The 57,671-nt window shown below is 38.2% G+C and carries 57 protein-coding genes (2 of these 57 running past the window's edge); 51 read left to right on the top strand and 6 right to left on the bottom strand.

Annotation, left to right across the window (positions count from 1 at the left end; translation table 11 throughout):
* Window positions 1–418, top strand: the end of a protein-coding gene (locus BUA88_RS15905) for an alpha-amylase family glycosyl hydrolase (protein ID WP_159430881.1). The gene continues 1,397 nt to the left of window position 1, outside the view; only the last 418 of its 1,815 coding nucleotides appear in the window; the start codon falls outside the window, past its left edge; the stop codon is at window positions 416–418.
* Window positions 419–941: 523 nt separating this feature from the next.
* Complete coding sequence (gene ltrA, locus BUA88_RS06615; RefSeq protein WP_072914668.1) at window positions 942–2,336, top strand: group II intron reverse transcriptase/maturase; 1,395 nt, start codon at window positions 942–944, stop codon at window positions 2,334–2,336.
* A gap of 87 nt (window positions 2,337–2,423) precedes the next feature.
* On the opposite strand, the gene BUA88_RS06610 is transcribed toward ltrA, so the two are convergent.
* Window positions 2,424–3,359: a GTP-binding protein gene (locus BUA88_RS06610; RefSeq protein ID WP_072914665.1), complete on the bottom strand. Its 936-nt coding sequence runs from the start codon at window positions 3,357–3,359 to the stop codon at window positions 2,424–2,426.
* A 99-nt stretch (window positions 3,360–3,458) separates the two neighbouring features.
* On the opposite strand from BUA88_RS06610, the gene BUA88_RS06605 reads away from it, so the two are divergent.
* The 17 genes from BUA88_RS06605 (at window position 3,459) to BUA88_RS16330 (ending at window position 17,240) form a co-directional block, all read left to right on the top strand.
* Window positions 3,459–4,385, top strand: a complete 927-nt coding sequence (locus BUA88_RS06605; protein ID WP_072914661.1) for a carbohydrate kinase family protein — start codon at window positions 3,459–3,461, stop codon at window positions 4,383–4,385.
* 81 nt (window positions 4,386–4,466) lie between these two features.
* Window positions 4,467–4,640: a hypothetical protein gene (locus BUA88_RS16150; RefSeq protein WP_159430880.1), complete on the top strand. Its 174-nt coding sequence runs from the start codon at window positions 4,467–4,469 to the stop codon at window positions 4,638–4,640.
* Between the two features lie 75 nt (window positions 4,641–4,715).
* Window positions 4,716–5,330: a cyclodeaminase/cyclohydrolase family protein gene (locus tag BUA88_RS06600; RefSeq protein ID WP_072914657.1), complete on the top strand. Its 615-nt coding sequence runs from the start codon at window positions 4,716–4,718 to the stop codon at window positions 5,328–5,330.
* 13 nt (window positions 5,331–5,343) lie between these two features.
* A complete protein-coding gene (locus BUA88_RS06595; protein WP_072914653.1) occupies window positions 5,344–6,198 on the top strand; it encodes a bifunctional 5,10-methylenetetrahydrofolate dehydrogenase/5,10-methenyltetrahydrofolate cyclohydrolase in 855 nt (284 codons plus the stop codon).
* A gap of 33 nt (window positions 6,199–6,231) precedes the next feature.
* Window positions 6,232–6,885 (top strand): PilZ domain-containing protein, encoded by a 654-nt coding sequence (locus BUA88_RS06590; protein ID WP_072914651.1) that lies wholly within the window; start codon window positions 6,232–6,234, stop codon window positions 6,883–6,885.
* A gap of 17 nt (window positions 6,886–6,902) precedes the next feature.
* Entirely contained in the window at window positions 6,903–7,826 is a 924-nt protein-coding gene (locus tag BUA88_RS06585; RefSeq protein ID WP_072914648.1) for a hypothetical protein, read from the top strand.
* 115 nt (window positions 7,827–7,941) lie between these two features.
* Window positions 7,942–8,400: an HD domain-containing protein gene (locus BUA88_RS06580; RefSeq protein ID WP_072914643.1), complete on the top strand. Its 459-nt coding sequence runs from the start codon at window positions 7,942–7,944 to the stop codon at window positions 8,398–8,400.
* Between the two features lie 131 nt (window positions 8,401–8,531).
* Window positions 8,532–9,731 (top strand): efflux RND transporter periplasmic adaptor subunit, encoded by a 1,200-nt coding sequence (locus BUA88_RS06575; RefSeq protein ID WP_072914638.1) that lies wholly within the window; start codon window positions 8,532–8,534, stop codon window positions 9,729–9,731.
* Between the two features lie 2 nt (window positions 9,732–9,733).
* Window positions 9,734–10,438, top strand: coding sequence for an ABC transporter ATP-binding protein (locus tag BUA88_RS06570; RefSeq protein WP_072914633.1), 705 nt, complete (start codon window positions 9,734–9,736; stop codon window positions 10,436–10,438).
* Window positions 10,422–11,996: a biotin/lipoyl-binding protein gene (locus BUA88_RS06565; RefSeq protein ID WP_072914629.1), complete on the top strand. Its 1,575-nt coding sequence runs from the start codon at window positions 10,422–10,424 to the stop codon at window positions 11,994–11,996. The genes BUA88_RS06570 and BUA88_RS06565 overlap by 17 nt, the downstream gene beginning before the upstream one ends.
* Complete coding sequence (locus tag BUA88_RS06560) at window positions 11,996–13,249, top strand: ABC transporter permease (protein WP_072914625.1); 1,254 nt, start codon at window positions 11,996–11,998, stop codon at window positions 13,247–13,249. Before BUA88_RS06565 ends, BUA88_RS06560 begins: the two co-directional genes overlap by 1 nt.
* Window positions 13,250–13,298: 49 nt before the next feature.
* The gene (locus BUA88_RS06555; RefSeq protein WP_200798850.1) at window positions 13,299–14,051 is read left to right on the top strand and encodes an exodeoxyribonuclease III; all 753 of its coding nucleotides are present in this window, start codon (window positions 13,299–13,301) and stop codon (window positions 14,049–14,051) included.
* A gap of 130 nt (window positions 14,052–14,181) precedes the next feature.
* Window positions 14,182–14,658, top strand: a complete 477-nt coding sequence (locus tag BUA88_RS06550; RefSeq protein ID WP_072914616.1) for a DUF2975 domain-containing protein — start codon at window positions 14,182–14,184, stop codon at window positions 14,656–14,658.
* Window positions 14,659–14,680: 22 nt separating this feature from the next.
* Window positions 14,681–14,908, top strand: coding sequence for a helix-turn-helix domain-containing protein (locus BUA88_RS06545; RefSeq protein ID WP_072914611.1), 228 nt, complete (start codon window positions 14,681–14,683; stop codon window positions 14,906–14,908).
* A gap of 11 nt (window positions 14,909–14,919) precedes the next feature.
* Window positions 14,920–16,503, top strand: a complete 1,584-nt coding sequence (locus BUA88_RS06540) for a DUF4153 domain-containing protein (protein ID WP_072914607.1) — start codon at window positions 14,920–14,922, stop codon at window positions 16,501–16,503.
* A 12-nt stretch (window positions 16,504–16,515) separates the two neighbouring features.
* Window positions 16,516–16,893: a hypothetical protein gene (locus BUA88_RS06535; RefSeq protein ID WP_072914603.1), complete on the top strand. Its 378-nt coding sequence runs from the start codon at window positions 16,516–16,518 to the stop codon at window positions 16,891–16,893.
* A gap of 179 nt (window positions 16,894–17,072) precedes the next feature.
* Window positions 17,073–17,240 (top strand): hypothetical protein, encoded by a 168-nt coding sequence (locus BUA88_RS16330; RefSeq protein ID WP_200798849.1) that lies wholly within the window; start codon window positions 17,073–17,075, stop codon window positions 17,238–17,240.
* A 133-nt stretch (window positions 17,241–17,373) separates the two neighbouring features.
* Here BUA88_RS16330 and BUA88_RS06530 read toward each other — a convergent pair whose 3' ends face one another.
* Window positions 17,374–18,597, bottom strand: coding sequence for an argininosuccinate synthase (locus BUA88_RS06530; protein WP_072914598.1), 1,224 nt, complete (start codon window positions 18,595–18,597; stop codon window positions 17,374–17,376).
* A 298-nt stretch (window positions 18,598–18,895) separates the two neighbouring features.
* On the opposite strand from BUA88_RS06530, the gene argC reads away from it, so the two are divergent.
* The 25 genes from argC (at window position 18,896) to BUA88_RS06405 (ending at window position 44,885) form a co-directional block, all read left to right on the top strand.
* Complete coding sequence (gene argC / locus BUA88_RS06525; RefSeq protein WP_072914594.1) at window positions 18,896–19,948, top strand: N-acetyl-gamma-glutamyl-phosphate reductase; 1,053 nt, start codon at window positions 18,896–18,898, stop codon at window positions 19,946–19,948.
* Between the two features lie 75 nt (window positions 19,949–20,023).
* Window positions 20,024–20,476 carry a GNAT family N-acetyltransferase gene (locus BUA88_RS06520; protein WP_072914728.1) on the top strand — a complete coding sequence of 151 codons (453 nt, stop codon included), beginning with the start codon at window positions 20,024–20,026 and terminating at the stop codon, window positions 20,474–20,476.
* 9 nt (window positions 20,477–20,485) lie between these two features.
* A complete protein-coding gene (gene argJ, locus BUA88_RS06515; RefSeq protein ID WP_072914590.1) occupies window positions 20,486–21,709 on the top strand; it encodes a bifunctional ornithine acetyltransferase/N-acetylglutamate synthase in 1,224 nt (407 codons plus the stop codon).
* A gap of 12 nt (window positions 21,710–21,721) precedes the next feature.
* Entirely contained in the window at window positions 21,722–22,618 is an 897-nt protein-coding gene (gene argB / locus BUA88_RS06510) for an acetylglutamate kinase (protein ID WP_028246882.1), read from the top strand.
* Window positions 22,611–23,810, top strand: coding sequence for an aspartate aminotransferase family protein (locus tag BUA88_RS06505; RefSeq protein WP_072914587.1), 1,200 nt, complete (start codon window positions 22,611–22,613; stop codon window positions 23,808–23,810). Before argB ends, BUA88_RS06505 begins: the two co-directional genes overlap by 8 nt.
* A 151-nt stretch (window positions 23,811–23,961) precedes the next feature.
* Window positions 23,962–24,531 carry a helix-hairpin-helix domain-containing protein gene (locus BUA88_RS06500; RefSeq protein WP_072914583.1) on the top strand — a complete coding sequence of 190 codons (570 nt, stop codon included), beginning with the start codon at window positions 23,962–23,964 and terminating at the stop codon, window positions 24,529–24,531.
* 16 nt (window positions 24,532–24,547) lie between these two features.
* Complete coding sequence (locus tag BUA88_RS06495) at window positions 24,548–25,246, top strand: response regulator transcription factor (protein ID WP_072914579.1); 699 nt, start codon at window positions 24,548–24,550, stop codon at window positions 25,244–25,246.
* 35 nt (window positions 25,247–25,281) lie between these two features.
* Entirely contained in the window at window positions 25,282–26,718 is a 1,437-nt protein-coding gene (locus BUA88_RS06490) for a sensor histidine kinase (protein WP_072914574.1), read from the top strand.
* Entirely contained in the window at window positions 26,718–27,716 is a 999-nt protein-coding gene (locus tag BUA88_RS06485) for a GerMN domain-containing protein (RefSeq protein WP_072914570.1), read from the top strand. Before BUA88_RS06490 ends, BUA88_RS06485 begins: the two co-directional genes overlap by 1 nt.
* Before the next feature lie 11 nt (window positions 27,717–27,727).
* On the top strand, window positions 27,728–30,091 hold the full coding sequence (locus tag BUA88_RS06480; protein ID WP_072914566.1) for a DNA internalization-related competence protein ComEC/Rec2: 2,364 nt from the start codon (window positions 27,728–27,730) through the stop codon (window positions 30,089–30,091).
* Window positions 30,092–30,529: 438 nt separating this feature from the next.
* A complete protein-coding gene (locus BUA88_RS06475; protein WP_072914564.1) occupies window positions 30,530–31,318 on the top strand; it encodes a hypothetical protein in 789 nt (262 codons plus the stop codon).
* 50 nt (window positions 31,319–31,368) lie between these two features.
* Entirely contained in the window at window positions 31,369–32,013 is a 645-nt protein-coding gene (locus tag BUA88_RS06470) for a peptidoglycan recognition protein family protein (RefSeq protein ID WP_083572423.1), read from the top strand.
* 24 nt (window positions 32,014–32,037) lie between these two features.
* Window positions 32,038–32,496 (top strand): NUDIX hydrolase, encoded by a 459-nt coding sequence (locus BUA88_RS06465; protein ID WP_072914557.1) that lies wholly within the window; start codon window positions 32,038–32,040, stop codon window positions 32,494–32,496.
* A gap of 3 nt (window positions 32,497–32,499) precedes the next feature.
* Window positions 32,500–33,561, top strand: coding sequence for a hypothetical protein (locus tag BUA88_RS06460; RefSeq protein WP_072914554.1), 1,062 nt, complete (start codon window positions 32,500–32,502; stop codon window positions 33,559–33,561).
* Between the two features lie 431 nt (window positions 33,562–33,992).
* Window positions 33,993–35,759 (top strand): threonine--tRNA ligase, encoded by a 1,767-nt coding sequence (thrS, locus tag BUA88_RS06455; protein WP_072914552.1) that lies wholly within the window; start codon window positions 33,993–33,995, stop codon window positions 35,757–35,759.
* Window positions 35,760–35,761: 2 nt separating this feature from the next.
* On the top strand, window positions 35,762–36,652 hold the full coding sequence (locus tag BUA88_RS06450) for a radical SAM protein (protein ID WP_200798848.1): 891 nt from the start codon (window positions 35,762–35,764) through the stop codon (window positions 36,650–36,652).
* Window positions 36,653–36,667: 15 nt separating this feature from the next.
* Window positions 36,668–37,645 (top strand): SGNH/GDSL hydrolase family protein, encoded by a 978-nt coding sequence (locus BUA88_RS06445; RefSeq protein WP_072914545.1) that lies wholly within the window; start codon window positions 36,668–36,670, stop codon window positions 37,643–37,645.
* A gap of 25 nt (window positions 37,646–37,670) precedes the next feature.
* Window positions 37,671–38,465, top strand: coding sequence for a transporter substrate-binding domain-containing protein (locus BUA88_RS06440; protein ID WP_072914539.1), 795 nt, complete (start codon window positions 37,671–37,673; stop codon window positions 38,463–38,465).
* 68 nt (window positions 38,466–38,533) lie between these two features.
* Window positions 38,534–39,205, top strand: a complete 672-nt coding sequence (locus BUA88_RS06435) for an amino acid ABC transporter permease (protein WP_072914535.1) — start codon at window positions 38,534–38,536, stop codon at window positions 39,203–39,205.
* Complete coding sequence (locus tag BUA88_RS06430) at window positions 39,195–39,938, top strand: amino acid ABC transporter ATP-binding protein (protein ID WP_072914532.1); 744 nt, start codon at window positions 39,195–39,197, stop codon at window positions 39,936–39,938. The genes BUA88_RS06435 and BUA88_RS06430 overlap by 11 nt, the downstream gene beginning before the upstream one ends.
* 16 nt (window positions 39,939–39,954) lie before the next feature.
* Complete coding sequence (locus BUA88_RS06425; RefSeq protein WP_072914528.1) at window positions 39,955–40,542, top strand: cytidylate kinase-like family protein; 588 nt, start codon at window positions 39,955–39,957, stop codon at window positions 40,540–40,542.
* Window positions 40,543–40,585: 43 nt separating this feature from the next.
* The gene (gene holA / locus BUA88_RS06420) at window positions 40,586–41,566 is read left to right on the top strand and encodes a DNA polymerase III subunit delta (protein ID WP_072914525.1); all 981 of its coding nucleotides are present in this window, start codon (window positions 40,586–40,588) and stop codon (window positions 41,564–41,566) included.
* 84 nt (window positions 41,567–41,650) lie between these two features.
* On the top strand, window positions 41,651–42,448 hold the full coding sequence (locus BUA88_RS06415; RefSeq protein ID WP_072914521.1) for a PilZ domain-containing protein: 798 nt from the start codon (window positions 41,651–41,653) through the stop codon (window positions 42,446–42,448).
* Window positions 42,441–43,277 (top strand): hypothetical protein, encoded by an 837-nt coding sequence (locus BUA88_RS06410; protein ID WP_072914517.1) that lies wholly within the window; start codon window positions 42,441–42,443, stop codon window positions 43,275–43,277. Before BUA88_RS06415 ends, BUA88_RS06410 begins: the two co-directional genes overlap by 8 nt.
* Before the next feature lie 189 nt (window positions 43,278–43,466).
* Window positions 43,467–44,885 (top strand): IS1182 family transposase, encoded by a 1,419-nt coding sequence (locus BUA88_RS06405; RefSeq protein WP_143151404.1) that lies wholly within the window; start codon window positions 43,467–43,469, stop codon window positions 44,883–44,885.
* Between the two features lie 106 nt (window positions 44,886–44,991).
* On the opposite strand, the gene BUA88_RS06400 is transcribed toward BUA88_RS06405, so the two are convergent.
* From BUA88_RS06400 to lepA, 4 genes are all read right to left on the bottom strand, one after another.
* The gene (locus BUA88_RS06400; protein WP_072914514.1) at window positions 44,992–45,939 is read right to left on the bottom strand and encodes a tRNA dihydrouridine synthase; all 948 of its coding nucleotides are present in this window, start codon (window positions 45,937–45,939) and stop codon (window positions 44,992–44,994) included.
* Between the two features lie 66 nt (window positions 45,940–46,005).
* Window positions 46,006–46,269, bottom strand: coding sequence for a 30S ribosomal protein S20 (gene rpsT, locus BUA88_RS06395; RefSeq protein ID WP_072914510.1), 264 nt, complete (start codon window positions 46,267–46,269; stop codon window positions 46,006–46,008).
* A gap of 130 nt (window positions 46,270–46,399) precedes the next feature.
* Window positions 46,400–47,602: a radical SAM family heme chaperone HemW gene (gene hemW, locus BUA88_RS06390; RefSeq protein WP_072914506.1), complete on the bottom strand. Its 1,203-nt coding sequence runs from the start codon at window positions 47,600–47,602 to the stop codon at window positions 46,400–46,402.
* Window position 47,603: 1 nt separating this feature from the next.
* Complete coding sequence (gene lepA / locus BUA88_RS06385) at window positions 47,604–49,409, bottom strand: translation elongation factor 4 (protein ID WP_072914504.1); 1,806 nt, start codon at window positions 49,407–49,409, stop codon at window positions 47,604–47,606.
* 241 nt (window positions 49,410–49,650) lie between these two features.
* Here lepA and hrcA point away from each other — a divergent pair, with 241 nt between their 5' ends.
* The 7 genes from hrcA to BUA88_RS06350 all read left to right on the top strand — a co-directional run.
* Complete coding sequence (gene hrcA / locus BUA88_RS06380) at window positions 49,651–50,700, top strand: heat-inducible transcriptional repressor HrcA (RefSeq protein WP_072914502.1); 1,050 nt, start codon at window positions 49,651–49,653, stop codon at window positions 50,698–50,700.
* 11 nt (window positions 50,701–50,711) lie between these two features.
* The gene (gene grpE / locus BUA88_RS06375) at window positions 50,712–51,320 is read left to right on the top strand and encodes a nucleotide exchange factor GrpE (protein WP_072914500.1); all 609 of its coding nucleotides are present in this window, start codon (window positions 50,712–50,714) and stop codon (window positions 51,318–51,320) included.
* A gap of 40 nt (window positions 51,321–51,360) precedes the next feature.
* Window positions 51,361–53,256, top strand: coding sequence for a molecular chaperone DnaK (gene dnaK, locus BUA88_RS06370; protein WP_072914497.1), 1,896 nt, complete (start codon window positions 51,361–51,363; stop codon window positions 53,254–53,256).
* 64 nt (window positions 53,257–53,320) lie between these two features.
* Complete coding sequence (gene dnaJ / locus BUA88_RS06365) at window positions 53,321–54,493, top strand: molecular chaperone DnaJ (RefSeq protein WP_072914493.1); 1,173 nt, start codon at window positions 53,321–53,323, stop codon at window positions 54,491–54,493.
* A gap of 174 nt (window positions 54,494–54,667) precedes the next feature.
* Window positions 54,668–56,161, top strand: coding sequence for a UDP-glucose--hexose-1-phosphate uridylyltransferase (galT, locus tag BUA88_RS06360; RefSeq protein ID WP_072914489.1), 1,494 nt, complete (start codon window positions 54,668–54,670; stop codon window positions 56,159–56,161).
* A 148-nt stretch (window positions 56,162–56,309) separates the two neighbouring features.
* Entirely contained in the window at window positions 56,310–57,005 is a 696-nt protein-coding gene (locus BUA88_RS06355; protein WP_072914486.1) for a polyphosphate polymerase domain-containing protein, read from the top strand.
* Between the two features lie 22 nt (window positions 57,006–57,027).
* Window positions 57,028–57,671: the 5' portion of a DUF4956 domain-containing protein gene (locus BUA88_RS06350; protein WP_083572422.1), read on the top strand. It continues 46 nt past the right edge of the window; 644 of the gene's 690 nt are visible here — the first part of the coding sequence; its start codon is at window positions 57,028–57,030; its stop codon lies off the right edge, out of view.

Here is a 57,671-nt window from a genome sequence, read left to right as displayed (position 1 = left end):
ACCTACACCAACCCCAACACCTACACCAACCCCAACACCTACACCAACTCCAACACCTACACCAACCCCAACGCCTACACCAACTCCATCTCCAACTCCAACACCACCAATCGAGAATGAAATTACAGTGTACTTCTCAAATAATGCTAACTGGAGCAATGTATATGTATATACATGGGGCGGAAGTGATACAACAGGATGGCCAGGAAAAGCTGCAACATATGTAAAGAAGAATGAGTACAATGAATCTGTTTATTCAGCTAAGATTCCAAAGGATATTAAAGGTTTGATTTTCTCAGATGGTAATGGAAGACAGACGGTAGATATTAATTCAGGCTTTGTAGACGGATTAGGTTATTACATTTCAGGAAATTCTGGCAACAAGAGTACAGTTGGTACCTACACTTTTTCTAATTAATATTCCTTAAACGAAAGAGGGATTCGCATATGCGAATCCTTCTTTTACTAAGTGCGCCTAGCGGCGCACGTTTCTAACGGGTTAAAGTCCCGAATCCGCCCGGTAGTGGGAAGGATATAGCCGAAAGCAAGGGTGTCCGTCGTGAGGCGGAATCTGAAGGAAGCTGGATGTGAGGAACATACTAACTCATGGGCAAATCTCTGGTCTGACGTACAGAAATCTCATACGAGGTTATGCATGAGGGTAAGGCTGCATTACAAGTCGAAGCCCAATAACTACACGGAATCATGCATGATAAATGAGGCAGATGGATGGAGAGGAAGAAACGTGTGGTACCTAGGGAGGTCTGTGTGAAACGCTCTGAAAGGAGTAACCACCGTACAAGGAAACGAGGCGGTGCTGAACACGCAGAAGTCAGCAGAGGTCATAGTAGGGATATGGACATGGAAACATGGACATGCTAACCGAAGGACCGAATCAGTAGGAGTCTTAAGTATGACCGAGAAAGGAGGAATGACCGTTAATGGCAGAAAACATAGACAATAATGGCTGTTCGCAAAGAGATAGTGCGGAACACGAAGGGTATGCGAAAGCGCTTAGGTCATTCAATCGGATATGGAAAGAAAGAGACAGTGCACAGCCAAAGCTCTTGGAATCAATACTGTATAAGGATAACTTTAACAGAGCGTATAAGAGAGTTAAGGCTAACAAGGGAGCGCCAGGTATTGATGGAATGACTATCCAAGAGGCACTTCCGTATCTTAAGGAACATCAGCAGGAGTTAACTGACCGCATATACCGTGGAAAGTATACCCCATCGCCAGTCAGGCGAGTTGAGATTCCAAAACCAGATGGAGGTGTGCGTAAGCTTGGCATACCCACCGTGATAGACCGAACACTTCAACAGGCAATAACTCAACAGTTAGTGCCAATCTATGAACCGTTGTTTGCGGATGGAAGCTACGGCTATCGTCCTAACAGAAGCGCAAAGGATGCCATACAGAGGGTAAAGGAATACGCAGAACAAGGCTACACATTTGCGGTAGTCCTAGATTTATCAAAATATTTCGATACCTTAAATCACGAAATCCTAATCAATCTCCTCAGGAAGAATGTAAAGGACGAGCGCGTAGTTCAGCTCATAAAGCGCTATCTGAAAAGCGGAGTAATGGAAAATGGAGTGGTCATTGATACAGAGGAAGAGTCACCGCAGGGAGGAAATTTATCACCACTACTTGCGAACATCTACCTTAATGAGTTTGACCAAGAGTTTCTGAAAAGGGGCGTACCTTGCATAAGATATGCAGATGACATCGTTCTTCTAGCGAAAAGCAAAAGAGCATCAGAGAGACTCTTGGAAAGCAGTACTAAATATCTCGAAGAGAAACTGAAGTTAACAGTAAATCGAGAGAAAAGTCGTACGGTCAGCGTGTTTGCAATCCGAAATTTTAAATTCCTTGGCTTTGCATTGGGAAGGAACGGAAGTGGCATTCTTGTCAGAGTTCATCCAAAGTCATGGAAGAAGTTCAAGTCAAAACTGAAAGATTTATCTTCCCGTAAGTCTATGCAGTCCATCAAGCCAAGCCTTGAGAAAATCAAGGTATATGCTAGAGGATGGCTCAACTACTACGGTATAGCAAGCATGAAGAAAAACATAGACGAAATCAATAAATGGCTCTATCACAGAATACGTATGTGTATATGGAAACAATGGAAGAAGCCCAAGACAAAGGTGCGAAATCTGATTAAGATGGGTGTACCCGAGGACTTGGCGTACATGGCTGGTAACAGTCGGCGCGGTCATTGGTTTACCACGCATACAGTCGCAGTCAATATGGCTATGACAAAAGAAAGACTGATAAACAGTGGCTTTTATGATTTAGCCACGGCCTATCAGTCTGTGCACGTCAACTATTGAAAGCGCCGTATACCGAACGGTATGTACGGTGCTGTGAGAGGACGGCGGTTAGTCACCGCCTCCTACTCGATTATTGGTGGTTGTATGTTATTTTGCTTCAAAAAAATCTTTTACTTTTTCTTCATTGATTTCTTCACCGATAATAATGAAGACCTCCTGACCAACAGGCATTTGATTTAGTTCAAAATCTTCTTTAGTGGCGTTGAATTGATACCATACCTCATTATCCTTGAAGAACCCTTTTGCTCTGAATATTTTGCCGAAGGCTGGGTCAGACATAAGTGCATCGATTTTTTCTTTAAGTCCGTCCTTTTTCATAGGAAGTTCCAGGAAGTAAAGAGTCTTGTAACCTGCATCATCTGTGCCAAGCTTCTTTATATATGAATGGGTACTGTAACCACTGCCTGAGATTTTAGTGAAATCCTCTTCAGATAATTCATTCCAATCCTTAGAAAAGACAATTGATTCAATATCTTTATCAAGCTTTGCTTTTTCAGCAGCTCTTTTAAGATGGGAGATAGTGGCTGAGATATGTTTTTCATCTGTCAGCTGGCTTCGGCTTAGAACAATTACTCCTGCATTTGCAATTTGAGAAGCCAAAAAGAAATCTGAATCCTCTGAAAGATTTTCATCAAGCTTGGCATCTACGATAGTGATTACATTGCCGATTTCGTACCATCTATCAAGTGGTTCATCCCTTAAGGAATCGAAGAATTCATCAACATCAAAGATTCCAGATGGCTCTATAATGACTCTATCATAGCCGCTCATTCCCATTGAAATAAGCTTAGTTTTGAAACGTCGTCTATGGCAGTCGGCATCGCATCCGCCTGCGACCATCTCCAGCTCACAATTATCACCGCGAAGCTCATTTAACAAAAGCATATCCACATTTACAGCGCCGTAATCATTTTCAAGAATGCCGATATGCTGCCCCTTGTCCATAAAATATTTTGCATATTTTTTAAGGAAGGTAGTTTTTCCGCTACCGAGAAATCCTGTGATAAGGTCAACTTTTATCATAAAAATACCTCTAAGAAAAATTTTTTAACACAATTATTTGATATTATAGCATGTAGTGTTATAATCAAAAATACTATTTTTAAAAGGAGTATAGATTTCATGGGAATTGTAGTTTTAGGAGCAGTATTTATTGATATCAAAGGGCACTCTACAGCAAGTTATATCCCTGCTGGTAGAAATGTAGGTACTGTGGAAGAAGTACATGGTGGCGTTAGTAGAAACGTAGTTGAGGATATTGCAAATGTAGAGCTTAGACCTACATTCGTAAGCCTTGTTGATGATAGCGGTATTGGTACAGGTGTATTAGACAAGCTTAACAATCATAAGGTAGATACAAGATTTGTTCGCCGTACACCTGATGGAATGGGCAAGTGGCTTGCTGTATTTGATAATCATGGTGATGTGGTTGCATCCATTTCAAAACGTCCAGATCTTTCAGAAATCAATAATATTCTTGATGAGCAGGGTGATGAGATTTTTAAGGATGCAGACAGCATTGCCCTTGAGATTGATATGGAAAAGGACACAATTAAGCGTGTGTTCAAGTATGCTGAAAAGTATAATCTTAAGGTTTATGCAGCCGTTTCAAATATGAGTATTGCAGTTGAACGCCGTGATTTCCTTAAGAATGTTGAATGCTTCGTATGTAATCAGCAGGAAGCAGGCATTTTATTTATGGATGATTATTCTGAGAAGACTCCAGAGGAAATGCAGGATATTCTTTCAAAGAAGATTCAGGGAGCTCAGATTAAGAAGATGATAGTTACCCTTGGTGGACAGGGTGCTGTATATGCTGATATTGATGGAAATACAGGTTTTGTTCCAGCAAGAAAGGTAGACGTTAAGGATACAACAGGTGCAGGAGACTCATTCTTTGCAGGCGTTACTATTGGCCTTACTTATGGAAAGACTATGGAAGAGGCATGTGAAATTGGCTCAACACTTGCTGCATCAGTTATTGTTACATCTGACAATGTTTGCCCAAGATTTTTACCAAGTGAGTTTGGAATTGAGATAGATAAATAGCAACTATTACTGGCGATAAAATGTTTGCAACGGTCTTACAATATGCTTATAATGGTGACTTGAAAGGATTTCAAAGACTGTATGACAGATAGGGAGAACATCAATTACAGACAGTTGTATTTTGATAAAGATGGCACAATCAAACAGGAGACATATGTGTTCCACAGAGAGATGACTGCTGAGGAACAGGAAAAGTATGACTCATTAGTATCTGATTCCAATCAGATGACAATATTTGATTTTTTAAAGGCATAGGACTCCAAGGCTTTGAGGATTCAAAGCTTTGGAGTTTTGTTTATATATTTATAAAGGATAGGAGAGAAATATATTATGGATTTAATTAACTCGAGCGTTTCTGAATTTACGGAGCTTCTTGCCTCTAAGACTTCTGTTCCGGGTGGCGGTGGTGCCAGTGCTCTTGTCGCTTCAATAGGTATTGCTCTTGGGGATATGGTTGGTGAATTCACAGTTGGTAAGAAGAAATATGCTGATGTAGAACCAGAAATATTAAAGCTGATGGAAAAGTCTCAGAAACTTAGAGTTGATTTATTACAATGTATTGAAGATGATGCTGTTGCATTTGAACCTCTCTCAAAAGCATATTCTCTACCAAAAGAGGCTGAGGTCAGAGATGATATTATGGAAAAATGTCTTAGGGATGCTGCATCAGTTCCTATGCATATATTGGAGCTTGCCTGTGAAGCGGTGGATTTGCAGCGAGAATTTGCTGATAAAGGTTCAGTGATTATGATTAGTGATGCTGCAACGGGTGTCGCTATGCTTCAGGGAGCTATAAAAGGAGCTGCAGTTAATGTGAAAATTAACACAAAATCAATGAAGGACAGAGCATATGCCAATGATTTGGATGGACGTGTAGATACCCTTGTTAAAGAATATGTAGATAGAGCTGATTCGATTTACAATGATGTTTGGAATAGATTATAGGAAGGTTAGATAGATGGCTAAGTTATTAAAGGGAAAAGATGTTGTTGAAGCATTAAATGAAAAGCTTTCAAAGGATGTTGAGGAATTAAAGGCAAAAGGGATTACACCTACTCTTGGAATTCTTAGAGTGGGAGAACGTCCAGATGATTTATCATACGAGCGTGGAGCGTTAAAGCGATGTGAGCAGGTTGGCGTAGAGGTAAAGGTATTTGCTCTTCCAGAAGATGTATCAGAAGAAGACTTTTTTGACACATTAGATAAATTAAATAATGATATAACAATACATGGAATCCTTATGTTCAGGCCTCTTCCAAAGCATATCGATGGAGAGAAAGCCAGAAAGCTTTTATGTGCCGATAAGGATGTAGATGGTTGTACAGATTTATCTCTTGCTGGAGTATTTACTAATACTAATCTTGGTTTTGCTCCTTGTACAGCTGAGGCAGCAATGGAGATTTTAAAGTTTTATGATGTCGCTCTTTCTGGAAAGAAGGTGGCTGTAATTGGTCGTTCCCTGGTAATAGGTCGTCCAGTTGCGATGATGCTCATGCATGAGAATGCTACAGTAACTATTTGCCATACAAAGACAGTTGATGTTTCAACTATTACAAAAGATGCCGATATAGTAGTTGTAGCATCAGGACAGATGGAAAGCGTAGGAGCAGATTATCTTAAAGAAGGGCAGACTGTTATCGATGTGGGTATCAGCTGGAATGATAAGAAGAACAAATTGTGTGGTGATGTGATTTTTGATGAGGCAGAGCCAATTGTTGATGCAATAACACCTGTTCCAGGTGGTGTTGGCGGAGTTACCACAAGTATTCTTGTGAAGCATGTGGTTGAATCTGCACAGCGCGTTCATATATAATATATACAAAGATTTGAATTTGGGGAGAATACAATGAAACTTCAACAGCTTGAGGCTGGTCAGGTTGTAACACTTGAAATCCTGGTTGGTGACTCATCTTTTGAATTGAAAACTGAGGTAGTTGGAACCAACGCTGGAACAGGAGCGTTGGTTAAGCCTTATGTATACAATGACACGGTTGTGGATTTTACTCAGGGGTCTCCTAAGAGTATGTCGTTTTCGTTGCACTGTATTGATCCAAAAACTGGTGGTAGGGTAGTTTGGAAAAATGTTGCAGTTCATCTTGTTAAATTCAAAGGCGTTGATTATTACGCTATAGATTCCAGTGATTTCGGAACAATAGCTGCATCCAGCGAAAGACGTGAGGATGTGAGAGTCATGGTTAAGAAGCCTGGCTCAGCCATGATGGAAGATGGTAGAAGATTTGCTGTCACAGTTTTGGATGTCAGTGATAGAGGCGTGTCATTTGTGGGAAATGCCAATAGGGTTACTATTGGAGATAAAGTTGAGATTAATTTTGCTGACGTTGCACACAAAATTGATATCAGTCTTGGAATTATGGTTCAGATAGTTCGTGCCGAGGTACATAAGGACGGTATTCTTTATGCAGGAAAGGTCCTCGAAAGGGATAATAAACTTCTTGCATATTTATGTTTTAAGGGAATGGATCGTAAAGCAAACAACTAAGCATAAAGGTGACGTTGATGGCGGACGACAACAAACTAAAACAAGAATTATTGTATATGGCCAGCATTACTTCCAAATACGATTTTACAAGAATGGAAGTTGTTGAGGGGATATTGAGGCTAGAAAACGAACGACGAATTCTAGACTCTGTTTTTGGTCGTCGTTTTAAGACTCGTATATTCGATATAGCAGCTGGTGTTAAGATAGATGATACCTGTGTCCTTTGCGGGCAGCATGCAGATAATCGTGTTATATGTAATCACTGCATGGAGACTATACTTGGCAGTGATTATGCTAAAAATAAAATCAAGAATAAACAAACTAAGAGATTTAAATTGCCTACTATAGACTTTTCAAAATTTAAATTACCGGAGATAAAGCTTTCTAAGGTTAAGATACCGGAGATAAAGCTCCCTAAATTAGAATTCCTAAAGACCGAGGAAATTCCAGATAATAGAAAAAATTCAGTCAAAATATTTCAATACGCAGCGGTAATTTGTTTAACCTTGATTTTATTTATGCAAATATGGCTGTTAGCAATTGCGTTTTCACTTCCAAGTTATAATCCTACTGTAGAAGCTAAGGTTTCTGATAATGAGCCCGTTGCTGTTTCTGATATTGAAGCAGCCAAGTTGCAACTTCAAAAGGATTTTCCAGAGGATCAGGGGTATACCATTACTTTTGCTAGAGAGGACACAGATTACGCAGGTAGATTCTTGGTAGACAGGGGGGATTGTTGTCTGGAAGTGGAAGAACAGCTTTCCGATGAGGAAAGATACGACTACTTTTTTACCGAGCCAATATTTATTTTTTATATTTCTTATAACGAAGATGATGCTGGAAAAGTAGGCATGGCAGAGGTAAATCACACAGGCTCAATCCTTGTAATGGGCTCCTTTAACGATGGTAGAAGGACAGATAGTTTCTATAGATACAGATAATAATATAATCAGACAAAGCTTAAAATTTGGTCATTTGACCGTCACATCATAAACATATTTCTCTGATACAATCCTTAAGACTTCAGAGAGGTTAGTTTTATTTTTTGAGGTTTTTATGAGATTAAGAGCAGAGGAAGAAGCAAGATTGAATTCTATTCTTGCGCCTATTAAGAATGATGAACGTGTTCAGGATATGAAGAATTATACCCAACACGGAAGAATTACTACATATGATCATGTGGAAAGTGTAACGAGACTTAGTTATTGGATCAATAACAGATTCCATATCGGTTGTAACGAAAAGGTGCTTTCCATAGGAGCATTTTTACACGATTACTATTTATATGACTGGCATGAGACAGATGGAGGCCATGGTCTTCATGGTTTTTCTCATTCAAACACAGCCAAAGAAAATGCCAAAGCACATTTTGGAATTGGTGTACATACACAAAATGTAATTGAGAGTCATATGTGGCCTTTGAATATTACAAAATTGCCTAGATGTAGAGAGGCTTGGGTGGTTTGTTTGGCTGACAAGTATATATCTACTAAAGAAACACTATTGTGTAGATAAATATACAATATTTTACATTTATGGAGCATTGTTCTATTGCAATGCTCCTTTTTAAATGTTATAACTGTATTATCAGAACTAGAACAGTTGGTGCCTAGTTCTAGAAATTTTCTTGGGCGAAAGGAAATGTTATGAAGAAAAGAATAGTCATATTTCTTATTGTGGCAGCAATAGTAGCTGGCGGCGCTTTTGCTGTTCTAAAATCAGGTCTAATTGGCAGCGGTTCTGCTGTTTCGGATTCCTCATCTGAAATATATGTAATGTCATTATCTGAAATTATGGGTGAAAACAGCTCATATTCTTCGGATGTATTTATGGGGATTGTTGAGGGACAGGAATCTACATCTGTAACTAAGAGTTCTGAGCGAGAGCTTGACCAGGTCTTCGTTTCTGAGGGTGATACAGTTTCCGTAGGTACACCATTGTTCTCATACAAATCTGATAGTCTTGAAGCCGAAAATGTTCAGTATAATTTCTCAATTGAAAGTGAGAATATCAATATTAACGAGACAAACAGAAATATTGAGAAGCTTACAAATGATTTGGCAAAAATCAAAGGTCAGACTGACGAGGACAAGGAAAAGCGTGAGGACTTGGCAAATCAGATTGAAGGTTTAAAGCATGACATTGCCATTGCACAGAATTCTATTGCACAGACTCAGGCTAAGATTGAAGAGAATAATAAGAAGATTAAAAATGCTACAGTTTCTTCTACAGTCGATGGTGTTATCACAAAGATAGCAGACGATACTAATCCTTACACATCTGATGGTACTTTTATTACTATCCTTGCATCTAAGGAGATGAGAGTTAAGGGTCAGATTAACGAGCAGAATGTTTGGTCAATCAATGTTGATGAGCCCGTTACACTTCGTTCTAGAGTTGATAAGGAAAAGACCTGGAGTGGAACAATCACAAAGATTGATACTGAGTCAAAGCAGGAAAATAATACAGATAATTATACGGGCGGAGTTTCATCAGAAGATAGCTCTACTAAATATCCATTTTATGTTACATTGGATAATAGCGAAGGTCTCATGATGGGACAGCATCTATATATCGAGCTTGGTCAGACTAGTGCTCCAGAGATGGATTTTTCCGATGGAACATATTTATACGATTACTACATTGCTTATGATGAAGAGGGTAATCCTTTTGTTTGGGCAGATAAGAATGGCAAGCTTGTAAAACAGAGCATCGAGCTTGGCGATTATCACGAGGAGCAGATGGTATATTCGGTATCAGGTATTGATAAAGACACCAAGATTGCATATCCAATGGAAGATATGACAGAGGGTATGCGCACAGTTAGTACTGTTGAGGGAGAATAGTGATGATAGTAAAGCTTGAAAATATTAATAAAGTGTATGGTGAGTCGGGCAGTGAGACTTCCGTACCTGCTTTAAATAATGTTTCCCTTTCAGTAGACGAGGGGGAATATGTTGCTATAATGGGACCTTCTGGTTCTGGTAAAAGTACATTGATGAATGTTATTGGATGTTTGGATAAACCTACATCAGGCGTTTATTACTTCGGAGAAAAGGATGTCCTTAAGATGAAGGACAGACAGCTTTCAGATTTACGCCTTAACTCTATAGGCTTCGTATTCCAGAGTTTTTATCTTATGAATGAGGAAAATGCCATTGAAAATGTAGCTCTTCCACTTAGTTATGCTGGTGTTTCAAAGCGTGAGCGTGAGCGTAGAGCAGTTGAAGCCCTTACAAGAGTAGGACTTGCAGACAGAGTTAAATTCCGCCCTAATCAACTTTCAGGTGGTCAGAAGCAAAGAGTTGCCATAGCAAGAGCAATTGTTAATAATCCAAAGGTTCTTCTTGCTGATGAGCCTACAGGTGCTCTTGATCAGAAATCAGGTGCAGCTATTATGGAGCTTTTCCAAAAGCTTAATAACGAAGGTACAACAATTATTATGATTACCCATGACGCTAATATTGCCAGTCATGCAAAGAAGACTTATCGAATTGTTGACGGACAGTTATTTCATGGACTAGAGGAGGGCACTCATGAAGAAGACAATTAAAATACTCCTCATTCTTGTGGTGCTGGCAGCTTTAGTTACTGGAGGACTATACTTCGGATACAATTACAAGCAAGGTAAAAAGGTTGTTAAGGTCGCACCTTTATCTAATATGGGAACAGACTCATATTGGGGTGATGACATACAGAGCTTTGGTCAGGTAACAGCAGATAAATCTCAGATGGGATATCTTCCTACAAAGGCTGAGGTTTTAAGCGTTAACGTTAAAGAGGGAGATCATGTTGATGAGGGGGATGTTATTTTATCCGTAAAGAAGGAAACACAGGATATTAATAACAAAAAGCTTCAGATTGCAAAGGCTACCCATGACCTTAGTGTTGAGCAGCTTAAGCTTGATCGTCTTATGAAGACAGAGCCAGCTCCTGATTATGTGTACTGGCAGGATGTTTATGCAGATTATGAGTATGTAGAGGCAATAGAGTATAAGGCTTCTGGTAGTATAACACTTGGTAATGAAAACTATCAGGATGGAGATACAGTTGCTGAGGAAATCTTTGACATTCATGGCGATTCTTTGGGATTTAGCTATTTAGTATATAGCTGTGATGCTAGTGGTGCCCGAAGAAAAGATGAAAGTGGAAAAGATATCTATGAAACTAAATCTGCAGATGAAAGTACTGTTTCTGAAATAAAAAGTAAAGCTTCCAATGGTGACTTAACAGCTAAAGAAAGAAAAACTACTCAGAACTACCTGCGTAGTACAACATATTTTGACTATGATACAGGAAAGCTTGTCGGTGAAACAAGCTATGATATTGATGGAAAGGTTACTACCGAAAAGAAACCACCAGATGGGATGAAAGCAGATGAGCTTAATGCTGCTATAGCTGATGCACAGGATTCTATCAAGAAGCAGGATTTGGAGATTCGTAAGCTTCAGTATGAGCTTGAAACAATGGAAAATACTACCGACACAGGTGATGTTGTTGCTAAGGTTTCAGGTACTGTTTCTAAGGTTCAGGATATTAATAACTACAATACTTCACAGCCATTTTTTGTTGTAACAGCTACTGATGAGTATTATATCTCCGGAAGTATAGGCGAGTTTTACCTTGATCAGTTAAAGATAGGCGATACAGTTTCTATTTCTTGCTGGGATAATGGCGCTACTGCTGAAGCTAAAGTCATTTCTATAAGTGATACTCCTGCAACAGACGGAGGAAACTTCTGGTCTGAAGGCAATTCTAATAGTAGTAACTATGAGTTCAAGGCCAGCTTTGATAAGAACAGTGGCATTGAAATTGGGTCAGCCGTTGATATTTCCATTACACCTTCAGGACAGGAAGAAAAGGGCATTTACATTCCAGTTTACCTTATCAGAAAAGATTCAGGTGGAAGTTATGTAATGAGAATGAATGATTCTAACAGACTAGAAAAAGTATATGTTAAAGTTGGAAAGACTGTATGGGGTTATCAGACTCAGGTTAAGTCTGGATTAACAATGGATGACTATCTTGCATTCCCTTATGGTGATGGCGCTATTGAGGGTGTTCAGTGTGAGCAGGTAGAATATTTAGAAGATGATGGAGGCTTGGGATAATGTTTGAAAATATACGTTTAGCGTTTAGAGGTATATGGACTCATAAGCTCAGGTCTTTCCTGACAATGCTTGGTATTATTATTGGTATCGCGGCTATTATTGCCATAGTATCTACTATTGAAGGTACAAATCAGCAGATTAAGGAGAACCTTATTGGTTCTGGCTCAAATACTGTTGATATTCAGCTCTATCAGAATGATTGGCCTTATGAAATGAGCTATAATGCGCCACCTTACGGTGTTCCTCAGGTTTCAGATTCGCTTATGGATGATATCAAAGCAATTCCAGAGGTTAAATCAGCCAGCCGATATACCGTGCGAAATATTTATGATGGTGTATATTATCAGAATGCATCTATGAATGGTGGCTATGTAAAGGGTGTTGAGACGGACTATTTTAGTACAGCTAATTTAACAGTAAAACATGGTAGATTGTTTACTGATAAAGAAGTAAATTCGTATAAAAAGGTTTGTGTTATAGATGAAGCTATAGTTTCTACACTTCTTCAAAACGAAGATCCTATCGGAAAAGTAATCGAGATAGGTGGAGATTCCTATGTAGTTGTAGGTGTTGTTGCAGCTCGTTCTACATTTGAGCCTGTTATTAATACTATGGCTGATTATGAGACTTACAAGCAGGATGAATCTGGTGAAATTTATATACCAGTTAGTGATTGGCCAATAAGTTATCGCTATGATGAGCCTGAAAATGTTCTTGTAAGAGCTAATTCTACTGATGACATGACACAAGCAGGTAAAAAGACTGCTGATATCTTGAACGGCAATATTCATCCTGATGACAGCAGCATTAAATATCAGTCAAAGGATTTGCTTGAGCAGGCTACAAGATTACAGCAGCTTTCTTCATCAACTAATTCCATGCTTATTTGGATTGCCGCAATATCACTCTTAGTTGGTGGTATTGGTGTAATGAATATCATGCTTGTATCTGTTACAGAGCGTACTGCTGAGATTGGTTTGAAGAAGGCTATTGGTGCACGCAAAACTAAGATAATGTGGCAGTTCCTTACAGAAGCAGCTGTGCTTACTTCTATGGGTGGTGTACTTGGAGTTGTAAGTGGAATAGGTCTTGCAAAGATTATTTCTATTATGAGTGGAACTCCAATTGCTATTTCATGGCCAGCTGCTATGATTGCTGTTGTATTTTCGATGGTCATCGGAATTGTATTTGGAATCCTTCCAAGTCACCAGGCAGCAAATCTTAATCCTATAGATGCATTGAGGACAAATTAAGCCTTCCCCTTGAGGGGAAGGTGCCCCAGAGGGGCGGATGAGGTGTATTGTGAAATTTATATCATGGAACGTTAACGGACTTCGCGCCGTAATAGGTAAAAACTTTTGGGAATTTTTTGACAGCATTGATGCAGATATTATGGGCCTTCAAGAAATAAAGCTTTCTGAAGGTCAGATAGAGTGTGAGAAGGAAGGCTATCATGTGTACTGGAATTATGCCGAAAAGAAGGGGTATTCCGGAACCGCAATCTTCACAAAGAAGGAGCCTATTTCTGTAACCTATGGAATTGGCATAGAAGAGCATGACCATGAGGGCCGAGTTATTACTCTTGAGTTTGAAGATTATTACTTCATTACCTGTTATACTCCAAATTCCCAGAATGAGCTTAAGAGACTTGATTATCGTATGGTCTGGGAGGATGATTTCAGAGCATATTTGTGTGAATTAAATAAAAAGAAGGGTGTTATTCTCTGTGGTGATTTAAATGTTGCTCACGAGGAAATCGACCTTAAAAATCCAAAGACTAACAGAATGAATGCAGGCTTTACAGACCAGGAGCGTCAGAAGATGACAGAGCTACTGGAGGCTGGTTTTGTTGATAGCTTCAGACATTTCTATCCAGACCAGACAGATATTTACTCTTGGTGGTCATATCGCTTTAGGGCCAGAGAAAAGAATGCAGGATGGCGTATTGATTACTTTATCGTATCTGCGGATATGAAAGACAGAATGAAAGATGCCAAGATACATACTGATGTATTTGGTTCTGATCATTGTCCGATAGAATTAGATTTTGAATAAAAAAGGCGCGAAAGCGTCTTTTTTTGTTTCTCAGAAAGAATTTATCGTAAAACAATAAAAAGTTGTTGCAAAACAAAAGTTGTAGTGTTATAACATCTTTAGAAAGAGTTTTAGGAGGACTAGTGATTTTATGGACAACAAATTAAACAAATTCGTAAAGACGATACTGGATATATGCTTTTTCATTGGATTGATTATGGAAATAGCAGTTCCTTTTGGTCTTAAGTACGCAGTGAAGCTTGTTATGAAGTTTTGGGGTGAAACAACGGAGTATGCCCAGATATTAGAGCATTATCCATATGCGGTAGTTTCCATAATGCTTGTTGGAGCATCTACCCTTATGATTCTCTGGGAGCTTAGAAAGATGATGAAGACAGTCATTCGTGATGATTGCTTTGTTCAGGAAAATGTTAGCAGTCTGGTTCGTATGTCAATATATGCATTTGTCATTGGCGGACTAAAGCTTCTAAGATGCTTTGTTTATTTCACACCGGCGGCTGTTATTATTGCTGGAGTGTTCATTTTCGCAGGCTTGTTTAGCAGGGTGTTGGCTTGTGTTTTCGATAAGGCAGTTAGTTATAAGCAGGAAAATGATTTGACTATTTAGTTTGGATAGATTGGGAGCTACGATGATTGTTATAAATTTAGATGTCATGATGGCAAAAAGGAAAATAGGATTGACGGAGCTGGCTGGTAAGGTGGGCATTACCTTAGCGAATCTTTCAATCCTTAAAAATAATAAGGCTAAGGCAGTTCGTTTAGAAACCCTTGATGCAATTTGTAAGGCTTTGGATTGTCAGCCAGGAGACATTTTAGAATACATAGAAGATGATACAGAAGAGAACGCAGAGTCTTAAAGGAGGATGTTATGGCGGAGATTTACACAGGACCAAATTATTCAGAGTCAGAAATAAGGGATATGGTAAAGGAAATTAAACCTGCTGTTCAAAAGGTTGAGCTTGAGGAACAAAAGGGCAGTGCAGAGGTATTTCGTAAATACGGAATTATTTCTTTGATTTTTTCTATCGTTTATACTTTTTGCTTGTATAGAAATCATTCAGGAATTACATATCCAATTTTTATGTTGATAACATTGGTGTTACTACATTTGCTTAGAAAAAAGGATGGATTGTCTTTGATAAGATCTCGCAGTGGCAATAAAGTCCTTGGAATATTTCATGTAGTTTCTCTTATGCTTTTGTCGATTCATAAATGTATGACTACTAGTGGAGCATTATTGTTTTTAGATGCAGTAGCAATTTTCCTGCTTTTCTTTAGTTTTGTTTTATATCTCTATATAGATACCACAGGCTGGGATATAGCCTGCTGGTTTGGAGGAATTATAGTTTCTATATTTTTGCCATTTGCACATTTTCTTAATCCATTTTTTGACCTTGGACAGTGGTTTAAAGGCAGAGGTGGAGAGATTAATAATGAAAAGAAGCAGGTTATCTCGGCGATTGTTATTGGTATTATAGTTGCCATTCCAATGCTATTTATTGTTATATCACTATTAAGTTCAGCAGATATTGTTTTCAATCGCTTACTTGAAAAGATGGTAGAATCAATTCACCTGCCTGATAATTTTGGGGATATAGTAGGAATTATATGTACTTTATTACTAGCATTTTTAGCAGCTTACCTTATTCCATATGTCTTAGATAGGGGAGATGTGAAAATAAAGGCTCGTGGAGAAGGAAAAGAAAATCCTATTATAGCCATTACTTTTTCATCAATTATCGGAGTTGTATACCTGGTATTTTGTCTTATTCAAGTAGTGTTTTTATTCACTGGCTCTATGAAGCTTCCTTCCGGATACACATATGCTGAATATGCACATGAAGGTTTTTATCAGCTTCTCGCCGTGTGCTTGATTAATGTTGTTATGGTTTCTGTATGCACAAGAGAGTTTAAGAAATCAAAGGTACTAAATTGGGTGATGTTTTTCATTGGGGCCTGCACTTACATTATGATTGCATCAGCAGTTGTAAGAATGGTTATGTACATCCAGGTTTATAATCTTACATTCCTTAGACTATTTGTATTATGGTTTTTGGCAGTGCTTTGTGTATGGCTTGCATTCTTGATGGTGGCAGTTTTAAATAGAAGCTTTCCTGTATTTAAGGCTTGTATGATAGCTATTACAGTAGCTTACATATGTTTCGTATTTGCGAATCCAGATTATCAGATAGCAAAGTATGATCTTACTGTTGTTGAAAATCGTGCCTATGAAGATAAATATGCCAAGATTGATGAATATGGATCAGTTACTGACTATATTTTAAGTAGCCTTTCTACTGATGCAGCACCTGCTCTTGTAAACGATGAAAATCTTCTCCACAAGTTTGATTTACACATTACAAGCAGGGATAAATACGCTAAGAAAAACTATGAGGGCTTTAGAAAGTATAATTTCTCTTATGCAAGAGCACAAAAGTTGTTTGGAAAATAGAGGAGAATTCTCATGACTAAACGTAGAATAGTAATGATAGTAGTTCTTACTATGCTTGCATATTTCATATTGTTTATTTCCTTAAAATGGTTAATGCATATTCCAAGTTATTATTTTAGTTCAGGGTATTTAGATGGGACTCAATTAGCAAAGGCTATTTATCTTCTTGATTTAAAAGATGTCTATGTTACTGAATTATATAATGATTCAGGAGGGTTTCATGGAGATGGTATAGAGCTTTATTCTGTGGATTATGATGAAAAAAAGATTAATATAAGTACATGGAGTGAGATACCTGATGAAGAATATGAAAATCATATTAGATTTTGTTTATCAGAAGATAATAAAGATTTAAATGATTATCTTATTAATATCAGTACTGGAAAATAGTATCTTGCTGATATGAACCCAAATGATAATTATAGCGAGAATTATGTACTTGGAATATATGATGATAGACATGAGAAAATCTATATTTTAATAGTAAACACCTAAAAATTTAAAAAGTAATGCTTTATATAACGTAATATGTGCTATTATAATTTTAGAATCCATGGGAGGTGGTTGTGATGACAGACAAAAATAAAGAAGCAACTTTCGTAGTGCATATTAATAAATGTGAAAACGAAAGCTGGCAGGGCCAAGTTACATGGGCGGATCGCGATGAGAAGATTAACTTCCGTAGCGCAATGGAGCTCATGAACATTATGGATGCGGCTCTTGATAGTGAGGAATAATCGAAAAATTATAGTTTTACAAGAATTAAGAAACCCTAGTAGCTATCAAGCTCTTAGTGTTGCACAAGTGAAGCTTTCCTCAGCTGAACTGTGCAATATATAAGGCTTGAGAGCGTAACTAGGGTTTTATTGTTTATTTCATATTTTTATTTTCCTGTAACTTCATGGCACGAACCTTGAGTGGGAGTCCCCATAATGTGATAAATCCCTCTGCATCATGGTGATCATAAAGATCTCCAGTTGTAAAGCTTGCAAGGCTCTCAGAGTAGAGTGAGTAAGGTGATGTTGTACCAGCCTTAATGATATTTCCCTTGTAGAGCTTGAATTTAACTTCACCTGTAACATATTCCTGTGTAGACTTTACAAAAGCCTGAATAGCATCACAGAGTGGTGTAAACCATTTTCCTTCGTAGCAAACCTGAGCAAGCTTGTTGCCCATTTCTTTTTTCATTTCCATTGTCGCGCGGTCGAGACAAAGCTCTTCAAGCTGAGCGTGTGCCTCCATAAGGATAGTGCCGCCTGGTGTTTCATATACACCACGAGACTTCATACCTACAACACGGTTCTCTACAATATCAACGATTCCAATACCATTTCTTCCGCCAATTTCATTGAGCTCTTTAATGATATCAGATACCTTCATCTGTTTTCCATTTACAGAAGTTGGAACACCTTTTTCAAAAGTCATTGTTACATATTCAGCCTTATCGGGAGCTTTCTCCGGTGGAGTAGTAAGTACAAGAAGGTGATCATAGTTTGGCTCCTGTGAAGGATCTTCAAGCTCAAGACCTTCATGACTGATGTGCCAAAGGTTTCTGTCACGGCTGTAAGACTGATCTGTTGAGAATGGAAGGTCGATGCCGTGAGCCTTACAATAATCAATCTCATCCTGACGTGACTGAAGCTTCCATTTATCATTTCTCCAAGGAGCAATTACCTTAATATCTGGAGCAAGAGCCTTGATACCAAGCTCGAAACGAATCTGATCATTTCCTTTACCAGTAGCACCATGGCAGATTGCTACAGCACCTTCTTTTCTGGCAATCTCAACAAGCTTAGCAGCAATTCCTGGACGAGCCATAGCTGTACCAAGAAGATATTTATTCTCGTAAATAGCACCAGCCTGTACGCAAGGTACAATGTAGTTATCACAGAAGTCATCAACAATATCTTCTATATATAGTTTAGAAGCACCAGATGCCTTGGCTCTTTCTGAGAGACCATCTAATTCTTCACCCTGTCCGCAATCGATACAACAACAAATAACTTCATATCCATAATTCTCTTTGAGCCATGGAATGATAGCAGTGGTATCAAGACCACCTGAGTAAGCAAGTACAACTTTTTCCTGTGCCATAATAGTTCTCCTTTATTTATTGAATTATTTTTTATTCGTTTGAATTTGAACAAATCATACACCACTTAATTTGATATTTCAAGTGCAAATTTATGCATAATTCGAGAATAAAAATGAATTATGTTAAAATTATACTTGATTTGTTCGAAATATAGATGTATATTTATGCAAATTTATTTTATAAAATTTCACTGTAGTACTTTACTTTGTGAAAGTGAAGTACTACAATCATATTAAATTATTCCAAGTCGTTTTGGAAGTGAAAAATTACTCAAATTAAGAAAAGGAATGGACAGCTATGATTAAGGTGGGAATTATTGGTGCTACCGGTTATGCGGGAGCAGAAATTGTTAGGTTGTTGTACAGTCATCCAGAGGCCAAAATCGTTTGGTATGGTTCAAGATCATATGTAGATGAGCGATTTGCTTCTATATATAAGAATATGTTTACCTTGGTTGAGGATAAATGTTTTGATGATAACATAGTTGAACTATCAAAGCAGGTAGATGTTATTTTCACAGCTACACCGCAGGGATACTTAGCCGGAGTTCTTACAGAAGAGATTCTTAATAACTGTAAGGTCATAGATCTTTCAGCTGATTTTCGTATTAAGGATGTTGCTACATATGAAAAGTGGTATGGCATCGAACACAAGTCGCCTCAGTTTATTGAAGAAGCTGTTTATGGCCTTTGTGAGATTAATAGAGATAAGGAAAAGGGAGCAAGACTTATTGCTAATCCAGGTTGTTATACTACATGCTCGATTCTTACTGCATATCCTTTAGTGAAGGCAGGGCTTATTGATCCAACAACACTTATCGTAGATGCGAAGTCAGGTACATCAGGTGCAGGACGTGGAGCAAAGCTACCTAATCTTTATTGTGAGGTAAACGAAAGCATTAAGGCATATGGTGTTACATCACATCGTCATACACCTGAAATTGAAGAACAGCTTGGATATGCTTGTGGTCAGGAGATTATGATTAACTTCACACCACATCTTGTTCCTATGAATAGAGGAATTCTCGTTACAGAGTATGCAAGCCTTGTGAAGAAGGATGGAAAGCTTCCTACAAAGGAAGAGGTTATGAAGGTTTATCATGATGCCTATGATAACGAGTTCTTTGTTCGAGTTCTTGAGTATGGTGAGTGCCCAGAAACAAAGTGGGTAGAGGGAAGCAACTTCGTGGATGTTAGTTGCAAGATAGATGAGAGAACAGGCCGAATCGTTATGATGGGAGCACTTGATAATCTTGTTAAGGGTGCTGCGGGACAGGCTGTTCAGAATATGAATATTATTTTTGGATTTGATGAGAAGATGGGACTTGATTTTGCACCAATGTTCCCATAGGTGTTTTAGGTTAGGAGTTTTATTATGGTTACAACAAAAGAAAGCATTAATGTTTCATTAGATTTAGGGGTACATATGAACTACACGATTAGAACTATGGAAGAAAATGATTATGATGAGGTATACAAGCTTTGGACTACTATCCATGGTTTTGCAATGCGAAGTCTTGATGACTCTAGGGAGGGCGTAACCAGAGTGCTTAAGAGGAACCCTGGACTTTCCGTGATAGCAGTTTCAGATAATAAAATTGTAGGTTCTATTTTAGTAGGACATGATGGCAGACGTGCCTGCTTCTATCATGTATGTGTTCATGAGGATTATCGTAAACATGGTATTGGTAAAGCAATGGCTTCAGAGGCTATGCTTCGACTTAAGGAAGAGGGTATTAACAAAATCCAGCTTGTTGCTTTTAAAGAAAATAAGCTTGGTAATGGTTTTTGGCAGGCAGAACAGTGGATTATGCGCGATGATTTAAATGTTTATGATTTTGTATTAAACGAAGAGAATATTACAGCTTTTAACAAATAGGAGAAGAATATGAAAGAGATAAAAGGTGGTATTACCGCGGCGAAGGGCTTCAAGGCTGCTAGTTGCGCGGCAGGTATCAAGTATCAGGGACGCACTGATATGGCAATGGTTTACTCAGAGGTTCCATGTGTAAGTGCTGGTACATTTACAAGTAATGTAGTAAAGGCTGCATGTGTTCAGTGGGACATGAATATCGTAAAAGCGAATAAGCCAATGCAGGCTGTTGTAATTAATTCTGGTATAGCAAATGCCTGTACAGGTCAGGAGGGCTTTGATGCCTGCGAAGCTACAGCAAAGGGTGTTGAAAAAGCTCTAGGCGTAAGCTTTGATTCAGTAGCAGTTGCATCTACAGGAGTTATTGGAATGCAGCTTCCAGTAGATAAGCTGGTAGCTGGCGTTGTGGCTATGGCACCTGCACTTGATGATAGCATCGAAGCAGGAACAGCAGCATCAAAAGCTATTATGACAACAGACACAGTCAATAAAGAAATTGCTGTCGATTTTCAGGTGGGAGGAGTTACAGCCACTCTTGGTGGAATGAGCAAAGGCTCAGGAATGATTCATCCTAACATGTGCACCATGCTTGCGTTCCTTGGCACAGATGTGGCAATCGAAAAATCTCTTCTTCAGAAGGCAGTAAGTGAGGTGGTTGCTGATAGTTTTAACATGATTACTGTTGATGGAGATACATCTACAAATGATACATTACTTTGTATGGCAAATGGTCTGGCTGGAAATACGACAATTAGTAGCGAAGGTGCAGATTATGAAAGTTTCAAGGAAGCTCTTACATTTGTATGTACGAATCTTGCAAAGAGAATGGCGGCTGATGGCGAGGGAGCAAGCAAGCTTTTTGAGGCAAAGGTTGTAAATGCAAAATCAGTAGCTGATGCTAAGACTCTTGCAAGAGCTATTGTTGGTTCAAATCTTTCGAAGGCAGCTATCTTTGGATGTGATGCAAATTTTGGACGTTTCCTTTGTGCTATGGGTTATTCAGGAGCAGATTTTGACCAGAACGATGTGGAGCTGTTTTTCAAAAGTGTTAACGGTGAGTTGAAAGTTTTTGATAAAGGAACACCTATCGTATTTGATGAGGATAAGGCACTTGAAATTATGAAAGCTGATGCGGTTACAGTTTATGTTGATATGCATGAAGGTGATGCCGAGGCTACAGCATGGGGTTGTGACCTGACATATGACTACGTAAAGATTAATGCTGATTATAGATCATAGGAGGATAGGAAGATGGATAGCAGTATGCAGCCAATTTTGGATAAGGCCCAGGTTTTAATTGAAGCTTTGCCATATATTCAGAGATTTAATCGCAAGATTATGATTGTAAAATACGGCGGAAGTGCCATGGTGGACGAAGAGCTTAAAAAGCAGGTCATTCAGGATGTTACATTGCTTAAGCTTGTTGGGTTCAAGCCTATCATTGTTCATGGCGGTGGCAAGGAAATCAGCAAGTGGGTAGAAAAGAATGGTATCAAGCCTGAATTTATCAATGGTCTTAGAAAGACGGATGAAGCAACAATGGAAATTGCTGAAATGGTTTTGAATAAGGTTAATAAGTCACTTGTTCAGAATGTTCAGTCCCTTGGCGTAAATGCTATTGGTGTATCTGGAAAAGACGGCGGCCTTTTAAAGGTAGATAAGAAGCTTTCAGATGGACAGGATATTGGCTTTGTTGGAGAAATTAAAGAGGTTAATCCAAAGATTCTTTTGGACCTTCTTGAAAAAGATTTTCTTCCAATCGTATGTCCTATCGGAATGGATGACAATTTTGAGACCTACAATATAAATGCGGATGATGCGGCTTGTGCTATTGCCAAGGCTTTAAATGCCGAAAAGCTTGCCTTCCTTACAGATATCGAGGGCGTATATAAAGATAAGGACGACCCATCAACACTTATTTCTGAGATGACAGTTGATGAGGCGAGAGCACTTATCGGAGATGGATACATAGGTGGTGGCATGCTTCCTAAGCTTACCAATTGTATTGATGCCATCGAGCAGGGTGTAAACAGAGTGCATATTTTAGATGGAAGAATTGCTCATTGTCTGTTACTGGAATTCTTTACTAACAAAGGTATTGGAACAGCTATTATCGGAAATAAGGACACGAGGTATTACGATGAATAAGAAGGAATACATTGAAAAAGCAGAAAATAATTTACTACATGTCTATAATCGTTTTCCTGTAATTTTTGATTATGGCAAGGGCGTTCATTTATATGATGAACTGGATCAGGAATATCTTGATTTTGCATCTGGAATTGGTGTAATGGCATTTGGATATGGAAATGAAGATTATGAAGATGCACTTATCACACAGCTCAAGAGAATTACTCATACGTCAAATCTTTACTATCATATTCCAATGATTGAGGCTGCAGAAAAGCTTTCCAAGGCTTCAGGAATGGATAAGGTTTTCTTTACAAATTCAGGAGCAGAAGCAATCGAAGGCGCGCTTAAAACTGCAAAAAAATATGCTTATACAAGAAGAGGTGCAGGAGATTATGAGATAATTGCCATGGAAAATAGTTTTCATGGTCGTACAGTGGGTTCACTTTCAGTTACAGGAACTGACCATTACAGAGAGCCATTTTATCCATTGATGTCTGGTGTAAAATTCGCGACCTTCAATGATTTTGGCTCAGTTCTTGCTAATCTTTCTGATAATACCTGTGCTATTATTATGGAGACTGTCCAGGGAGAGGGCGGTTTGTATCCTGCAGATAAAGAATTTTTGCAGAAGGTTCGTCAGCTGTGTGATGATGAAGGAATCCTTCTTATCTTAGATGAGATTCAGTGTGGCATGGGACGCACCGGAAGCATGTACGCATTCCAGCAATATGGCATTAAACCAGATATTTTAACCACAGCAAAAGCGCTTGGTAATGGTGTGCCAGTTGGAGCCTTTTGTGTAACTGATAAAGTGGCTGAACAGTCATTGGTTCCAGGTGACCATGGTACCACCTATGGAGGAAATCCGCTTTGTGCTACAGCAGTCTCACAGGTGTTTGACATGTTCCAGGAATATAAGCTTACAGAACATGTTCAGGAGATAGCTGCTTATTTAGAAGATGTTTTGGATGTATTTGTAAATAAATACGATTTCGTAACTGAGAGAAGAGGTATGGGACTTATGCAGGGCTTGGTTCTTACCATTCCAGTTAAGGATGTTGTTTCCAAGGCGTTGTTGGAAGAGCATCTCGTTGTTTTATCGGCAGGAAAAGATGTTCTAAGACTTTTGCCTCCATTGGTAATCACAGAACAGGATGTTGATGTATTTAAAGAAAAACTTGAGAGAGTATTTGATTCTTTCCTTTAAATATAAGGAAAAACACGGCTGAGAAGAATGTTATGAAAAAATCTACCGAAATAATAACGTAAAACTATTGTAATAAATGAAGATATTGGCTACAATGTACAAGTGATACTGACATTTCCTATCTAATTATTTATTTAGAATAGGAGATAGAATGAAAAAATATTTATTACTTGTGCTTTGTAGTCTTTTGTTATTTACAGGTTGCGGGCACGAATCATATTTTCAATCCACAGAATTGATTAAGGAAGCAGAAGATACTATTGAAGAAACCTCTTCTGATATATCAGATGTGGTCCCACAGATTATATATGTTCAGGTTGCAGGAGCAGTTCAAAAACCTGGAGTATATGATTTGCCATTCAATTCGAGGGTCTATGCAGCTATTGATGCTGCAGGTGGTCTGTTAGATTCAGCTGACGATTCGGATATTAATCAAGCCGCTCTTCTTGAAGACGGGCAGAAGATTTATGTCTATTCCAAAGAGGAAAAGGAAGAGCTTTTATTATCGGAAGAGAACGCTGAGGACGATGGATTAATCAATATAAATACTGCCACTGAATCAGAACTTACATCTCTTCCAGGTATTGGTCAGGCAAAGGCATCACAAATAATTTCTTATAGAAATGCCAATGGTGATTTTAGTACCATAGAAGATATTAAAAATGTGTCTGGAATTGGTGATGGTATTTTCAATCAAATTAATTCACTAATAAAAATTTAGTAAATCGAGGATAATTATGGCTAAGAAAGTATTAGTTGTTGACGATGAAAAACTTATTGTCAAAGGAATCAGATTTTCGTTGGAGCAGGATGGTATGGAGGTTGACTGTGCATACGATGGACAGGAGGCATTGGATTTAGCTACAGCAAATCATTATGATATGATTTTGTTGGATGTTATGCTTCCAAAGCTTGATGGTTTTGAAGTATGCCAAAGCATTCGCGAATTTTCAACCGTTCCTATTGTTATGCTTACTGCTAAGGGCGATGACATGGATAAAATCCTTGGCCTTGAGTATGGTGCTGACGACTATATTACAAAGCCATTTAATATTCTTGAGGTTAAGGCCAGAATAAAAGCTATTATGCGAAGAGCATCTCTTGGTATGGCAGCTGCAGCTGAACATAAGAATGAGGAAAATATTATCGAGAATGGTGATTTAGTTCTTGATAAGAGCAATAGAAGACTTACAATCCTTGGAGTGGAATACAATCTTACTTCAAAGGAATTTGATATGCTTTTACTTTTAGTTACAAATCCTAAAAAGGTATTTTCTAGAGAGGATTTATTGCATACGATTTGGGGTACAGATTATCCTGGCGATGAGCGTACAGTTGATGTTCATGTGCGTCGTCTCAGAGAAAAAATCGAACCAAATCCAAAGGAGCCTAAGTACGTTCGTACTAAGTGGGGAGTAGGCTACTATTATCAATAAAATCCTTCGGAATAACTTGTAGAGAGAGTTTTTTAATGAAAAATAAAATTAGTTTTTCTGCTTTTCATAGCTTAGGATTTAAAATTGCACTTATAATATTATTAATAGGCATCATTCCATTTTTGGTTTGTGTGCCTATTTCTTTGAGAGCATACAAATCAGTTTCTATTCATACTGATGCCACAAATCTTATGGCCCAGGCTGCTCAGTACAATAGCCAAATCGTTACAAGTGGATATATACTCGGCGAGGAAAACTCAGAGCTAGACACTGAACTAAAGGCTATTGCCGACAGCTATAATGGTCGAATTCTTCTTGTTAATTCAGCATTAAAGGTAGTTAAAGATTCATATTCAGTTGATATTGGAAAGACAGTTATTTGGGAGAATATCATTCATTCCATGCAGGGGGATTCTCTGTATTTTTATGATGAGGAGACAAAATATCTTATTGTATCTGTCCCTTTATCTAATTCGGATAGTGAGATAGTTGGTACACTGGTTATTAACAAATCCATGGATTATATTGATCAGAATATTGATGCTTTTATTTCTTATTCATTAATCGCATCAGTTATTTTGGTATCTTTATCGATAATTATTGCTGTTTTTGCTGCAATCCATTTTTCCCGTCCAATGACCAAACTATCGGATTCACTTGATGCGATTATCAGAGAGTATTCAAACGAGCTTCCTGTTAACAAGTCATTTTTAGAGCTGGAGTTAATTTCTGGAAAGTTTAACGAGGTGTTTAAAAAGCTACAGGCAATTGACCAGTCTCGTCAGGAGTTCGTTTCCAACGTTTCCCATGAGCTTAAGACACCACTGACATCAATGAAGGTGTTGGCGGATTCTCTTAATGGTTCTGATGATGTACCTATTGAGATGTATAGAGAATTCATGGTTGATATAGGTGATGAAATTGACCGTGAAACTAAGATTATTAATGATCTTCTTAGTCTGGTTCGTATGGATAAGAGTGGGGCACAGCTTAATGTTTCTGCTGTAAATATTAACGAGCTCATCGAGCACATTTTAAAGCGACTTAAACCAATAGCTGAAAAAGCAGGAATAGAAGTAGTATTTGAATCTTTCAGACCAGTAGTAGCAGAGGTAGATGAGGTTAAATTTACACTTGTGGTTACTAATCTTGTAGAAAACGCCATTAAATATAATGATGAGGGCGGCTGGGTTCATATTTCACTTAACTCAGATCACCAGTTTTTCTATATCAAAGTAGAAGATAATGGACTTGGAATTCCTGAAGATTCCGTAGATTATATTTTCGAAAGATTTTACAGAGCGGATAAATCTCACTCTAGAGAAATCGGTGGAACAGGTCTTGGTCTGGCTATCACTAAAAGTGCCATTGCTATGCATAATGGCGAGGTAAAGGTACGTTCAAAAGTTGGTGAAGGCTCTACCTTTGACGTTCGTATTCCGCTTAATTACATTGAAAAGGAGGTGCACTAATGAAACGATTGTTAGGATTAATTCTTTCTTGTTCATTAATGCTTTCCTTATTTGGATGTGGTAAAGGAAGCGGAGAATATGATGCAAAAATTTACTATCTAAATACTGATAAAACAAGCATTACTGCAGTTGATTATGATATGCAGGCTACTGATTCTAAACACCAAATAGCTGAAGCAATTGAGATGCTTAGCAAAGATACGGGAGAGATTGAGTATATTACTACTATTCCTTCAGGTATTGAGCTTAAGCGCTGGGAACTTAATGATGGCACACTTGAGCTATATTTTGTTGGCGATTATGATTCTCTCGATGTTTATACAGAGGTACTTGTAAGAGCTGCGATTGTTAAGACATTGGTTCAGATAAAGACGGTTAAATCTGTTTTCTTCTACGTTAATAATGCGCCATTGGCAGATTCCAGTGGTGAGGCTGTAGGCGCCATGACGGCTGATACATTCATAGATGATTTTGGACAGGAGACAGATTCTCTATTATCTACTAATCTTACCCTTTATTTTGCCAGCGCTGATGGAATGTCCTTAGTAGCAGAAAACAGGCAGGTATATTACAGTCGTAATGTGTCCGTGGAGAAACTAGTTATGGAGCAGCTTCTTAAAGGACCGGATGATAGTCGACTTTTATCTGCGTTACCGGCAGGAACAAAGCTTAACTCTATTTCCGTATCGGATGATGGCGTTTGTATTGCCAATTTCGACGCTTCTTTAGAGACTGCTATAACAGGAGTAACTGAAAATGTTACTTTATATTCAATTGTAAATTCTCTTACTGAGTTGGATAGTATTAAGCAGGTGCAGATTCTGGTTAATGGTGAGACGCCACATTTATCTAATGTAGAAGCGGATTTGTCTACAGCAGTTCCACGGAATGATTCGATTATCAATTTTACTTCTTTGGATGAAGAGGAGACATATATTGAAGAAGATTATGTTTCTGAGGACGAAGAGGAACAAGAAGACGATACTACTCAAGAATAATAGGAGGTTATATGATACAAGGTCGTGTACTTTGTAGGATTTCCTTGTTGATTATTCTGTTGATTACAATTAGTGCATATGCCCCCTGGGATTTCCTGGGGGTATATGATAAAGCTGAAGCAGCTACTCTTCTTAAGGAGGGGCAAATTGCCAAGGCTGAAGGATATATATATCACAAGGAAATAAAGAAAGACAAAGTTCTTTATTATGTTAAAAATGCTTCTGTAACCACTGGAAGCGGATCACTTTCTAAAACATCTTTTATATTCAAATTAGATTCGGATGTAATTCCCAACTACTCAAAACTAAATATTGAAGGTAAAGTAAAACATTTTTCTTCGGCTACTAATGAAGGTTGTTTTGATATGAAGAAATACTACAATTCCCTGGGACTTTATTTTGAGCTGACTGATATAGGCATGTATGATTTTAGCTGTAATTGCTTTGTTGAAAAAGACCTGGCGTATAAAATCAGGCAAAGGATTTCGTTGGTTTATAACAGTTGTCTTCCAGGAGAAGAAGCAGGATTTTTATCTAGTGTAGTAATAGGAGAAAAGAGTGGATTAGACGGCGAGCTTAAGGCACTTTTTCAGAATGTTGGTATAGCTCATATACTGGCTGTATCAGGCTTGCATATTTCTGTAATATGTATGGCCGTTTATAGGTTCCTTCGTAAAAGAGGACGAGGATTTGTTGTATGCGGATTGTTAGCAGGCTCTATCGCGGTAATATATGGATTGCTCACTGGCGGCAGTGTTTCATCTATTAGAGCTATTGGAATGTTTTTAATATACCTTTTGGCACAGATTACAGGTGAGTCTTATGATATGCCAACAGCCATGGCAGTTATAGGGGATTTCCTGCTTCTTGGCAATCCTTTATTCATTAAAAATGGCAGTTTCATTTTTTCATTTGGAGCCGTCCTTGGTATATATTTTATTGTGCTGCCTTTAAATAACGCATTTACGAATTATTTTATTTATCTAAGACGTTCAAAAAAGCCTCATGATAAGTTTTATTCTGATGAGTCAATGATTCATAAGCTCATTCAATATATATGTAGCAGCCTGGTTTTTTCCTTTGGAATGTTTGTTGCTATGCTGCCTTTGGTTACACAGTTATATCATCAGACGCCTTTGTATTCTGTTTTTTTGAATCTTATAGTACTACCTTTTATGCCGGTGGTGCTTGGTGTAGGTTTAATAGCGGGATTTATAGGAGCTTGTGCTGGACTTGGTACGTCTGCCCTTATTGGGTGGAAAATGTTTCCGGCATTGCTTGTTAAGATTCTACTATTGATTTGTCATTTTATTATATATCAGTATGAGTTGCTTTCTGATTTTGTTCAGAGACTTCCTGGCTCAGCAATGGTTGTGGGATACCGAAGTATGTGGTCTGTTGTGATTTATTATTTGATATTACTGTTGATAGTTTATGGATTGGATTATATAGAAAAAAGTATTAATTCAGGTAAAAAAATAAATCAAAGAAATACAATATTGATTAAAGCAGGTGCACTTATTTTCATCGCTATATTATGGCTTTATCCCCCAAAGGGTGATTTTGAAATAGATATACTTGATGTGGGCCAAGGCGATGGAATATTCATTAACTCCGGTGATGGTGCTCGTTTCTTTATCGATGGTGGCAGTACATCCTCAGATGCCGTAGGCCAATATACGTTATTGCCATTTTTAAAATACAAAGGTGCAGGCTCCATTGATTACTGGTTTCTTTCTCATATGGATTTGGACCATGTGTCTGGAGTTCTGGAGTTACTAGAGCAGGGGTATCAGATTGATAATATTGTTTTGTCTGCCGAGATTCCAGAAGGAGAGACTTTATCCCAGTTGTTGGCACTGGCAGAACATAATGGCACTAATATTCTGTATATGAAACAGGGAGATGTATGTGGTACTAGGAATTTATCCTTTACCTGTGTCTATCCCTATCCAGAAATGGTTTCGGATGATGTTAATGATTTATCCCTATGTCTTCTTATGCAATATGAAAATCATGGAATATTAACTCGGGAAACCGATGGACAAGAGAACTTCTTGGCCTTCTTCGGTGGTGACATAGCAGCTGAGCAGGAGCACGCTATAGCATCATCAGGCTTGGTAGAACATGTGGATTTACTCAAGGTCAGCCACCACGGCAGCCGCTTTAGTTCGGACTTTTCATTTTTAGAGGTATTGTCACCGGATGTAGCTGTCATCAGCTGCGCCAAGATTAATCGATATGGTCACCCATCCGCTGAAGCGATAGAGCGACTGGAGGCTGCAGCAGGACATATTTATTATACGATGAATTCTGGACGCGTGAGGATGAACGCATCAGGAGTGGATGAATATATCTCTGAGAAATTATTTTAATAGCTCATTGTTGAGTTACTACCTGTTATTAAGAAGAATGATTGGGGAGGTAGTAACTTATTTTGAGGTTACTACCTAGGAAAAGAAAAATTGAATAGATAGTACCTTAGAGAGAAATTTATACTACCTAGATTAAGAAAAGTTATACAGGTAGTAATATAAAAGGTAAAGTTTACTACCTTTAAAAAGAAAGTCTCTACAGGTAGTAGCCGAAATAGAAAAGTCTACTACCTAAGATAAAAAAAACACCACAGGTAGTAGCCAAAATCATAATGTTTACTATCTGTGTAAAGATAAACCACCACAGGTAGTAAACACAACTAAGTAGATTACTACCTGTGAAACGTGGTCAATGATTAGGTAGTAATAATCGTAGTATGTTTGTGTAAATAATACTTATAGAGATATTGATATTTTAAAAGAGAGGTTTAAGTTGAAATGAATATAGGAATATTAGAAAAAGAACTCAATGAAATCGATGAATCGATAAAGAAATTAAGACTTAGGGAAAAAGAAGTGATAAAGTCTTCTAATTCTGTAGTTGTTAAGAAAGGAAATGGTGTGTACCAATATTACTATCGCGACGGATTAGGTAATCTGACGTACATACCGTCAAGAAATAATAATTATGCAAAAGAACTAGTACAACGAGATTACTACAACAAGTTAATGGATAAACTACAAGAACAAAAGAGTATTCTTGAAAAATTTATTAAAAGATATGAAGAAAACCCGATAGACGCAGTGTATGAAAAGTTTTGTAAGGGTAGACAGATACTAATAGAGCCTCTTCGTCCGATAGAACAAGAATTTGTTAACCAGTGGCTAGACGAGCATCCGGGTAATCAAAATCCATTTGAGAAAAGGGGCACATATCTAACTAATCGAGGGGAATATGTTAGATCAAAGTCAGAAAAGATATTAGCAGATTTATTTTATCAAATGGGAATTCCATATCAGTATGAAGCTTCTTATGTATTATATAATGGTAAGATATGTTATCCTGATTTTATTCTGCTAAATAAAAGAGATAGAAAAATATTTTATTGGGAACATTTTGGATTGGCTTCTGATAAGGATTATGCGGAAACAAATTTGGAAAAGCTATTAAAATATGAAAAGTCAGAGCTTGTTTTAGGAGATAATCTAATAGTTTCTTTTGAATCAAATGGAATAAGCTTTGACGTCAAACTTATCGAGGAGAAAATTAAGACTTATCTTTTGTAATGTATTAAAATAATAGTTGTTGTATATACTAGTTGAAAAGAGGCGAGATAATGGGTTCGAGAAGAACTAATGGTGGAAGGGAATACCGTCGAAAAGAAAGAAGGCGTAAAAGAAGGAAGAGATTCTTTGTGCTTATCTTGGAATTGTTAGTCCTGGGAGGCTTGACTTTCGGAGGTTACAAATACTTTTATCATAAAGACAGGCTTGAGATAGCGGAGAATTTAGAGATTCCTGATTGGATTGACGTGCAGTATATAGATGAAGGGAACCCATCACGAACAGGCTTGAGGCTTGATGGAGTCAACAATATTGTTGTTCATTATGTGGGAAATCCTGGTACTACGGCTCAGCAAAACAGAGATTTTTATAATCATGAAGATTCAGATGTTTGCTCACATTTTGTAGTTGGGATTGATGGAGAAATAATCAACTGTGTACCGCTTATAGAACGTTCTTCAGCAAGTAATCATCGAAATCATGATACTATTTCTATAGAAGTTTGCCATCCGGATGAATCAGGAAAGTTTACAGAGGCTTCCTATGCTTCCCTTGTTAAATTAACAGACTGGCTAATAAAGGAATTTGGTATGAATCCTGAGGATGTTATTAGACACTATGATGTTACAGGAAAAGAGTGTCCTAGGTATTATGTAAAGAATCCTGATGCCTGGGAGCAGTTCATTTCTGATTTATAAGAGAATAAATGGAAAGGAATACCAATGACACTTACAACTCTTTGCTATTTAATAAAAGATAACAAATATCTTATGCTTCACCGCACCAAGAAGGAGCACGATATTAATTCGGGAAAATATATTGGCGTAGGTGGTCATATCGAAGAGGGTGAATCTCCTTTTGATTGCATAAAACGTGAGGTGAAAGAGGAGACAGGTCTTACACTTAACAGTGCTAAAATACGTGGACATATCACATTTGTTATGGGGAAAGAGACTGAGTACGCGCATCTTTTTACCAGCGATGATTTTTCAGGAGAGCTAAATGAAAGCTGCAATGAGGGAGAACTGACCTGGGTTGATATTGATAAGGTGATGGATTTAAATCTCTGGGAAGGAGACAGAGCTTTCTTAAAGCTATTAGAAGATAGACAAGATTATTTTTCACTAAAGCTTGTTTATGATAAAGAAGACAATTTGATAGAGACAGTAATGGAGGAATAATTAATGAAAAAGAGACGAAGAAGACAAAGAAGAGCAATTTCAGTTGCGGTTATCGTAATTGCGATATTAATGATTATTGGATTAGCGGGATACTTATTCTTACAAAAGAATAATCATCAGGATGAGACAGCAGGGATTGATATTCCAGCAACTTCATCTACAGAAACAACAAAATCAGATGAAGCTGAGTCATCATCTGAAACATCAGAAAATACATATGAAAGCCTTATTAACGGTACAGGAAAGCTTAGCTTTGATTATTACAAAAAAAATGTATATATCGACAATGTATATCAGTCTTATCAAGATGAGTTTGTCAGCAAGCTTACAAAGGATGATTATACTATCTCTGAGCTTGTAGATGATATGAACGCAATCTTCAGCAACCCAGATAACTACTATGCCGAAGGAAAAGTTAAATCAGTAGAATACGCTTATCTAGATTGTGGAAATGATGGAAACCAGGAAATGGTTCTTAGATTCACTTGTCCAATAGTCGAGGAAGCTTCAAGCATAGAGTTTATTCTTAAGGAAATTGATAAAAAAATTCAGGTTGTATATTCATATTGTAGCTGGTCAAGAAGTGAAACATCAATTAATTATCAGGGCTTCATAAGTGGTGGTGGAAGCAATGGCGCCAGCAATCATGGCTATGACTGTGGAATAATAAATGCTGATGGTTCTTATACTTATGGATACTATGAGGAAGAAGAATCTGACTTATCGATGCTTGCATACAGATATGGAGTAGAAGATCTTGATACCACAAGTCTTCCAGGGAATATTGTAGTCTATTCACTTCAGACAGAAAAAAGTACAGCAGATAAAATGGCTCCTATCGTATTTTCGTATTTAGTATATGATGATAATTTTAGTGAAACTTTAGATATTCCAAATCTTTACACTGACAGTGAGTATCAGAACCTCATAAATACCATACCAGATGCTCAGTTCATTCCTTATGATGAATTTGAGGCAAAGATTAATGCTAAGCTTGATTCAATTGGAGCAACTCAGACGGTTATCGGTAGCAACCAGCTTCAATATAATAAAATCAACCTTTAATCTTGTGGAATTACTATATTTGTGGTAGGATATACCACAGAAAAGCGATGACAGAAACAGTAGTATTTGCGGAAGCTAAGAGAGAGGACGCCTAGGCTGGAAGCGTCTAGTGAAAGCTTATATGAACACCATTCTCGAGCTGAGCGCGAAAGCATTAGCGTAAGCGTCTCCGGGTAGTTCCGTTAAAGACAAAATGAGTGAAACACTAAGGTGGAACCGTGCTATTTCTTGATTTTCGCTCAGTATGAGTGAAAATCGAGAACATGACGAGCCCATTGCCGAAGGCAATCTTCAAATGGGCGAGTATCCTTTAATATAGCACCCTTAGGAAAGCTAGTAATAGTTTTTCTAGGGGTGTTTTTTATTTTAATAGCACCCTTAGTACCAGTAGTTATTTACAATTTTCATTCATTAGTAAAAGGAGAAAAACGATGGTTAATTTCAAAGAAGATGAGTCATTAAATACTCTAAATCACTCATGTGCTCACATGATGGCACAGGCTGTAAAGCATCTTTATCCAAATGCTAAGTTTTGGGTTGGTCCAGTAGTAGAGGAAGGCTTCTACTATGATATGGATCTTGGTGATACTATGCTTACAGACGAAGATGTTGCTGCAATTGAAAAAGAAATGAAGAAGGTAGCAAAGTCTGGCTGCAAGATTTACAGAAGAGAAATCTCTAAGGCCGAGGCTCTTGAGATGTTCAAGGATGACCCATACAAGATTGACTTAATTAATAATATGGATGAGGATACTCAGACTATTTCTTGCTACGACCAGGGCGATTTCACAGATCTTTGCCGTGGACCTCACGTAGATAATGTTAAGCTTTGCCGTTACTTCAAGCTTATCAAGCACTCTGGTGCTTATTGGAAGGGCGATGCTGAAAATCAGGTACTTAACCGTGTATACGGTGTTTGCTTCCCAACACAGGAGCAGCTTGATGAGCACCTTGCACTTCTTGAGGAGGCAAAGGAGCGTGACCACAGAAAGATTGGTAAGGATATGCAGCTTTTCATGGCTGATGATTTAATTGGTCGTGGACTTCCAATGTACCTTCCAAATGGTTACACAATCTGGACAGAGCTTGAAAACTACATCCGTAACAAGGAGCGTAAGCTTGGTTACCTTCATGTTATGACACCTTGCGTTGGTACAGTTCAGCTTTACCAGACATCTGGTCACTGGGATCACTACAAGGAGAACATGTTCCCAGCTATGGAGGTTGAAGGAGAGAACTTCGTTCTTCGTCCTATGAACTGCCCACACCACATGAGAATTTTTGCAAACCGTCCACATTCATACAAGGAGCTTCCTATTCGTATCGCTGAAATCGCACATGATTTCCGTTTTGAGTCTTCAGGAACTCTTAAGGGTATCGAAAGAGGACGTCACTTCTGCCAGAACGATTCACATATCTTCTGTACACAGGATCAGATTAAGTCTGAGGTTAAGAGCGTATGCGACCTTATCTTCAGCACATACGAGGATTTCGGCATCACAGATTACAGATGTGTTCTTTCACTTCGTGACCCAGCTGATACAAAGAAATATCATCAGGATGATGAGATGTGGAACACAGCTGAGCAGGCTCTTCGTGAGACTCTTACAGAAATCGGTATTGAGTTCACAGAGGAGATTGGCGAGGCTGCATTCTACGGACCAAAGCTTGATGTTAACGTTAAGCCAGCTATTGGTAATGAAATCACTCTTTCTACATGTCAGCTTGATTTCTGCTTACCAGCTAAGTTTGACCTTACATACACAGATGCTGATTCAAACAAGCAGACACCTGTAGTAATCCACAGAGCTATTCTTGGTTCACTTGATAGATTCATGGCTTACATCCTTGAGGAGACAAAGGGAAATCTTCCTCTTTGGCTTGCTCCAACACAAGTTAAAGTACTTCCTGTAAAGAATGATGATGATGATCTTAATGCATATTCACAGAAGCTTGTAGATGCACTTGCAGATGCAGATGTTCGTGTTGAGTTTGATACACGTTCAGAGAAGCTTGGTTACAAGATGCGTGAAGCTCAGATTCAGAAGGTTCCTTACCTTGCAGTTTTGGGTAAGAACGAGGAGGCTGAGGGTACTGTATCATACAGACTTCACGGTGAGCAGGGTACTACAACAGTTAAGTTTGATGAGTTTGTAGAGCTTATTGTAAACGAGATTAAGACAAAGGGTCGTAAATAAAAATGAATAAGAAATGTACGCTTTGCCCTAGAAAATGTGGGGTAGACCGTGATGAAGCACTAGGTGTTTGTCAGGTTTCATCCACTGTAAAGGTGGCAAGAGCTGCCCTTCACTTTTGGGAGGAGCCATGCATTTCTGGTGAAAATGGTAGTGGAGCGGTATTCTTCAGTGGATGTCCGCTCCACTGTGTTTTTTGTCAGAATGAAGAGATTAGCCATGGCAAGGTAGGTAAGGAAATAACAACTGAAGAATTGGCGAATATTTATTTGCATCTGCAAAAACAGGGAGCCAATAACATTAATCTTGTAACTGGCACACACTACATTCCAGAAATTGTGGAATCTGTAAACCATGCGAGAGAACAGGGGTTGTCTATTCCAATTATTTACAATACCAGCGGTTATGAAACAGTGGAAAGCCTAAAGCTACTTGAAGGTGTCGTAAATGTGTATTTGCCAGATTTTAAATACTGGGATGAAGCATTGGCTTCACAGTATTCTCATGCAAAAGATTATCCTGATGTGGTAAAATCTGCTATAGTAGAAATGGTGCGACAGGTTGGAGAGCCAGAGTTTAATGAAGAAGGATTTATTCAGTCTGGAGTTATAGTAAGACAGCTTCTGCTTCCAGGGCACACAAGGGATTCTAAAGCTATACTAAAATATCTTCATGAAACTTTTGAAAATCGTATATACGTTAGTTTGATGAGTCAGTATACTCCCATGCCTCATATAGCAGAAAAGTATCCTGAACTTAACAGAAGAGTAACAAAGCGTGAATACGAAGCAGTGGTGGGTTATGCTTTAGACCTTGGAATAGAAAATGCTTTTATTCAGGATAGAAAGGTTGCGAAGGAAAGCTTTATACCTAAATTTGGTAATGAAATTTTATAGTAAAGGTGGTAGGTGATGATTTTATTTAACAACATGACAATTAGAACAAAAAACAAAGTCTTAACTTATTCAGTACTTGCTTTATTATTAATACTGTTTATTATGCCAGTTTGCACAGTTAAAGCTGATGAGCTTGGACGCACTACACAGGAAACAGCTACGAATGAAGAGGTGTTGTTTGATGCAGCTTTTTATGCTACTCAGTATCCTGATGTAGTAGCCGTTCTTGGAAAAGATGAGCAGACCTTATATCAACACTACATTAATTATGGTAAGACAGAAGGAAGATTCCCAAATGCTGAGGAAGCTGCAAAAGCTGCTGCTGTTACTGTCCCTTCAACCGCACCTGTAGTAGGAACAGAGCCTTTGGCAGATGGCTCTTATGATATTCTTGCCATTGGAAATTCCATTACAGTGCACCCTATGTGCAGTTACTGGTGGGGACCATGGGGAATGGCAGCATCCAGCATTGATAAAGATTATATCCATCGTGTGCAGGCTGGTCTTATGCAGAAATATGATGTAGTTAATTTGGATATTGTTCCAGTTCAGAGCTGGGAAACAAGTACCGCTCGCTCAAAACAGCTTAAGAAGTTTGATGAAAAGCTTGCAAATACTTACGATCTTGTAATTATTCAGCTTGGAGAAAATGTTAGTGACACAAGCACTTTTAAGAAGGATTTTAACAGGCTTGTAGATTATGTAAAAGCAGCTCAGCCAGATGCCAAAATTGTTGTAATAGGCGATTTCTGGTACAGAAGCGGAAGAGATTCTGCTAAGAAAGATGTTGCTGCTAAGCAGGGATGCGAATATGTTGATTTATCTGAAATTAGAGGAGTGAAAAAATATCTTCCTGAAAAAGGCACAAAGATCCTTGGCTATGATGGAAAATATCATACTATTACAAAAGCCTCAGTGTTAAAGCATCCAAATGATTTAGGAATGGAATATATTGCAAATAAAATTTTAGAGAAGTTACAGATTTTAAATTAAAAATATTTAGAAAAGGAGAAATCATATGAGAAAAAAACTTATTAGTGGATTATTAACAGGAATTATGGCGTTGTCATTAGTTGCTTGTGGTGGCGACGCGAACACCGGTGCTTCTGATAATCAGTCAGTAGGTTCATCAGATAAAGTTTGGAAAATTGCGACAGATACTTCTTTCAAACCATTTGAGTACACAGATGACAATGGTGATTTCGTGGGTATCGATATGGATATCTTGGCCGCAGTTGCAGAGGATCAGGGCTTCAAATATGAAGTTCAGGTACTTGGCTGGGATGCTTCAATCGCAGCTTGTCAGGCTGGTCAGGCAGACGGAATGATTGCTGGAGCATCTATCACAGACGAGAGAAAAGAATCAGGCTGGATATTCTCTGATGGATACTATGATGCAAATCAGAGTATGGCAGTTGAAGCATCTTCTGATATTAAGGGCTTTGATGATTTGTCGGGAAAGTCTGTTGCTGTAAAGACTGGTACAATGTCAGCAACATATGCTGAGAGTCTTGCAGGAGATTACGGCTTCACAGTAACTTACTTTGAGGATTCACCTACAATGTATCAGGCGGTTGTAGGTGGTCAGGTTGCTGCTTGTTTTGATGATACCCCTATCATGGCATCTAATATTAAGGACACTGGCATTACTATGAAAATAGTTGATGGAACTGGAAATGACCCAGCATCTTATGGTTTTGCTATTTTCAATGCGGATAATCAGGAATTAGTTGATATGTTTAATGCTGGTCTTAAGAATATTAAGTCTAATGGAAAATATGATGAGATAATTGCTAAGTACCTTGGCGAGTAGACTTTGATTGTGGGTAGGGTATATAATAATGCCCTACCCATATTATTTTTATAGAAAGGTAAATTTTTATGATTAAAATTATTACAGTATACGGTCCTATGCTTTTAATCGCATTGGGACGCACACTGCTTTTGGCATTGCTTGGTTTATTTTTTGCCTGCATTATTGGAATGATTTTTGGAATAATGGGAGTGATAAAAAATAGAGCTTGCAATATCATCTCACAGATTTTTGTTGATGTTATTCGAGGAGTGCCTCTTATAGTTTTGGCATTTTTTATCTATTTTGGAATTCCTTACTTTTTTAACACCATCATAGGTGGATTCTCGATGAATCTTACAGCGCTTCAGGCTGGTACCGCCTGTCTTGCTCTTAATTGCGGTGCATATATGGCAGAGATTATTAGAGCAGGTATTCAGTCTGTTGATATTGGTCAGATGGAGGCTGCTCGTTCTTTAGGTCTCACATACGGGCAGGCTATGAGAAAGGTTGTACTTCCTCAGGCTATTAGAACAATGATTCCTACTTTTATTAATCAGTTTATTATTACTTTGAAAGATACATCTATTCTTTCAGTTATTGGATTCCCTGAACTTGTTAATACAGCTAAAAATGTTCAGGCTAACACATTTATGTCTTTCCAGACATGGGCAATCGTTGGAATTATGTATTTGATTGTCATCACAATCCTTTCACGCAGTGCAAAGGTTGTTGAAAGGAGGTTAAGCGTTGGTAGATAAGAATGAAGTAAAAATTAGTGTTAAAAATTTAAAAAAGACATTTGGAGATTTAGAAGTACTAAAGGATATCAGTACTGATGTTCATAAGGGTGAAGTACTTTGTATTATTGGACCTTCTGGTTCAGGTAAGTCTACGTTCTTAAGATGTCTTAATAAGCTTGAAAAGCCTACTGGAGGCAGCATTATAGTAAACGGAGAAGATATCGTTGATAAGAAGGTTAACATTAATAAGGTACGCGAGAATATCGGTATGGTATTCCAACATTTTAATCTTTTTAATAACCTTAATATTATTGATAATCTTACTTTAGCACCTGTGCAGTTAAAGAAGTGCTCAAAGGAAGAGGCTCAGGAGCGCGCTAAGAAAATGCTTGCAAGAGTAGGATTGGCAGAAAAAGCGAGTAGTTTTCCAAGTCAGCTTTCTGGTGGACAGAAGCAGCGTGTTGCTATTGCAAGAGCTCTTTGCATGCAGCCAGATATTATGCTTTTTGATGAGCCCACATCAGCTCTTGATCCAGAAATGGTAGGAGAGGTTCTTCAGGTTATGAAGGATTTGGCAGCGGAAGGCATGACAATGGTTATTGTTACCCATGAGATGGGATTTGCCAGAGAGGTTGCTGACAGAGTTATTTTCATGGATGGTGGTTACATTATCGAGGAAGGTACACCACAGGAGGTTCTCGGGGCGCCTAAGGAAGCTAGAACAATTGATTTCTTAAATAAAGTATTATAAAGGGATATGAGAAGGTATGAAAAATATAATTACAATTAGCCGCCAGTTTGGTGCTGGTGGTAGCACAATTGGTACGAGGGTTGCAGAGGAATTAGGCTACTACTACTGTGATAAGGATATGATTGTCAGAGCGGCAATAGAAAGTGGTAGTCTTACTCCAGATGAAGTTCGCTTTTACGATGAGAGAGTTCCTAAGCAGTTTGGTTTTGGTCAGAGTTTATTTGATTTTTATAATAAGCCTCTTGATGAAAAGCTTTTCAGAGCTCAATCTGAAGCTATTAGAAAAGTTGCTGAAAAGGGTAATTGTGTAATTGTTGGTAGAAATGCCAATATCATTTTAAAAGAGTTCGATAGAACTCTTCATGTATTCATTTCCGCATCTGAGCATTTCAGAATCAATAGAATGAAAGAAAAAATGCCGGATTTATCAGAGGAAAAGGTGATAGAACGAATTCATGCCGTTGATAAAGCGCGAAGGAAGTACTGCAAATATTATACAGATACAGAATTTGGTAATGCTGCATATTACGATTTATGCGTGAAAAGTTCTACTCTTGGAATTGATAATTGCGTGAAGTTGATTTGCGAGGCAGCAAAGAATTAATGAATACTTTTATGGATATTAATTTTAGGGTATACTTTTAGCTATGAGACGAATAGATGAAGACATATCAAATGGACAATTTCAAAATTTATATTTGCTTTATGGCGAGGAGGAATATCTTAAGCTTCAGTATAAAAATAAGTTGATTGCAGCTCTTGTAAATGATGGCGACAATATGAATTTTTCCAAGTATACTGATACAGGTATCAACGTAAACCAGGTTATTGACCAGGCAGAGACTATGCCATTTTTTGCGGAGCATCGTGTTATCCTTATAGAAAACAGTGGCTTCGGTAAAAAGATGCCAGAGGAATTAGGAAATTATCTTTCTACCATCCCTGATTTTACTGTTTTTATTTTTGTTGAACCTTCAGCGGACAAGAGAGGAAAGCTTTATAAAGCAGCAAAAGCAGCAGGTCGCGATATAGAGATTAATATGCCAAATGAAACTGTTTTGGCTAAATGGATAGGTGGTATGCTTAAGGAATCTGGTAAGCAGATGAAAAAAGATGCCTGGGAACAATTCCGTGACATGACAGACAGTAGCATGGATAACATGAAGCGAGAGTTTGATAAGCTTATCACATATGTTGGTGATAATCCTCAAATCACTGTAGAGGATGTTAGGGCTATCTGTATCCCTCAGATTGAAACAAAGATTTTTGATATGATTAATTCCATTGCGTTGAAGGATTTACCTAAGACGATGGATTTGTACCAGGATATGTTATCGGCAAAAGAACCGCCTATGCGAATTCTTTACATGATTGTAAGGCAGTTTAGACAGCTTTCGGTTATTAGAGAATTAAAGGAGCTTGGAGACAACACAGCCACCATATCCCGAAAGATTGGAATGCAGGATTATATCGTTAGAAAGAACGAGACTTTGATTAGAAATCTTGAATCAAAGGAAATAAAAAGTCTTCTTAAGGATGCTGCTACCTTTGAGCAACAGGTAAAGACTGGACTTTTAGATGAGAATCTTGCAGTTGAAATGATAATTATGAAATACGCAGGAAAATAAAAAAGCTGAGCAATTGAAGAATAAAAGTATGAAAGCTTAGTGAATAGTTGAGGGTATGAAGATTCTATCTGATATAATAAGAACATGGCTGAGAAAACTGTAAAATTAACTATTACAGAAATAAATAAAGATACTACATTGTCGGTTCTGGCGACCCTTGATGGAAAGAAGTTGGAACTACCGGTGGAGTATGCCAAAATCACTGGAGAGGAACTTGCTGAGTTACAGGAATCTTATGGTAAGCTTGTTATTCCCCTTGAGGATGTTGTTAAGCGATGGCAGGAAAAGCTGTTTCAGGTTTCATTTAAGGGACATCTTTCTAAGCTTGAACTAATTGCCATTAACGCTGATGGTGTTTTTGTTTGGGATAATGTAAAAATCTATAAGGTTAAATTGTCTACAGGAACCTCTGTAAATCTTCTTAAAGCAAAGATGGTAGAGGGGAAGAAGTTCAATCGAAGAAGAGGTGTACGAATTGCTCTTGATAGGCGGATGGATATTCAGCAGGGAGGAGAGATTATAAAAGTAGTTGTTAGAGATCTTTCGTACTGTGGACTTGGATTCATAGAGCCTACTGAGTCTAAGGTTAAGGTGGGAGAACCATTTATTTTGTTTTTAGTTGAGGATACAGATGAAGGCGATAAACTGATAGGAAAGTTTAAAGGCAAGGTAATTAATCAGCGAGAGCTTCCTGCGGGAGGTATATTTAGTGGATGTGTAATTTCTTCTGAACATTCAACTTTTTTGCAGAGATACATTGCTATGAAGCAGATGGAACAGATTAGTGGCAGGAAGATGGCTTCCGCGGTTCAGCATAATATTAGCGGTAAGAACTGGAAAAATAAGATTGTTAATTCACTAGTGGAGAGTCTGGATGAGTGATAATAAAAAACAGCAACTTCATATTTCAGAGGTGAAACCAACAGATAGTATTACAGTTACTGCTATGATGGACAGTAAAAAGATAGAGATTTCATGTACCTATGCTGAACTTACTGAGGAACAAACAGAGTTTCTGAATGTTAATTATGGTAATCATTATTTGCCAGTAGAACTTATTACAATGGAGGTAAATGGTGAGGTAGTACCGGTAACATTCCAAGAGCAGAATTCTGTGCTTCAGGTTGTAGTGGTTAATCCAGATGGAGTATTTAAGTTTGAAAATATTCTTATAAGAAAAACAACATTGCCAGGAGATAGGACATTTCATTTGATTAATGCGGTATCTACTCTTGGAATTAGATTTAATAGAAGACGTGGTGTTAGGGTTAATGTAGATACCCGAATGGAATTGGAACAGGGTGAAGAAAAATTTATCATTCTTGTTCGCGAGATTTCATATTGTGGTTTTAGCTTTATAAATTTATCTCAAAAAGATGTAGATCCTAGCAGGCCTTTTGTTCTTAATTTAATAGAAAGAGATGGAGATAAATCTTTCTCGTATGGTAAATTTATAGGAAAAGTTCATAGAACAGAAGAAGTAAAAGGAGGCAGTACAATCTATGGCTGCATATTAGCAGAGAAGCATGCAGATCAGCTTCAGAAGTACGTGGCAATGAAGCAGTTGGAGCTCCTTACCGGTAAAAAAGCATTTGCTGAGGATATTCAGAAAACATCTAATTCTGACAGATGGAGAGCTGAGGTGGCTGATGCATTGGGAGATACATTAGTTGATAACGGTAAAGAAGCTATAAGTGAAGATATAAATTAGAGAACAGACTGTAGACAAAGTGTCGCGGCTTTCGCCGCGACCTTTTCTTTTTTATAAGGAGGAACTGGAGTCTGCGGACTCCAGTTCTTTCATTTTTAGTCCTTCTAAAGTCTAAAGAAGCCTTGATTTCACAAGCTTTTTCGCCTCTTTTTTGGTATAATAATACTATCAAAATAAGGGGTTAGAATAATGATTACAGAACAAAACGAGAAGGCTAGAAAGCAGATTGAATTTGTATGTACTGATGACTTGGTTCCTCAAGATCATCTTCTCAGAATTATAGATAAAGCTATTGATTGGTCTTTTATTTATGATTTGGTCAGAGATAAATATTCTCCAGATCAGGGACGTCCAAGTATTGACCCTGTTACTCTAATCAAAATCCCATTGATTCAATATTTATACGGAATAAAAAGCATGCGTCAGACTATAAAAGAGATTGAGGTGAATGTTGCTTTTAGATGGTTTCTTGGACTTGAACTTTATGATAAGGTTCCTCATTTCTCAACCTTCGGTAAGAACTATTCAAGAAGATTTGAAGGTACTGATTTATTTGAACAAATCTTTCAGCACATCTTAGAAGAATGCTATCGCTTTAAACTTGTTGACCCAACAGAAATTTTCGTGGATGCAACTCATGTAAAAGCAAGAGCTAACAATAAAAAAATGCAGCGAAGAATCGCTCAGCAGGAAGCATTATTTTATGAGGAGATGCTGAGAAAAGAAATATCATCAGATAGAGCTGCTCATGGTAAAAAGCCATTGAAAGATAAGGACGATGATGACAACTCAGCTGGCTCATCAGGTGGTAATGATAAGTTTGAAGATTACACTGATGATGTTCCATTGGATTGTAAAACAATCAAATGTAGCACTACTGATCCTGAGAGCGGATGGTTTAGGAAAGGCGAGCACAAGCATGTCTTTGCTTATGGAATTGAAACTGCCTGTGATAAGAATGGATGGATTTTAGGTTTTGATGTCAATCCAGGTAATGAGCATGATAGCAGAACTTTCAAAGGGCTTTATGACAAGCTTCAAAATATTGGCATGGAAAAATGTGTTGTTGATGCTGGTTATAAAACTCCTGCCATTGCAAAGTTACTTCTTGATGATGGAGTCAAACCAGTTTTTCCATACAAGAGACCTCAGACCAAAGAAGGATTCTTCAAGAAATATGAGTATGTCTATGATGAATACAATGACTGCTATATTTGTCCTAATGACCAGATATTAAAATACAGCACTACAAACAGAGATGGTTATAAGGAATACAAAAGCTGTGGTCACATATGTGAGAAGTGTGAGTTCTTAGGACAATGTACAGCCAGCAAGAATCATGTAAAAATTGTAACTCGTCATGTCTGGGAAGAATACATGGAAGCATGTGAAGATATAAGACAGACCTTAGGTATGAAAGATTTATACTCTCACAGAAAAGAAACCATTGAAAGAATCTTTGGGACAGCTAAAGAGAATCATGGTTTCAGATATACACAGATGTATGGTAAGGCGCGCATGGTAATGAAGGTTGCGCTTACCTTTGCGTGTATGAATTTAAAGAAGCTAGCAAAAATACAGCAAGAATGGGAATTGAAAATGGCCTAAAAACAGGTCTTTTTACACAAAAATCAAAATAGAATCTTAGAAAAAAGGAAAGGATGCTGCAAAACTTGGTTTTGCAGCATCCTCTTTGTCTACACTCTGAGAAGCCCTACTGAAATAGGGCTTCTGTAAGTGTTTTGTATTCATTAAGATTATTTGATTTCCTGATTTTTTTAATAGCTTTAGCTTCATCAGGGAAATTTGGTTCCCAATATACCAGAAATTCCTTCATGCGGTGTAGAACTGGTTTCTCACCAGAAAGGACTTCTATGTACTGAGCTAAAAGTTCATTATGGAATGCTTTGAATTTATTAAGGTCTAGGGCTGTATGCTCTAGGCCTTTTTTGTACTCTAGAGCTAATGTAGGATTTGTAATAAGACCACGACCAATCATTACAGCATGTATAGATTTGTATTTTCTAAAAGTGTTAGAAATATCATCCGTAGTTTTGATTTCACCATTAAAGACTAATGGAGCTTTTGAGTGTGATATAGCATATTCAAAAAATTCAGGATGTATTGGCTCTCTGTAGAAGTCTTTTTGTACACGAGGATGGATTGTTAGCTCTGATATAGGATATTTGTTGTATATGTCTAAAATTTCATAAAACTCATCAGGTTCAATCTTACCAAGACGAGTCTTAATAGATACAGCTACATCATCTTTTAACCCAGAAAACACTTCATAAAGCATATTATCAAGTTCTTCAGGATAATACAGAAGACCAGAGCCCTTTTTCTTAGCTACAACGGTACCGGATGGACATCCAAGATTAAAATTAATTTCTTTATAGCCAAGAGCTGCTATTTCATGAACTGCCCATAAGAAATGTTCAGCATTGTTTGTTAAAAGTTGAGGAACAGTGGTAGAAATATTATTTTTTGTAGGATCGATGTCCTTAAACTCCCTAGTTGTGAATTTAAAAGTGGAATTAGGGGAGATAAAAGGAGTGTAGTATTTATCAATTCCGCCGTAATGCTTTTCAAATGTATTTCTAAATATACTGTCAGTAACACCCTCAAGGGGGGCGAAGTATATATATTTTGTATTATTCATGGTTACTCCTAAAAAATAAAGCACTGGTTGACGGGACCAGTGCTCTAAAAAAATTCTTATCTTAAATTAAGCAAGTGTGTTTACAAGCTTTGAAAGACGAGATACCTTACGGCTAACAGTGTTGTCATGATAAACACCCTTTGAACCAGCCATCTCGATAACCTTGATAGCAGCCTTAAGCTCTGACTCAGCAAGTGCCTTGTCCTTAGCCTCAACAGCAGCCTCAACACGCTTAACATATGTCTTAACCTCTGATCTGATTGCCTTATTGCGCTCTGTTCTAACAGCTGTTACCTGAACACGCTTCTTAGCAGACTTAATATTTGCCATGTGTTGCTACACCTCCAATTTGTATAAAAATTAAATGTTCTAATTAAAATACGTTGTAGCCGGACACGGACAGTTCAACGCATACTCAAATATAATAGTGAATAAATGTCAGTTTGTCAATAGAATTTGGCTATTTATCTAATAAAAATTTTGATAAAACCTGATTACTTACATCAATACCGATATCTGTTAAATATAAACGACCTTCTTTTGCTTCCATAAAGCCCTGATTACGAAGTGCTGTAATGATAGGACCATAAATTGCTTCGATATCAATGCCAAACATCTGAAAGAAATCTGAACGGGCAACGCCTTCAATTTTGCGTAGGCCTAAAAACATGAATTCTTCCATGGCATCTTTCTTTGAAAGCTGTTCCTCTGAATCAAAATATGGAGAAGACAATTCAGAGGATGGGATAGTACCAGAGTCTATAGCTTCGGATATCTCAACATATTTGTATATATCTCGAAGATTAGTGGTGCGAACATTATCAAAAAGTGAAGCTGACCCAAGTCCTACGCCAAGATAAGGAACTCTGTCCCAGTATCCTACATTATGACGGCATATCTTGCCATTTCTAGCATAGTTAGAGATTTCATAACGTTTATACCCCTTATTCTCCAGATACTCCATAGTAAACTTATAAAGGCGGTATGCTTCCTCATCTGTAGGTAATTCTTCAGTCTCCATTCCAGCCTGCTGTTTAACAGCATCAAATCTGTATTTTTCGTAGAAAGGAGTGCCTTTTTCTATAATAAGAGAGTAGGCTGAAATGTGTTCAGGTCGAAGCATTGTAACAGAGTTTAATGTCTTTTCAAGCTTAGTAATGTTCTGATGAGGCAAGCCTGTCATAATATCTACGTTTACGTTATCAAATCCGGCTTTACGAACCAAATCAAAGGTATGTAAGAATCGATTGTAATCGTGTATACGACCTAATTCTTTTAGCTCATCATCGTTTGCAGATTGAAGACCAATGCTTAGTCTGTTTATACCGATTGAACGATAGACATTAAGCTTTTCAGCAGAAAGAGTACCAGGATTGCATTCAACCGAAATTTCTGCTAATGGGTCTATTTTGAAACATTCCTTAACAGTGGTAATAATAGCATCCATCAAATCCTCTGAGAGCCACGATGGTGTGCCACCTCCAACATAAATGGTGGAAATAATGCAGTTTGGATGAGTGGCTGCAATAAATTTTATTTCAGTGCACAAAGCAGCGGTATAACGCCGCTGCATTTTCTCATCGAAAACCCCTGAGAGGAAATCGCAATATAAACATTTTTTAACGCAAAATGGTATATGAATGTACAGTTCGATAGGAGTCATTTTAATCCTCGTCAAGTTTGAGAACACTCATGAAGGCTGCTTGTGGAATTTCTACATTACCAACCTGACGCATTCTCTTTTTTCCTTCCTTCTGCTTTTCAAGAAGTTTCTTTTTACGTGAGATATCACCACCATAACACTTGGCAAGAACGTCCTTGCGCATAGCTTTAACTGTTTCACGTGCAATAACCTTTGAACCGACAGCTGCCTGGATAGGAATCTCAAATAAGTGGCGAGGAATCTCATCCTTAAGCTTCTCACACATCTTTCTACCACGCTCGTAAGCTGTTCCAGAGAAGACTATGAATGAAAGAGCATCAACTTCCTCTTTATTAATAAGTATATCAAGCTTAACAAGTTCTGACTTCTGATATCCTTTCATTTCATAATCAAATGAAGCATAACCGCGTGAACGGCTTTTTAATGCATCAAAGAAATCGTAAATGATTTCGTTGAGTGGAAGAGTGTACTTTAAAAGTGCACGAGTCTCTTCGATGTATTCCATGCTTATGTACTGTCCACGGCGTTCCTGACAAAGATCCATAATAGCGCCAATGAATTCACTGGTAACCATGATTTCGGCTTCTACCATAGGCTCTTCCATGTAATCAATCTCTGATGGATCAGGAAGATTACTAGGGTTTGTTAGTTCTATCATAGTGCCATCTGTTTTATGAACTCTATAAACTACTGATGGAGCAGTAGTAACAAGATCGAGATTATATTCTCTCTCTAAACGCTCCTGAATTATTTCCAAATGGAGAAGACCAAGAAATCCACATCTGAAACCAAAACCAAGAGCGATGGATGTTTCTGGCTCGAACTGAAGAGCGGCATCGTTAAGCTGAAGCTTTTCAAGCGCGTCTCTTAAGTCAGGATATTTTGCACCATCAGCAGGGTATAATCCACAGTAAACCATAGGATTTACTTTTTTATAGCCTGGAAGTGGTTCTGCAGCTGGATGATTAACATGTGTGATTGTGTCACCCACACGAGTGTCACGAACATTTTTGATAGAGGCTGTCATGTAACCTACCATACCAGCAGGAAGCTCTCCACAAGGAATAAACTGTCCGGCACCAAAGTAGCCTACTTCAACAACATCGAATTCGGCACCTGTAGCCATCATGCGAACCTTATCGCCAACCTTAAGTGTACCTTCTTTAACTCTACAAAATACGATAACACCTTTGTATGGATCGTAAAGTGAATCAAAGATAAGTGCCTGTAAAGGCGCCTTTGGGTCTCCCTTTGGAGCAGGAAGCTGATTAACAATTGCCTCTAAAACATCATGAATATTAAGACCCGTTTTAGCAGAAATCTGTGGCGCATTCTGAGCCTCAAGACCGATAATGTCCTCGATTTCTTCGATAACTCTTTCAGGATCTGCTGAAGGTAAATCAATCTTATTGATAACAGGAATAACATCAAGGTCGTGGTCAAGTGCAAGGTAAACATTTGCAAGAGTCTGAGCCTCAATGCCCTGAGCTGCATCTACAACAAGAATAGCTCCGTCACAAGCAGCAAGGGAGCGAGAAACTTCATAATTAAAATCTACGTGTCCTGGAGTGTCGATGAGATTAAAGATATACTCCTGACCATCATCGGCCTTGTAAATAATACGAACTGCCTGAGACTTGATTGTGATGCCACGTTCACGTTCAAGATCCATATTATCAAGGACCTGTGCCTGCATCTCTCTGTCAGTGAGAGTGCCAGTCATCTGTATAATACGATCAGCAAGAGTAGACTTACCATGATCGATATGTGCAACTATACAAAAATTTCTAATTTTACTTTGATCCATAAATTACCTCTTATAAAAATACTGCAATTATCTTACCAAAGCATTGAAAAAATAACAAGAATTGCTGGCAAAACAGGCAGGTAAAAATAATCACTTCATTATAGAAATAAATGTTTTATTAAAAAAGTCTAAAGTCTGTTGACAAACTAATGGGGTAGGTGTAAATTAACATCAGAAAATGATTAGCACTCCAAATGAGTGAGTGCTAACAAATAAAAACGAATGGGGAAGAGGTGAATACATGGCAGATATAGAGCTTGATGAGAGAAAAGTTAAGATTCTAAATGCTATTATTAAGAACTATTTAGAAACCGGAGAGCCTGTTGGTTCAAGAACGATTTCGAAATATACAGATTTGAACTTAAGCTCAGCCACCATTCGTAATGAGATGTCAGATCTTGAGGATTTAGGTTATATCGTTCAGCCTCATACATCGGCAGGTCGTATTCCTTCAGATAAGGGTTACAGATTTTATGTTAACAATCTGATTGCTTCCAAAGATAAAGAAGTATCTGATATGAAGGAGTGGATGATAGAACGAGAAGAGAAGATAGAAACACTTCTTAAAAATGTTGCAAAGGTTCTAGCTACTAACACCCAATACGCCACATTGATTTCAGCTCCATCAGTTGTTTCGAACAGATTAAAGTTTGTACAACTTTCAGCAGTTGATGAGAATCAGTTGCTTTCAGTTGTGGTTATGGATGGAAATATAGTAAAGAACAAAATCATCCACATTGACAAACCGCTTGATAACGAGACATTACTTAAGCTTAATATGCTTTTGAATACAAATCTTAATGGTCTTTCTGTTGATCAGATTAATTTGGCGCTTATTACCAGATTAAAGGAACAGGCAGGTATCCATGACGAGATAGTTTCTCAGGTACTTGATACTGTTGCAGAAACCATCACAGAAGATGAAGATTTACAAGTTTACACCTCTGGTGCGACTAACATCTTCAAATACCCAGAGCTTTCAGACTCAAAGAAAGCTTCAGAACTTTTAGATACATTCGAAGAAAAGCAGTCGTTGATAGAGCTTCTCTCAGAGAACGCTTCTGATGAGGAGACAGGAATTCAGGTATACATCGGTGATGAGTCACCAATATCTACCATGAAAGATTGCTCGATTGTTACAGCAACATACGAACTTGGTGACGGAGTTAAGGGCACAATTGGTATCGTAGGCCCTAAGAGAATGGATTACGAAAATGTTGTTGATAATATAAAGAGTCTCAAGGAACAGCTTGATAAGCTGCTCCGCAATGAGAAGAAAAATGATAGTTAGGAGATTTCTTAATGGCAGAGAATAAAATGGAAGAGTTTTCTACAGAAGAAGCAGTTAAGGAAGCTGTAGAGAACGCTGAAGAAATGAAAGAGGAAGCTGCTACAGCTGAGAATTCAGAAGAAGCAGCGGAGGCTAAGGATTCTGAAAAGGAATCAAAGAAGGTCTTCAAGAAAAAGGAAAAGAAAAAAGATAAGAGAGACGAGCAAATCGAACAGCTTAATGACAGAGTTATGCGTCAGATGGCAGAGTTCGAAAACTTCAGACGCAGAACTGAGGTTGAGAAGTCTCAGATGTTTGCAACAGGTGCAAAGAGCATCGTAGAAAAGATTCTTCCTGTAGTAGACAACTTCGAAAGAGGTCTTGCTACAGTTGAGGAAGGAGCAGATCCATTTGCTGATGGAATGCTCATGATATATAAGCAATTGCTTACAACACTTGATGAGGCAGGAGTTAAGCCTATCGAGGCTGTAGGACAGGAATTCAATCCGGATTTCCACAATGCGGTAATGCATGTTGAGGATGAGGAAGTTGGCGAGAATATCGTCGTAGAGGAATTCCAGAAGGGCTATATGTACAACGACACTGTAGTTCGTCATTCAATGGTTAAGGTAGCTAACTAATTTATTATTTTGAGGATAAACCCAAAAGGAGGAAATAATAATGGGAAAGATTATTGGTATCGATTTAGGAACAACTAACAGCTGTGTTGCTGTTATGGAAGGTGGAAAGCCAACAGTTATCGCAAATACAGAGGGTGCTAGAACAACACCATCTATCGTAGCATTTACTAAGACAGGTGAGAGACTTGTTGGTGAGCCAGCAAAGCGTCAGGCTGTTACAAATGCTGAGAAGACAATCGCTTCAATCAAGAGAGATATGGGTACAGACAATGGCCGTATCATCGACGACAAGAAGTACTCTCCACAGCAGATTTCAGCTATGATTCTTCAGAAGCTTAAGAGTGATGCAGAGAGCTACTTAAATGAGAAGGTTACAGAGGCAGTTATCACTGTTCCTGCATACTTCAATGATGCTCAGCGTCAGGCTACAAAGGATGCTGGTAAGATTGCAGGTCTTGATGTAAAGCGTATTATCAACGAGCCTACTGCAGCTGCACTTGCTTATGGTCTTGATAACGAGCAGGAGCAGAAGATTATGGTATACGATCTTGGTGGTGGTACATTTGATGTATCTATTATCGAAATCGGTGATGGTGTTATCGAGGTTCTTGCTACAGCTGGTAATAACAGACTTGGTGGTGATGACTTCGATCAGAAGATTACAGATTGGATGCTTGCTGAGTTCAAGGCAGCTGAGGGTGTAGATCTTTCTACAGATAAGATGGCGCTTCAGAGACTTAAGGAAGCAGCAGAGAAGGCTAAGAAGGAGCTTTCTTCAGCAACAACTACAAACATTAACCTTCCATTCATCACAGCTACAGCAGAAGGTCCAAAGCATTTCGATATGAACCTTACACGTGCTAAGTTTGATGAGTTAACACACGATTTAGTAGAGGCTACAGCAGGCCCTGTAAATCAGGCTCTTAAGGATGCTGGTCTTAATGCATCAGAGCTTTCTAAGGTACTTCTTGTTGGTGGTTCTACAAGAATCCCAGCAGTTCAGGATAAGGTAAAGGCTCTTACAGGTCACGAGCCAAGCAAGACTCTTAACCCAGATGAGTGCGTAGCTATCGGTGCTTCTATCCAGGGTGGTAAGCTCGCTGGCGATGCTGGTGCAGGCGATATCCTTCTTCTTGATGTAACACCACTTTCACTTTCAATTGAGACAATGGGTGGTATTGCTACAAGACTTATCGAGAGAAATACAACTATCCCTACAAAGAAGAGCCAGATCTTCTCTACAGCAGCTGATAACCAGACAGCAGTAGATATCAATGTTGTACAGGGTGAGCGTCAGTTCGCTAAGGATAACAAGTCACTTGGACAGTTCAGACTTGATGGTATCCCACCAGCAATGAGAGGTGTACCACAGATTGAGGTTACATTCGATATCGATGCAAACGGTATTGTAAATGTATCTGCTAAGGATCTTGGAACAGGTAAGGAGCAGCACATTACAATTACAGCTGGTTCTAACATGTCTGATGATGATATCGAGAAGGCTGTTAAGGAAGCAGCAGAGTTCGAGGCTCAGGATAAGAAGCGTAAGGAAGCTGTTGATACAAGAAACGATGTTGAGAGCTTTGTATTCCAGACAAAGAAGGCTCTTGATGAAGTAGGCGACAAGATTGATGCAGCTGATAAGGCTGCAGTTGAGGCTGATATCGAAGCAGCTCAGAAGCTTCTTGATCAGTACACAACTCCAGAGGAGATGTCTGATTCACAGATTGGTGAGCTTAAGGCAGCACAGGAGAAGCTTACAGAGTCAGCTCAGAAGGTATTTGCTAAGATGTACGAGCAGACACAGCAGGCTCAGGGTGGTGCTGCAGGTGCAGGCCCAGATATGAGCCAGTTCACAGGCGCAGGCGCTGGAGCAGGTGCTAACACAGGCGCAGCAAATGATGACGTTGTTGATGCGGACTTTAAAGAGGTTTAATTAGTATAATTCAGCTCCCTCGGGTACCGAGGGAGCTAATAGTATAATAAAGGATTGATAAACAATGGCAGAACAAAAACGCGATTACTATGAGGTTCTTGGTGTTTCCAAGACAGCCTCAGAAAGTGAGCTTAAAAGTGCATACAGAAAGCTTGCTAAAAAGTATCACCCAGATATGAATCCAGGTGATGCAGAGGCTGAGAAGAAATTCAAGGAGGCCTCAGAAGCATATGCGATTCTTTCTGATCCAGATAAGAGACGTCAATACGATCAGTTCGGTCACGCAGCATTTGAAAATGGCGGTGGCGGAGCAGGCGGTTTCGATTTCTCTGGTATGGATTTTGGAGATATCTTCGGAGATATCTTTGGAAGTTTCTTTGGAGGCGGCGGCGCAAGCCGTGCTTCTAATGGTCCTATGCGTGGAGCAAACCTTCGTGCAGCTGTTCATATTACATTTGAAGAGGCTGCTTTCGGTTGTGAGAAGCAGATTGAAATCGCTCTTAAAGAAGAGTGCGCAGCTTGTCACGGCTCAGGTGCAAAGCCTGGTACAAGCAAGAGAACTTGTACAAAGTGTGGTGGTAAGGGCCGTGTAATGGTTACTCAGCAGTCACTATTTGGAATGGTTCAGAATGTTACTACTTGTCCAGATTGTCATGGTACAGGTGAAGTTATTGATACTCCATGTCCAGATTGTAACGGAACAGGTTATGTATCTCGCAGAAAGAAGATTGCTGTATCTATTCCTGCAGGTATTGATAATGGTCAAAGCGTACGCATTCGTGAAAAGGGTGAGCCAGGAAGAAATGGTGGTCCTAGAGGCGATTTACTTGTAGAGGTTATCGTTTCCAGTCATCCTACATTCCATCGTCGTGATTATGATATTTATTCAGAGGCTCCAATTTCATTTGCTCAGGCAGCACTTGGTGGAGAGGTTATCATCGAGACGCTTGATGGAAAGGTTTCATACGAGGTTAAGCCTGGTACTCAGACAAACACTCAGATTCGCTTAAAGGGTAAGGGTGTTCCTTCTCTTAGAAATAAGGCTGTTCGTGGCGATCACTACGTTACACTTGTAGTTCAGGTTCCAACATCTCTTTCTAAGGATGCAAAGGATGCTCTTCGTAAATACGATGAGCTTACAGGAAACACTACAACAGGTGGTCCTAAGACTGTTAAGACAGAAAAGAAACGCAAGGGCTTTGCTGATAAGATTAAAGATGCAATAGATGATTTATAAAAATAAGCTAGTAGTTCTACGGGACTGCTAGCTTTTCTTTTACTCTTTTTAATAGTCGAATTTGCAATAATTTTGATGAGAAAGCTTGAATAAGAAAACTAAAATAGTTTAAAATAGTTTCCATAGGGGATGAATAATTTGAAATATAATATTAGAAAATAATCGGAGGGGATTATGCTTCAGGAAAGTATTAAAAAATTAGTTCAATATGGAATTAATCAGGGGCTTACACCAGAGTGTGAGCGTATCTACACTACAAATCTTTTGTTAGAGTGTTTTAAAGAGGATGAGTTTACTGATCCAGATTGTGATATGTCTGATATAGTTCTCGAGAACGTTCTTGCAGATCTTTTAGATGAGGCTGTAAAACGAGGTATCATTGAAGATTCTATTACCTACAGAGATCTATTTGACACTAAGCTTATGAATCAGCTTTGTCCAAGACCTTCACAGGTAATTAATGAATTTAATAACAAATATAAGAATGATGGCCCTAAGGCAGCTACTAATTATTTCTATGACCTTAGCAAGGCATCAGATTATATTCGTACATATAGAGTAAAGAAGGATTTAAAGTGGACCACAGAGACTGATTATGGAACACTTGATATCACAATCAATCTTTCAAAGCCAGAAAAAGATCCTAAGGCTATTGCTGCTGCAAAGAATGCAAAGCAGTCTGCTTATCCAAAGTGTCAGCTTTGTATGGAAAATGAGGGCTATGCAGGTCGTGCAAATCATCCTGCACGTGAGAATCACAGAATTATTCCTATCACTATCAACGATAGCAAGTGGGGATTCCAGTACAGCCCATACGTATATTATAACGAGCATTGTATCGTTTTTAATGGAAAACATACTCCAATGAAAATCGAGCGTGCCACATTTGTAAAGCTGTTTGATTTTGTAAAGCTTTTCCCACATTATTTTCTTGGAAGTAATGCAGACCTTCCTATTGTAGGCGGTTCAATTCTTAGCCACGATCATTTCCAGGGCGGATGCTATACATTTGCTATGGAGAAGGCACCTATCATTAAGGAATTCTCTGTAAATGGATATGAAGATGTTAAGGCTGGTATTGTTAAGTGGCCACTTTCTGTAATTCGTCTTCAGTGCGAGGATGAAAAACGCATCATTGATTTAGCAGAACATATTTTGAATGTCTGGAGAGGCTATACTGATGAAGCTGCATTTGTCTTTGCTGAGACAGATGGAGAGAAGCACAATACAATCACACCTATCGCAAGAAAGCGTGGAGATTTATTCGAGCTAGACCTGGCTCTTAGAAATAATATTACTACAGAGGAGCATCCTCTTGGTGTTTATCATCCACATGCTCACCTTCACCATATTAAAAAGGAGAACATTGGTCTTATTGAGGTAATGGGGCTTGCAGTTCTTCCTAGTCGTCTCAAAGGTGAGATGGAACAGCTTGCGGATTACATTGTTAATGGCAAGGACCTTAGAAGCAATGAGGTGCTTGAAAAGCATGCTGATTGGGTAGAAGAGTTCGCTAAGAACTATGAACACATAGATGCTGGCAATGTAAAAGAAATCCTTGAACAGGAAATTGGTAAGGTCTTCTGTGAAGTACTAGAGTGCGCAGGTGTATACAAGTGCAATGAAGAAGGACTTGCAGCATTTATGAGATTTGTTGATACATTATAATATTGTTTTTTAGCTCTTTGATGGGAGACCATCAAGGAGCTTTTTTCATTTATTCTTTCTTTTAAATTCATTTTACCTTCACTTAACAATCACTTTCCCCCATTAGATTATAGCCATAGCAACAAATCACACAGAAAGGAACCAAAGCATGGCTGAGATTCAAAAAGTATTTAACAGATACGAAAAGAAATTTCTACTAGATGAAAATACTTATCTGAAATTTAAGAAAGATTTGGATGAATATATGGAGGAAGATAATTACGGAATCCATACTATTAGAAATATTTATTATGACACACCAACGGATGAACTTATAAGAACATCAATAGAGGGACCAAAGTACAAAGAGAAATTCAGAGTTCGCTGTTACGGAAAGCCATCCTACGATAGTATGTGTTTTCTGGAAATAAAGAAAAAATACAAGGGTCTGGTTAATAAGAGGCGAGTAGCAATTCCAATGGAAGAGGCAGAAAGCTACCTGATTGATGGAGTATTACCAACGAATCCTAATCAGATTTTTAGAGAGATAGATTATTTCTTTAGCCATTATCCTCTAGAACCTAAAAGATACATAGCTTATGACAGACTGGCATTGTTTGGAAAAGAGGATTCAGAATTTCGAGTTACTTTTGATATGAACATAAGAGGCAGGGATTACAACCTGACCTTGTACAGTGATGAGGATAATGAGTATCTATTAGAGCCAGGTCAAAGATTAATGGAAGTTAAAATATCAGATTCAATGCCTTTGTGGTTTGTAAGATTACTATCAAGGTATGAGATATATCCAACATCATTTTCAAAATATGGAAATTTTTATAAGAAGCAATTAAAGGAAGCGTAAGAAAAGGAGTAAATTTTAAAATATGGAATCGATTTTATCAGCAATTCAAAGTACAAATGTGGAGACAACATTTACAATCGCAGACGCATTAATGGATGCAGGTCTTGCAGCAATTTTAGGACTTATTATTTCATTTACGTATATTAAAACAGGAAAGAACTCAAAGAATTTTGCAAGAACACTTATCATTTTACCTAGTTTGGTTTGCCTTGTAATGTTGGCAGTTAATGGAAATTTCGGAACAAGTCTTGCAGTTGTTGGAGCCTTTTCACTGGTTAGATTTAGATCCCTTCAGGGAAGCTCCCGGGACATTGGATTTATTTTCTTTACAATGACAGTAGGTATTATTTGTGCAATTGGAGAATTGCCACTGGCACTTTTGGTAACAGCATTTATTTGTGCAATTCATATGGTCCTTTACTATACAAACTTTGCGGCAAATGATGTGGATGAAAAGGACCTTAGGGTAACAATTCCAGAAAATCTTGATTATAGCGATATATTCGATGATATTTTTGAGAGATATACAAAGAGCTATAAGCAGGTAGCAGTAAAGACTACAAATATGGGCTCTATGTATGAAATCAATTATAGGATAAAATTAAATGATGAAAAGCAGGAAAAATCATTCATCGATGAAATCCGAATGAGAAACGGAAATCTTAC

This window comes from Pseudobutyrivibrio xylanivorans DSM 14809 (genome assembly GCF_900141825.1).
Lineage (GTDB): Bacteria > Bacillota > Clostridia > Lachnospirales > Lachnospiraceae > Pseudobutyrivibrio > Pseudobutyrivibrio xylanivorans.
The sequence above is the reverse complement of the archived record's forward strand: the minus strand, read 5'-3'. Positions and strand labels throughout refer to the sequence as shown.

What these genes read in the sequence shown, in the direction of transcription:
- hrcA (WP_072914502.1), top strand. Translation starts at nt 49,651, where the DNA reads ATGGCAGATATAGAGCTTGATGAGAGAAAAGTTAAGATTCTAAATGCT.
- BUA88_RS06590 (WP_072914651.1), top strand. Translation starts at nt 6,232, where the DNA reads ATGAAACTTCAACAGCTTGAGGCTGGTCAGGTTGTAACACTTGAAATC.
- BUA88_RS06445 (WP_072914545.1), top strand. Translation starts at nt 36,668, where the DNA reads ATGATTTTATTTAACAACATGACAATTAGAACAAAAAACAAAGTCTTA.
- BUA88_RS06405 (WP_143151404.1), top strand. Translation starts at nt 43,467, where the DNA reads ATGATTACAGAACAAAACGAGAAGGCTAGAAAGCAGATTGAATTTGTA.
- BUA88_RS06560 (WP_072914625.1), top strand. Translation starts at nt 11,996, where the DNA reads ATGTTTGAAAATATACGTTTAGCGTTTAGAGGTATATGGACTCATAAG.
- BUA88_RS06600 (WP_072914657.1), top strand. Translation starts at nt 4,716, where the DNA reads ATGGATTTAATTAACTCGAGCGTTTCTGAATTTACGGAGCTTCTTGCC.
- BUA88_RS06595 (WP_072914653.1), top strand. Translation starts at nt 5,344, where the DNA reads ATGGCTAAGTTATTAAAGGGAAAAGATGTTGTTGAAGCATTAAATGAA.
- BUA88_RS06610 (WP_072914665.1), bottom strand. Translation starts at nt 3,359, where the DNA reads ATGATAAAAGTTGACCTTATCACAGGATTTCTCGGTAGCGGAAAAACT.
- dnaJ (WP_072914493.1), top strand. Translation starts at nt 53,321, where the DNA reads ATGGCAGAACAAAAACGCGATTACTATGAGGTTCTTGGTGTTTCCAAG.
- BUA88_RS06495 (WP_072914579.1), top strand. Translation starts at nt 24,548, where the DNA reads ATGGCTAAGAAAGTATTAGTTGTTGACGATGAAAAACTTATTGTCAAA.
- BUA88_RS06575 (WP_072914638.1), top strand. Translation starts at nt 8,532, where the DNA reads ATGAAGAAAAGAATAGTCATATTTCTTATTGTGGCAGCAATAGTAGCT.
- BUA88_RS06480 (WP_072914566.1), top strand. Translation starts at nt 27,728, where the DNA reads ATGATACAAGGTCGTGTACTTTGTAGGATTTCCTTGTTGATTATTCTG.
- BUA88_RS06400 (WP_072914514.1), bottom strand. Translation starts at nt 45,939, where the DNA reads ATGAATAATACAAAATATATATACTTCGCCCCCCTTGAGGGTGTTACT.
- BUA88_RS06355 (WP_072914486.1), top strand. Translation starts at nt 56,310, where the DNA reads ATGGCTGAGATTCAAAAAGTATTTAACAGATACGAAAAGAAATTTCTA.
- BUA88_RS06545 (WP_072914611.1), top strand. Translation starts at nt 14,681, where the DNA reads ATGATTGTTATAAATTTAGATGTCATGATGGCAAAAAGGAAAATAGGA.
- BUA88_RS16330 (WP_200798849.1), top strand. Translation starts at nt 17,073, where the DNA reads ATGACAGACAAAAATAAAGAAGCAACTTTCGTAGTGCATATTAATAAA.
- ltrA (WP_072914668.1), top strand. Translation starts at nt 942, where the DNA reads ATGGCAGAAAACATAGACAATAATGGCTGTTCGCAAAGAGATAGTGCG.
- BUA88_RS06475 (WP_072914564.1), top strand. Translation starts at nt 30,530, where the DNA reads ATGAATATAGGAATATTAGAAAAAGAACTCAATGAAATCGATGAATCG.
- rpsT (WP_072914510.1), bottom strand. Translation starts at nt 46,269, where the DNA reads ATGGCAAATATTAAGTCTGCTAAGAAGCGTGTTCAGGTAACAGCTGTT.
- BUA88_RS06520 (WP_072914728.1), top strand. Translation starts at nt 20,024, where the DNA reads ATGAACTACACGATTAGAACTATGGAAGAAAATGATTATGATGAGGTA.
- BUA88_RS06485 (WP_072914570.1), top strand. Translation starts at nt 26,718, where the DNA reads ATGAAACGATTGTTAGGATTAATTCTTTCTTGTTCATTAATGCTTTCC.
- BUA88_RS06415 (WP_072914521.1), top strand. Translation starts at nt 41,651, where the DNA reads ATGGCTGAGAAAACTGTAAAATTAACTATTACAGAAATAAATAAAGAT.
- BUA88_RS06465 (WP_072914557.1), top strand. Translation starts at nt 32,038, where the DNA reads ATGACACTTACAACTCTTTGCTATTTAATAAAAGATAACAAATATCTT.
- BUA88_RS06565 (WP_072914629.1), top strand. Translation starts at nt 10,422, where the DNA reads ATGAAGAAGACAATTAAAATACTCCTCATTCTTGTGGTGCTGGCAGCT.
- BUA88_RS06500 (WP_072914583.1), top strand. Translation starts at nt 23,962, where the DNA reads ATGAAAAAATATTTATTACTTGTGCTTTGTAGTCTTTTGTTATTTACA.
- hemW (WP_072914506.1), bottom strand. Translation starts at nt 47,602, where the DNA reads ATGACTCCTATCGAACTGTACATTCATATACCATTTTGCGTTAAAAAA.
- lepA (WP_072914504.1), bottom strand. Translation starts at nt 49,409, where the DNA reads ATGGATCAAAGTAAAATTAGAAATTTTTGTATAGTTGCACATATCGAT.
- BUA88_RS06425 (WP_072914528.1), top strand. Translation starts at nt 39,955, where the DNA reads ATGAAAAATATAATTACAATTAGCCGCCAGTTTGGTGCTGGTGGTAGC.
- holA (WP_072914525.1), top strand. Translation starts at nt 40,586, where the DNA reads ATGAGACGAATAGATGAAGACATATCAAATGGACAATTTCAAAATTTA.
- dnaK (WP_072914497.1), top strand. Translation starts at nt 51,361, where the DNA reads ATGGGAAAGATTATTGGTATCGATTTAGGAACAACTAACAGCTGTGTT.
- argC (WP_072914594.1), top strand. Translation starts at nt 18,896, where the DNA reads ATGATTAAGGTGGGAATTATTGGTGCTACCGGTTATGCGGGAGCAGAA.
- BUA88_RS06450 (WP_200798848.1), top strand. Translation starts at nt 35,762, where the DNA reads ATGAATAAGAAATGTACGCTTTGCCCTAGAAAATGTGGGGTAGACCGT.
- BUA88_RS06540 (WP_072914607.1), top strand. Translation starts at nt 14,920, where the DNA reads ATGGCGGAGATTTACACAGGACCAAATTATTCAGAGTCAGAAATAAGG.
- BUA88_RS06580 (WP_072914643.1), top strand. Translation starts at nt 7,942, where the DNA reads ATGAGATTAAGAGCAGAGGAAGAAGCAAGATTGAATTCTATTCTTGCG.
- galT (WP_072914489.1), top strand. Translation starts at nt 54,668, where the DNA reads ATGCTTCAGGAAAGTATTAAAAAATTAGTTCAATATGGAATTAATCAG.
- BUA88_RS06460 (WP_072914554.1), top strand. Translation starts at nt 32,500, where the DNA reads ATGAAAAAGAGACGAAGAAGACAAAGAAGAGCAATTTCAGTTGCGGTT.
- BUA88_RS06605 (WP_072914661.1), top strand. Translation starts at nt 3,459, where the DNA reads ATGGGAATTGTAGTTTTAGGAGCAGTATTTATTGATATCAAAGGGCAC.
- BUA88_RS06435 (WP_072914535.1), top strand. Translation starts at nt 38,534, where the DNA reads ATGATTAAAATTATTACAGTATACGGTCCTATGCTTTTAATCGCATTG.
- BUA88_RS06570 (WP_072914633.1), top strand. Translation starts at nt 9,734, where the DNA reads ATGATAGTAAAGCTTGAAAATATTAATAAAGTGTATGGTGAGTCGGGC.
- grpE (WP_072914500.1), top strand. Translation starts at nt 50,712, where the DNA reads ATGGCAGAGAATAAAATGGAAGAGTTTTCTACAGAAGAAGCAGTTAAG.
- BUA88_RS06505 (WP_072914587.1), top strand. Translation starts at nt 22,611, where the DNA reads ATGAATAAGAAGGAATACATTGAAAAAGCAGAAAATAATTTACTACAT.
- BUA88_RS06535 (WP_072914603.1), top strand. Translation starts at nt 16,516, where the DNA reads ATGACTAAACGTAGAATAGTAATGATAGTAGTTCTTACTATGCTTGCA.
- BUA88_RS06530 (WP_072914598.1), bottom strand. Translation starts at nt 18,597, where the DNA reads ATGGCACAGGAAAAAGTTGTACTTGCTTACTCAGGTGGTCTTGATACC.
- BUA88_RS06490 (WP_072914574.1), top strand. Translation starts at nt 25,282, where the DNA reads ATGAAAAATAAAATTAGTTTTTCTGCTTTTCATAGCTTAGGATTTAAA.
- argJ (WP_072914590.1), top strand. Translation starts at nt 20,486, where the DNA reads ATGAAAGAGATAAAAGGTGGTATTACCGCGGCGAAGGGCTTCAAGGCT.
- argB (WP_028246882.1), top strand. Translation starts at nt 21,722, where the DNA reads ATGGATAGCAGTATGCAGCCAATTTTGGATAAGGCCCAGGTTTTAATT.
- BUA88_RS06410 (WP_072914517.1), top strand. Translation starts at nt 42,441, where the DNA reads ATGAGTGATAATAAAAAACAGCAACTTCATATTTCAGAGGTGAAACCA.
- BUA88_RS16150 (WP_159430880.1), top strand. Translation starts at nt 4,467, where the DNA reads ATGACAGATAGGGAGAACATCAATTACAGACAGTTGTATTTTGATAAA.
- BUA88_RS06550 (WP_072914616.1), top strand. Translation starts at nt 14,182, where the DNA reads ATGGACAACAAATTAAACAAATTCGTAAAGACGATACTGGATATATGC.
- BUA88_RS06470 (WP_083572423.1), top strand. Translation starts at nt 31,369, where the DNA reads ATGGGTTCGAGAAGAACTAATGGTGGAAGGGAATACCGTCGAAAAGAA.
- BUA88_RS06585 (WP_072914648.1), top strand. Translation starts at nt 6,903, where the DNA reads ATGGCGGACGACAACAAACTAAAACAAGAATTATTGTATATGGCCAGC.
- BUA88_RS06440 (WP_072914539.1), top strand. Translation starts at nt 37,671, where the DNA reads ATGAGAAAAAAACTTATTAGTGGATTATTAACAGGAATTATGGCGTTG.
- thrS (WP_072914552.1), top strand. Translation starts at nt 33,993, where the DNA reads ATGGTTAATTTCAAAGAAGATGAGTCATTAAATACTCTAAATCACTCA.